This window comes from Citrobacter europaeus, assembly GCA_020099315.1.
Lineage (GTDB): Bacteria > Pseudomonadota > Gammaproteobacteria > Enterobacterales > Enterobacteriaceae > Citrobacter > Citrobacter europaeus.
This window is the reverse complement of the sequence record CP083650.1, coordinates 3,458,346-3,516,016: the sequence shown is the minus strand read 5'-3', so window position 1 is coordinate 3,516,016 and position 57,671 is coordinate 3,458,346. Positions and strand designations below refer to the sequence as shown.

At 53.8% G+C, this 57,671-nt stretch carries 55 protein-coding genes and 1 pseudogene (2 of these 56 cut by a window edge); 42 read left to right on the top strand and 14 right to left on the bottom strand.

What is annotated here, in order from left to right; genetic code table 11:
- From bamC to ypfH, 5 genes are all read left to right on the top strand, one after another.
- A protein-coding gene (bamC, locus tag LA337_16650) for an outer membrane protein assembly factor BamC (GenBank protein ID UBI14796.1) crosses the window boundary here: on the top strand, nt 1-80 show its final stretch. It extends 955 nt beyond the left edge of the window; only the last 80 of its 1,035 coding nucleotides appear in the window; the start codon falls outside the window, past its left edge; the stop codon is at nt 78-80.
- 111 nt (nt 81-191) lie between these two features.
- On the top strand, nt 192-905 hold the full coding sequence (locus LA337_16645; GenBank protein UBI14795.1) for a phosphoribosylaminoimidazolesuccinocarboxamide synthase: 714 nt from the start codon (nt 192-194) through the stop codon (nt 903-905).
- Between the two features lie 129 nt (nt 906-1,034).
- Complete coding sequence (locus tag LA337_16640; GenBank protein UBI14794.1) at nt 1,035-1,901, top strand: neutral zinc metallopeptidase; 867 nt, start codon at nt 1,035-1,037, stop codon at nt 1,899-1,901.
- A gap of 15 nt (nt 1,902-1,916) precedes the next feature.
- A complete protein-coding gene (locus LA337_16635; protein ID UBI14793.1) occupies nt 1,917-3,932 on the top strand; it encodes a tRNA(Met) cytidine acetyltransferase TmcA in 2,016 nt (671 codons plus the stop codon).
- A gap of 73 nt (nt 3,933-4,005) precedes the next feature.
- Entirely contained in the window at nt 4,006-4,704 is a 699-nt protein-coding gene (gene ypfH, locus LA337_16630; GenBank protein UBI14792.1) for an esterase, read from the top strand.
- A gap of 92 nt (nt 4,705-4,796) precedes the next feature.
- On the opposite strand, the gene LA337_16625 is transcribed toward ypfH, so the two are convergent.
- Genes LA337_16625 through LA337_16615 form a run of 3 tightly spaced genes read right to left on the bottom strand, consistent with a single transcriptional unit; the run spans nt 4,797 to nt 6,512 of the window.
- Nucleotides 4,797-4,997, bottom strand: coding sequence for a YpfN family protein (locus tag LA337_16625; GenBank protein ID UBI14791.1), 201 nt, complete (start codon nt 4,995-4,997; stop codon nt 4,797-4,799).
- 27 nt (nt 4,998-5,024) lie between these two features.
- Entirely contained in the window at nt 5,025-6,152 is a 1,128-nt protein-coding gene (dapE, locus tag LA337_16620; protein ID UBI14790.1) for a succinyl-diaminopimelate desuccinylase, read from the bottom strand.
- 3 nt (nt 6,153-6,155) lie between these two features.
- Nucleotides 6,156-6,512, bottom strand: a complete 357-nt coding sequence (locus LA337_16615) for an ArsC family reductase (protein UBI14789.1) — start codon at nt 6,510-6,512, stop codon at nt 6,156-6,158.
- 387 nt (nt 6,513-6,899) lie between these two features.
- On the opposite strand from LA337_16615, the gene ypfM reads away from it, so the two are divergent.
- A complete protein-coding gene (gene ypfM / locus LA337_16610) occupies nt 6,900-6,959 on the top strand; it encodes a protein YpfM (protein ID UBI18495.1) in 60 nt (19 codons plus the stop codon).
- Nucleotides 6,960-7,034: 75 nt separating this feature from the next.
- Here ypfM and acrD read toward each other — a convergent pair whose 3' ends face one another.
- Both acrD and narQ read right to left on the bottom strand, forming a co-directional pair.
- Nucleotides 7,035-10,148 carry a multidrug efflux RND transporter permease AcrD gene (acrD, locus tag LA337_16605; GenBank protein UBI14788.1) on the bottom strand — a complete coding sequence of 1,038 codons (3,114 nt, stop codon included), beginning with the start codon at nt 10,146-10,148 and terminating at the stop codon, nt 7,035-7,037.
- Between the two features lie 184 nt (nt 10,149-10,332).
- On the bottom strand, nt 10,333-12,030 hold the full coding sequence (gene narQ, locus LA337_16600; protein UBI14787.1) for a nitrate/nitrite two-component system sensor histidine kinase NarQ: 1,698 nt from the start codon (nt 12,028-12,030) through the stop codon (nt 10,333-10,335).
- A gap of 260 nt (nt 12,031-12,290) precedes the next feature.
- On the opposite strand from narQ, the gene aegA reads away from it, so the two are divergent.
- From aegA to LA337_16585, 3 genes are all read left to right on the top strand, one after another.
- Nucleotides 12,291-14,270: a formate-dependent uric acid utilization protein AegA gene (gene aegA / locus LA337_16595; GenBank protein ID UBI14786.1), complete on the top strand. Its 1,980-nt coding sequence runs from the start codon at nt 12,291-12,293 to the stop codon at nt 14,268-14,270.
- A 156-nt stretch (nt 14,271-14,426) separates the two neighbouring features.
- The gene (gene nudK, locus LA337_16590) at nt 14,427-15,002 is read left to right on the top strand and encodes a GDP-mannose pyrophosphatase NudK (GenBank protein UBI14785.1); all 576 of its coding nucleotides are present in this window, start codon (nt 14,427-14,429) and stop codon (nt 15,000-15,002) included.
- Between the two features lie 123 nt (nt 15,003-15,125).
- Nucleotides 15,126-16,169, top strand: a complete 1,044-nt coding sequence (locus LA337_16585; protein UBI14784.1) for a DUF1176 domain-containing protein — start codon at nt 15,126-15,128, stop codon at nt 16,167-16,169.
- On the opposite strand, the gene tkt is transcribed toward LA337_16585, so the two are convergent.
- Entirely contained in the window at nt 16,159-18,153 is a 1,995-nt protein-coding gene (gene tkt, locus LA337_16580) for a transketolase (protein ID UBI14783.1), read from the bottom strand. The genes LA337_16585 and tkt overlap by 11 nt on opposite strands.
- A gap of 281 nt (nt 18,154-18,434) precedes the next feature.
- Here tkt and maeB point away from each other — a divergent pair, with 281 nt between their 5' ends.
- The 18 genes and pseudogenes from maeB to eutR all read left to right on the top strand — a co-directional run bounded on the left by maeB (nt 18,435) and on the right by eutR (nt 35,871).
- The gene (maeB, locus tag LA337_16575; GenBank protein UBI14782.1) at nt 18,435-20,714 is read left to right on the top strand and encodes an NADP-dependent oxaloacetate-decarboxylating malate dehydrogenase; all 2,280 of its coding nucleotides are present in this window, start codon (nt 18,435-18,437) and stop codon (nt 20,712-20,714) included.
- A gap of 160 nt (nt 20,715-20,874) precedes the next feature.
- Nucleotides 20,875-21,210 (top strand): ethanolamine utilization microcompartment protein EutS, encoded by a 336-nt coding sequence (gene eutS, locus LA337_16570; protein UBI14781.1) that lies wholly within the window; start codon nt 20,875-20,877, stop codon nt 21,208-21,210.
- Between the two features lie 12 nt (nt 21,211-21,222).
- Nucleotides 21,223-21,702 (top strand): ethanolamine utilization acetate kinase EutP, encoded by a 480-nt coding sequence (eutP, locus tag LA337_16565; GenBank protein UBI14780.1) that lies wholly within the window; start codon nt 21,223-21,225, stop codon nt 21,700-21,702.
- Nucleotides 21,680-22,384 (top strand): ethanolamine utilization acetate kinase EutQ, encoded by a 705-nt coding sequence (eutQ, locus tag LA337_16560; GenBank protein UBI14779.1) that lies wholly within the window; start codon nt 21,680-21,682, stop codon nt 22,382-22,384. The genes eutP and eutQ overlap by 23 nt, the downstream gene beginning before the upstream one ends.
- A gap of 9 nt (nt 22,385-22,393) precedes the next feature.
- On the top strand, nt 22,394-23,197 hold the full coding sequence (gene eutT, locus LA337_16555) for an ethanolamine utilization cob(I)yrinic acid a,c-diamide adenosyltransferase EutT (protein UBI14778.1): 804 nt from the start codon (nt 22,394-22,396) through the stop codon (nt 23,195-23,197).
- Nucleotides 23,194-24,189 (top strand): annotated as a pseudogene (gene pta, locus LA337_16550) (phosphate acetyltransferase). The gene eutT and the pseudogene pta overlap by 4 nt, the downstream one beginning before the upstream one ends.
- A gap of 182 nt (nt 24,190-24,371) precedes the next feature.
- Nucleotides 24,372-24,665 carry an ethanolamine utilization microcompartment protein EutM gene (gene eutM / locus LA337_16545; protein UBI14777.1) on the top strand — a complete coding sequence of 98 codons (294 nt, stop codon included), beginning with the start codon at nt 24,372-24,374 and terminating at the stop codon, nt 24,663-24,665.
- Between the two features lie 114 nt (nt 24,666-24,779).
- Nucleotides 24,780-25,067, top strand: coding sequence for an ethanolamine utilization microcompartment protein EutN (eutN, locus tag LA337_16540; GenBank protein ID UBI14776.1), 288 nt, complete (start codon nt 24,780-24,782; stop codon nt 25,065-25,067).
- A gap of 11 nt (nt 25,068-25,078) precedes the next feature.
- The gene (locus tag LA337_16535) at nt 25,079-26,482 is read left to right on the top strand and encodes an aldehyde dehydrogenase EutE (protein UBI14775.1); all 1,404 of its coding nucleotides are present in this window, start codon (nt 25,079-25,081) and stop codon (nt 26,480-26,482) included.
- A 12-nt stretch (nt 26,483-26,494) separates the two neighbouring features.
- Complete coding sequence (gene eutJ, locus LA337_16530; GenBank protein ID UBI14774.1) at nt 26,495-27,334, top strand: ethanolamine utilization protein EutJ; 840 nt, start codon at nt 26,495-26,497, stop codon at nt 27,332-27,334.
- On the top strand, nt 27,324-28,511 hold the full coding sequence (gene eutG, locus LA337_16525; protein ID UBI14773.1) for an ethanolamine utilization ethanol dehydrogenase EutG: 1,188 nt from the start codon (nt 27,324-27,326) through the stop codon (nt 28,509-28,511). Before eutJ ends, eutG begins: the two co-directional genes overlap by 11 nt.
- Before the next feature lie 119 nt (nt 28,512-28,630).
- Nucleotides 28,631-29,863 (top strand): ethanolamine utilization protein EutH, encoded by a 1,233-nt coding sequence (gene eutH, locus LA337_16520; protein ID UBI14772.1) that lies wholly within the window; start codon nt 28,631-28,633, stop codon nt 29,861-29,863.
- Complete coding sequence (gene eutA, locus LA337_16515; protein UBI14771.1) at nt 29,860-31,263, top strand: ethanolamine ammonia-lyase reactivating factor EutA; 1,404 nt, start codon at nt 29,860-29,862, stop codon at nt 31,261-31,263. The genes eutH and eutA overlap by 4 nt, the downstream gene beginning before the upstream one ends.
- 11 nt (nt 31,264-31,274) lie before the next feature.
- Entirely contained in the window at nt 31,275-32,636 is a 1,362-nt protein-coding gene (gene eutB / locus LA337_16510) for an ethanolamine ammonia-lyase subunit alpha (protein ID UBI14770.1), read from the top strand.
- 20 nt (nt 32,637-32,656) lie between these two features.
- On the top strand, nt 32,657-33,559 hold the full coding sequence (gene eutC, locus LA337_16505) for an ethanolamine ammonia-lyase subunit EutC (GenBank protein ID UBI18494.1): 903 nt from the start codon (nt 32,657-32,659) through the stop codon (nt 33,557-33,559).
- A 9-nt stretch (nt 33,560-33,568) separates the two neighbouring features.
- Nucleotides 33,569-34,228, top strand: a complete 660-nt coding sequence (gene eutL, locus LA337_16500; protein UBI14769.1) for an ethanolamine utilization microcompartment protein EutL — start codon at nt 33,569-33,571, stop codon at nt 34,226-34,228.
- Nucleotides 34,229-34,239: 11 nt separating this feature from the next.
- The gene (gene eutK, locus LA337_16495) at nt 34,240-34,770 is read left to right on the top strand and encodes an ethanolamine utilization microcompartment protein EutK (protein UBI14768.1); all 531 of its coding nucleotides are present in this window, start codon (nt 34,240-34,242) and stop codon (nt 34,768-34,770) included.
- A 48-nt stretch (nt 34,771-34,818) separates the two neighbouring features.
- Nucleotides 34,819-35,871: an HTH-type transcriptional regulator EutR gene (eutR, locus tag LA337_16490; GenBank protein ID UBI14767.1), complete on the top strand. Its 1,053-nt coding sequence runs from the start codon at nt 34,819-34,821 to the stop codon at nt 35,869-35,871.
- Nucleotides 35,872-35,970: 99 nt separating this feature from the next.
- Here eutR and hemF read toward each other — a convergent pair whose 3' ends face one another.
- Nucleotides 35,971-36,870: an oxygen-dependent coproporphyrinogen oxidase gene (hemF, locus tag LA337_16485; GenBank protein UBI14766.1), complete on the bottom strand. Its 900-nt coding sequence runs from the start codon at nt 36,868-36,870 to the stop codon at nt 35,971-35,973.
- A 2-nt stretch (nt 36,871-36,872) separates the two neighbouring features.
- Nucleotides 36,873-37,742 (bottom strand): N-acetylmuramoyl-L-alanine amidase AmiA, encoded by an 870-nt coding sequence (amiA, locus tag LA337_16480; protein UBI14765.1) that lies wholly within the window; start codon nt 37,740-37,742, stop codon nt 36,873-36,875.
- Nucleotides 37,743-37,954: 212 nt separating this feature from the next.
- Here amiA and LA337_16475 point away from each other — a divergent pair, with 212 nt between their 5' ends.
- From LA337_16475 to LA337_16450, 6 genes are all read left to right on the top strand, one after another.
- Nucleotides 37,955-38,380 (top strand): GNAT family acetyltransferase, encoded by a 426-nt coding sequence (locus tag LA337_16475; protein UBI14764.1) that lies wholly within the window; start codon nt 37,955-37,957, stop codon nt 38,378-38,380.
- Nucleotides 38,367-38,816: a DUF2919 domain-containing protein gene (locus LA337_16470; protein ID UBI14763.1), complete on the top strand. Its 450-nt coding sequence runs from the start codon at nt 38,367-38,369 to the stop codon at nt 38,814-38,816. The genes LA337_16475 and LA337_16470 overlap by 14 nt, the downstream gene beginning before the upstream one ends.
- 59 nt (nt 38,817-38,875) lie before the next feature.
- On the top strand, nt 38,876-39,451 hold the full coding sequence (locus LA337_16465) for an RpoE-regulated lipoprotein (GenBank protein UBI14762.1): 576 nt from the start codon (nt 38,876-38,878) through the stop codon (nt 39,449-39,451).
- A 93-nt stretch (nt 39,452-39,544) separates the two neighbouring features.
- A complete protein-coding gene (gene yfeX / locus LA337_16460) occupies nt 39,545-40,444 on the top strand; it encodes a porphyrinogen peroxidase (protein ID UBI14761.1) in 900 nt (299 codons plus the stop codon).
- 453 nt (nt 40,445-40,897) lie between these two features.
- Nucleotides 40,898-42,274, top strand: coding sequence for an argininosuccinate lyase (gene argH, locus LA337_16455; GenBank protein UBI14760.1), 1,377 nt, complete (start codon nt 40,898-40,900; stop codon nt 42,272-42,274).
- A gap of 62 nt (nt 42,275-42,336) precedes the next feature.
- Entirely contained in the window at nt 42,337-43,653 is a 1,317-nt protein-coding gene (locus tag LA337_16450; protein UBI14759.1) for an anaerobic C4-dicarboxylate transporter, read from the top strand.
- Between the two features lie 124 nt (nt 43,654-43,777).
- Here the strand turns inward: LA337_16450 and LA337_16445 are convergent, their stop codons facing one another.
- Nucleotides 43,778-45,094 (bottom strand): anaerobic C4-dicarboxylate transporter, encoded by a 1,317-nt coding sequence (locus tag LA337_16445; protein ID UBI14758.1) that lies wholly within the window; start codon nt 45,092-45,094, stop codon nt 43,778-43,780.
- 144 nt (nt 45,095-45,238) lie between these two features.
- Here LA337_16445 and LA337_16440 point away from each other — a divergent pair, with 144 nt between their 5' ends.
- The 7 genes from LA337_16440 (at nt 45,239) to cysM (ending at nt 51,810) form a co-directional block, all read left to right on the top strand.
- Nucleotides 45,239-45,895 (top strand): FCD domain-containing protein, encoded by a 657-nt coding sequence (locus LA337_16440; protein ID UBI14757.1) that lies wholly within the window; start codon nt 45,239-45,241, stop codon nt 45,893-45,895.
- A gap of 173 nt (nt 45,896-46,068) precedes the next feature.
- Entirely contained in the window at nt 46,069-46,860 is a 792-nt protein-coding gene (gene ucpA / locus LA337_16435; protein ID UBI14756.1) for an SDR family oxidoreductase UcpA, read from the top strand.
- A 158-nt stretch (nt 46,861-47,018) separates the two neighbouring features.
- Nucleotides 47,019-48,035, top strand: coding sequence for a thiosulfate/sulfate ABC transporter substrate-binding protein CysP (gene cysP / locus LA337_16430; protein UBI14755.1), 1,017 nt, complete (start codon nt 47,019-47,021; stop codon nt 48,033-48,035).
- Nucleotides 48,036-48,869, top strand: coding sequence for a sulfate/thiosulfate ABC transporter permease CysT (cysT, locus tag LA337_16425; GenBank protein UBI14754.1), 834 nt, complete (start codon nt 48,036-48,038; stop codon nt 48,867-48,869).
- Complete coding sequence (cysW, locus tag LA337_16420; protein UBI14753.1) at nt 48,869-49,744, top strand: sulfate/thiosulfate ABC transporter permease CysW; 876 nt, start codon at nt 48,869-48,871, stop codon at nt 49,742-49,744. Before cysT ends, cysW begins: the two co-directional genes overlap by 1 nt.
- Entirely contained in the window at nt 49,734-50,831 is a 1,098-nt protein-coding gene (gene cysA / locus LA337_16415; GenBank protein ID UBI14752.1) for a sulfate/thiosulfate ABC transporter ATP-binding protein CysA, read from the top strand. The genes cysW and cysA overlap by 11 nt, the downstream gene beginning before the upstream one ends.
- A 67-nt stretch (nt 50,832-50,898) precedes the next feature.
- Nucleotides 50,899-51,810, top strand: coding sequence for a cysteine synthase CysM (cysM, locus tag LA337_16410; GenBank protein ID UBI14751.1), 912 nt, complete (start codon nt 50,899-50,901; stop codon nt 51,808-51,810).
- Between the two features lie 81 nt (nt 51,811-51,891).
- Here the strand turns inward: cysM and LA337_16405 are convergent, their stop codons facing one another.
- The gene (locus tag LA337_16405; GenBank protein ID UBI14750.1) at nt 51,892-52,608 is read right to left on the bottom strand and encodes a type 1 glutamine amidotransferase; all 717 of its coding nucleotides are present in this window, start codon (nt 52,606-52,608) and stop codon (nt 51,892-51,894) included.
- A 13-nt stretch (nt 52,609-52,621) separates the two neighbouring features.
- Nucleotides 52,622-53,914: a transcriptional regulator PtsJ gene (gene ptsJ, locus LA337_16400; GenBank protein ID UBI14749.1), complete on the bottom strand. Its 1,293-nt coding sequence runs from the start codon at nt 53,912-53,914 to the stop codon at nt 52,622-52,624.
- 82 nt (nt 53,915-53,996) lie between these two features.
- On the opposite strand from ptsJ, the gene pdxK reads away from it, so the two are divergent.
- Nucleotides 53,997-54,863 (top strand): pyridoxine/pyridoxal/pyridoxamine kinase, encoded by an 867-nt coding sequence (gene pdxK / locus LA337_16395; GenBank protein UBI14748.1) that lies wholly within the window; start codon nt 53,997-53,999, stop codon nt 54,861-54,863.
- Entirely contained in the window at nt 54,860-55,099 is a 240-nt protein-coding gene (locus LA337_16390; GenBank protein UBI14747.1) for a cytoplasmic protein, read from the top strand. The genes pdxK and LA337_16390 overlap by 4 nt, the downstream gene beginning before the upstream one ends.
- 89 nt (nt 55,100-55,188) lie before the next feature.
- Here the strand turns inward: LA337_16390 and crr are convergent, their stop codons facing one another.
- The 3 genes in view from crr to ptsH are tightly spaced (at most 45 nt apart) and all read right to left on the bottom strand, a layout consistent with a single transcriptional unit that may run on beyond the window.
- On the bottom strand, nt 55,189-55,698 hold the full coding sequence (gene crr, locus LA337_16385) for a PTS glucose transporter subunit IIA (GenBank protein ID UBI14746.1): 510 nt from the start codon (nt 55,696-55,698) through the stop codon (nt 55,189-55,191).
- A 40-nt stretch (nt 55,699-55,738) separates the two neighbouring features.
- Nucleotides 55,739-57,466, bottom strand: coding sequence for a phosphoenolpyruvate-protein phosphotransferase PtsI (gene ptsI / locus LA337_16380; protein UBI14745.1), 1,728 nt, complete (start codon nt 57,464-57,466; stop codon nt 55,739-55,741).
- Between the two features lie 45 nt (nt 57,467-57,511).
- Nucleotides 57,512-57,671, bottom strand: partial view of a phosphocarrier protein Hpr gene (ptsH, locus tag LA337_16375; protein UBI14744.1) — the 3' portion only. It continues 98 nt past the right edge of the window; the window shows 160 of its 258 coding nt (coding positions 99-258); its start codon lies off the right edge, out of view — the gene reads right to left on this strand; the stop codon is at nt 57,512-57,514.

The window sequence follows — 57,671 nt, the reverse complement described above, 5'->3', positions numbered from 1 at the left end:
TCGATCCGAAGGGGCATACCCTGACGCAAAGCCAGAACGACGCGCTGGTCGCCGTCTTCCAGGCCGCGTTCAGTAAGTAAAAATAAAGGGCTGGATAACTCCAGCCCTTTTTTTCTGATATGATACGCAAACGTGTGCGTCGGCAGAAAAACGCAATATTTATCGTTAATTCACACCCAGGAGTAATAAAGATGCAAAAGCAAGCTGAGTTGTATCGTGGTAAAGCGAAGACCGTATACAGCACGGAAAACCCGGACCTGTTGGTGCTCGAATTCCGCAATGATACGTCAGCAGGGGATGGCGCGCGCATTGAACAGTTTGACCGTAAAGGCATGGTGAACAACAAGTTCAACCATTTCATTATGACTAAACTGCAAGAAGCGGGCATTCCTACCCAGATGGAGCGACTGCTTTCCGATACCGAATGTCTGGTGAAAAAACTGGAGATGGTACCGGTTGAATGTGTGGTACGTAACCGCGCGGCAGGCTCACTGGTTAAGCGTTTAGGCGTTGAGGAAGGTATTGAACTGAATCCGCCGCTGTTTGATCTGTTCCTGAAAAACGATGCTATGCACGATCCAATGATTAACGATTCCTATTGCGAAACTTTTGGTTGGGTGAGCAAAGAGAATCTGGCGCGTATGAAAGAGCTGACCTACAAAGCCAACGACGTGCTAAAAAAGATGTTTGATGATGCGGGTCTGATTCTGGTCGACTTCAAACTTGAGTTCGGTTTGTATAAAGGTGAAGTGGTTCTGGGCGATGAGTTTTCACCGGACGGCAGTCGTCTGTGGGACAAAGAAACGCTGGATAAAATGGACAAAGATCGCTTCCGACAGAGCCTGGGCGGGTTGATCGAAGCCTATGAAGCCGTCGCGCATCGTCTGGGTGTGAAGTTAGACTAATCCTCCCTCTGAGCCGGCGATCGCTCTCCGGCTCATCAATCCCGCTGATTTTGATTACTGTTTCTTATGGTAATCCTGTTCCGAACCGCCTACGATCATCATCATAATGAATAAAAAGTTGAGGTGATTATGCGCTGGCAAGGGCGTCGTGAAAGTGACAATGTGGAAGACAGACGAAACAGCTCCGGCGGTGGCCCCTCTATGGGCGGCCCTGGTTTTCGTTTGCCCAGTGGTAAAGGCGGCATCATCCTGCTAATCGTGGTGCTTGTCGCAGGTTATTATGGCGTGGATCTCACCGGATTAATGACCGGTCAGCCTGTTTCCCAACAGCAATCATCACACTCCATCAGCCCAAATGATGATGAAGCAGCGAAATTTACCTCGGTAATTTTGGCCACCACGGAAGATACCTGGGGACAGCAGTTTGAAAAAATGGGGCGGACCTACCAACAACCGAAGCTGGTGATGTATCGCGGAGCAACGCGAACCGGCTGCGGCGCGGGCCAGTCCGTGATGGGACCGTTTTATTGCCCGGCAGATGGCACGGTATATATCGACCTCTCATTCTATGATGACATGAAAAACAAACTGGGCGCCGATGGTGATTTTGCTCAGGGTTATGTTATCGCCCATGAAGTGGGTCACCATGTGCAGAAACTGCTGGGTATTGAACCGAAAGTTCGCCAGATGCAGCAGAATGCCTCACAGGCTGAGGTAAATCGTCTTTCCGTGCGTATGGAACTGCAGGCGGACTGCTTTGCCGGCGTCTGGGGCCACAGTATGCAGCAGCAGGGCGTGCTGGAGTCCGGTGATCTGGAAGAAGCGCTGAACGCCGCTCAGGCCATTGGCGACGATCGCCTGCAGCAGCAGGGACAAGGACGCGTTGTGCCGGACAGCTTTACCCATGGTACTTCCGAGCAGCGTTTTACCTGGTTCAAACGCGGTTTTGACAGCGGCGATCCGGGACAATGTAATACTTTTGGTAAAGGCATTTAAGATACAGAGGCAGGGATGTCTGATATCACGGCGCTGAGCGCGTTAACCGAACAGATGAGCTGCGAAGGGATCCGTCGTCTGCTGATTATCAGCGGCGAAGGGAACTGGTGTCGGGAGCGGGCATTAGCGCTACGCAACATGTTACCCGGCGACTGGCTATGGGTAGGGGCGCAAGCCCCTGCTGAGCCGAACTGCACGCCGCAGGCGCTGCAAACATTACTCGGGCGCGAGTTCCGTCATGCGGTTTTTGACGCAGGGCAGGGATTTGACGCTGCGGCATTTGCCGCCTTAAGCGGAACGCTGATTGCCGGAAGCTGGCTGGTTTTGCTGACTCCACCCTGGCATAGCTGGCAGACCTATCCGGACGCGGATTCACTGCGCTGGAGCGACTGCCCACACCCGATTCCAACGCCGCATTTTGTTGAACACGTCAAACGGGTGATTTCCCGTGATGGACAGGCTTTGCACTGGCAGCAGCATCAGCCTGCTTCATATCCCCGCTTTCCTGCTCGCCCCGACTGGCACGCGGCAACCGGTGAACCTCAGCCTGAACAGGCGCTGATTTTAGCGCAGTTGCTGGCTATGCCTTCTGGCGTGGCTGCCGTGACGGCCGCGCGTGGTCGGGGTAAATCCGCGCTGGCGGGGCAACTGATTGCACGTATCAACGGGACAGCGATTGTTACCGCGCCTGCCAAAGCGGCAACCGATGTGCTGGCGCAATTTGCCGCAGAGCGTTACCGCTTCATGGCCCCGGATGCGCTGTTAAGCAGTTCTGCAACCGCAGACTGGCTGATTGTAGATGAAGCCGCCGCGATCCCCGCGCCGCTGCTGCACCAACTGGTGGCGCGTTTTCCTCGTACACTGTTAACCACCACCGTTCAGGGCTACGAGGGGACTGGCAGAGGCTTCTTGCTGAAATTCTGCGCCCGCTTCCCCACTCTTCGACGCTATGAGTTGCATCAACCCGTACGCTGGGCGCAGGGATGTCCGCTGGAACAAATCGTCAGCGATGCGCTGGTGTTTGATGATGAATCGTTCACGCATACCCCATTGGGGGATTTGCACTTCTCGGCGTTTGAGCAACGCGCCTGGCATACAAACCCGGCGCTGCCGTTAGCGGTATATCAACTGCTTTCCGGAGCGCATTATCGCACCTCGCCACTGGACCTGCGGCGGATGATGGATGCGCCGGGGCAGCATTTCCTTCACGCTTCGGCTGCTGACTCGGTGGCGGGAGCCGTCTGGCTGGTCGATGAGGGGGGATTAACCGCAGAATTAAGCCAGGCCGTCTGGGCCGGATATCGCCGACCACGAGGCAATCTGGTTGCACAGTCACTGGCGGCGCATGGCGGTGACCCGTTGGCGGCGACGCTTGTCGGGCGACGGGTTAGCCGAATTGCGGTTCACCCCGCGCGCCAGCGAGAAGGTATCGGACAGCAGTTGATTATGCAGGCCCTGCGTTATTCCATGCAGTGTGATTATCTGTCCGTCAGCTTCGGTTATACGGCTGAACTATGGCGTTTCTGGCAACGCTGCGGTTTTGTGTTGGTACGGATGGGCAATCATCGGGAAGCCAGCAGCGGCTGTTACACCGCTATGGCGATACTTCCCATCAGCGAAGCGGGTAAACGCCTTGCCCGGCGGGAACACCAGCGCCTGCGCAGGGATGCGAAAATCCTTGCGCAGTGGAATGGAGAGCACATTCCGCTGACCCCGCTGAAAGAGGCTACGCTTAATGAGGATGACTGGGCTGAGCTGGCTGGGTTTGCCTTCGCGCATCGACCATTGCTGACATCGCTGGGCTGTCTGACTCGTCTGCTTGAGCACAGCGAACTGCCTCTTCCGGCGCTTCGCGGGCGTTTACAGGCTAAACACAGCGACGCCGAATTATGCCAACGGCTGAAGATCTCAGGTCGCAAAGCGCTGCTGGCGGTTCAGCGCGCTGAGGCCGCGCAGGCCTTAAAACAGCTGGACGCTGAACGTGAACAGCGGCTACATAATCGCATTATGCAATGGCAATTTTTTCACTAACTTCTTCAATTTCCTGGCATGGTCATTGCGGTTAAGCGGCGTAGAATGATTCTCATCAGTTAAGGAGATCGCCATGAAACATGACCATTTTGTTGTTCAAAGTCCCGATAAACCCGCTCAACAGCTATTGTTGCTGTTTCATGGCGTTGGCGATAACCCGGTTGCCATGGGGGAAATTGGCTCCTGGTTTGCGCCGCTGTTTCCGGATGCGCTAATCGTTAGCATTGGCGGGGCAGAGCCTTACGGTACAACTTCTGGACGTCAGTGGTTTTCGGTGCAGGGCGTAACGGAAGAGAACCGTCAGGCGCGTATTGACGCGATTATGCCGGTGTTTATCGAAACAGTGCGTTACTGGCAGAAGCAAAGCGGCGTTTCACCGCAGGCTACCGCGCTGATTGGTTTTTCTCAGGGTTCTATTATGTCGCTTGAGAGCATCAAAGCCGAGCCGGGGCTGGCGTCGCGGGTCATTGCCTTCAATGGTCGCTATGCCACTTTACCGGAGACGGCAACCACTGCGACTACGGTGCACTTGATTCACGGCGGTGAAGACCGGGTGATTGAGTTATCTCACGCCGTTGCCGCGCAGGAGGCGTTAATTCGCGCCGGTGGGGATGTGACGCTGGATATCGTTGAAAATCTGGGGCACGCCATTGATGAACGCAGCATGCAGTTTGCGCTCGATCATTTGCGTTTTACCGTACCGAAGCACTACTTTGATGAAGCGCTGAGCGGTGGTAAGCCTCACGATGATGATGTGATTGAGATGATTTAACCTGTAGGCCGGATAAGGCGAAGCCGCCATCCGGCATGACAGTCAGTGATAGTGCCGGATAGCAATGTGATATGTGTTATCCGGCCTACAAATTATTTCTTCGGTTGATCCTTATTCGGCCAATCGTCGTCGTCATCCCATTTATCGTTAAAGTCACGATGCGGGGGAAGTTCCGGCTTATTCGCAAGAAATTTCTTGTGGTCGACGCGCTTGAGATCTTTAATCACGTTCAGCAGTACGCCTACCAAAAACACCAACACCAGAATCCACCAGTACTTTGCCAGCCAATCCATGCTCATTTCCTCTTACAGGAACACTCATCAGGCGACGAGTTGTTCCATGATACGTTGATACATTCGGGCAAGCAGCTGCAGGTCGGCGGCATTAACACATTCATTAATTTTATGAATAGTGGCGTTGACCGGCCCAAGTTCTACTACCTGCGCCCCCATGCGAGCAATAAAACGCCCGTCGGACGTCCCGCCTGTAGTCAGTAACTGCGGTTTAATCTCATTATAGTGCTCAATGGCGTTCACCACCGCATCAACCAGTTTACCGCGTTCTGTCAGGAAAGGCTGACCGGAAAGCCACCAGTCGACGGTATAACGGAGCTGATGTTTCTCCAACAGCGCGTGAACCCGTGCTTTAATCATCTCATCGGTCAGCTCAGTGCTGAAACGGAAGTTGAACTGGATAAACAGTTCGCCGGGGATAACGTTGTTGCTGCCGGTACCTGCCTGAATATTGGCAATCTGCATACTGGTCGCCGGGAAGAATTCGTTACCCTGATCCCACTCAATCGCCACCAGTTCGTTGAGCATTGGCGCCGCGCGGTGTACCGGGTTATCGGCCAGATGCGGATAGGCTACGTGGCCCTGCACACCGTGAATGGTCAGGTTGCAGGTCAGTGAACCACGACGTCCATTTTTCACCACGTCGCCAACGATCTCCGTACTGGACGGCTCGCCAACCAGACAATAATCCAGTCGCTCATTACGCGCCATCAGCGCTTCAACTACCTTCACGGTGCCGTTTTTAGCGCTGGCTTCCTCGTCGGACGTTATCAAAAACGCCAGACGACCCTGATGGTTTGGATGCTGGGCAACAAAACGCTCTGCGGCCACGACCATCGCCGCCAGCGAACCTTTCATATCCGCTGCGCCACGCCCGAACAACATGCCATCGCGAATGGTCGGTTCGAACGGGGGGTTAATCCAACGATCAACATCGCCGGCAGGCACTACGTCAGTGTGACCGGCAAATGCCAGAGTCTCACCTTTACCGCGCCATGCCCAAAAATTCTGTGTGTCACCAAAATCCATACGCTCAACGGTAAAACCTACCGCGCGCAGGCGTTCAATCATTAACGCCTGGCACCCGGCATCATCCGGGCTCAGGGAAGGACGGCGAATAAGCTGCTGTGTCAGCTCAATAACCGGGCACGACATAGACTACACCTCATTAAAAAACAGAGTATAACTGGATTCACTGAAACCAAGCAGCATAGGCTTACCCGGCGCGCAGAGCAATGGGCGTTTGATAATTGCTGGCATTTCAATCATCAACGCGGCGGCAGAGGAGGCATCTGTGATTTGACTGCGTGTAGCTTCATCCAGTTTACGCCAGGTGGTTCCACGCGTATTGAGCAATGGCTCCCAGCCTAATTCGTTAATAAAAGAGTGCAATAGCGCATTGTCCAGGCCGTCGACGCGATAATCATGAAAGCGGTATTCGACCCCATTGTCTTCGAGCCAGCGTCTGGCCTTTTTAATCGTGTCGCAATTCTTAATGCCGTAGAGGGTAATCATTTGAATCCTTATTGACATAAATTGAATATTTATTCTCGTATTCTATAACTATGAATAATACATATTGTCATCGAATCGTTATAGAAAAATATAACATTGTTGTTGAATGGTGAATAATGATTCCTGAAAGTTCCAAAACTCGCGGGAAACTGAAAATCAGAATTTGCCTGTTTGCATCAGCCTGTTTTTCCATCAGAATTGACAAAGTAGTAGATGATGTATGAATATTTCAAAATATTGCAGTAAGTCACATAAAATTTATGGGTTTAGCGCATAGTGATTACATATACCCCAGCACTGGAGGAAGTAATCACAACCATCGGTTAAATTGCCTTCTTTTAAAGATGATGATTTCGTAGAATGCCCATAATAATAAGAGAGGTTGTTATGATTGAACGTGAACTGGGGAACTGGAAAGACTTTATCGAAGTGATGCTTCGTAAATAATTTTCTGGAAGAAATTCATATCCTGCAAAGGATAAAAAAAGGCGACTCAACGTAAGTCGCCTTTTTTGTGTCCGATTATTCTGGGCGTGGCTTCAACGGGAAGCGTCTGCGCACCAGCACAAAGAACAGAGGAACGAAGTAAATCGCCAGGATAGTGGCTGAAATCATCCCGCCCATTACGCCCGTCCCCACCGCATGTTGACCACCGGAACCTGCGCCACTGCTGATGGTCATCGGCAGCACCCCAAAGATAAACGCCAGCGACGTCATCAGAATTGGTCGTAAGCGTTGGCGACAGGCATGCAGGGTGGCGTCGAGCAAGTCGTGTCCTTTCTCGTTCATTTCATTGGCGAATTCAACAATCAATATCGCGTTCTTCGCCGAAAGGCCGATAACGGTGAGTAACCCGACCTGGAAGTACACGTCGTTTTCCAGGCCACGCATCCAGGTGGCGAGCAGCGCGCCAATGACCCCCAGCGGCACCACCAGCATGACGGAGAAGGGAACCGACCAGCTTTCGTACAGAGCCGCCAGACACAGGAATACCACCAACAGAGAAATGGCGTACAGGGCGGGAGCCTGAGAACCCGACAGCCGTTCCTGATAGGACATCGCAGTCCATTCGAGGCCGAATCCGGTCGGCAACTGGCGCACCAGCGATTCCATTATGTCCATTGCCGTACCGGTACTGACGCCCGGCGCGGCTTCGCCGACAATCTCGACGGCAGAGTAGCCGTTATAGCGTTCCAGACGCGGTGAACCCGTTTCCCAGCGCGACGTGGCAAAGGCCGAGAAAGGCACCATGCCGCCGCTATTGTTGCGGACATACCACAGGTTGATGTCGTCCGGAAGCATGCGATATTTTGCCGCCGCCTGCACGTAAACCTTCTTCACGCGCCCCCGGTCCATAAAGTCATTGACGTAGCTGGAGCCCCAGGCCGTTTGCAATGTGTCGTTGATATCATCAATGGAAACGCCCAGTGCCTGGGCTTTGCGCTGATCGATATCAATTTGCAACTGCGGGCTGTCGTCCAGACCATTATGACGAACGCGGGTCAGGGAGGCGTCTTTCCCGGCCAGTTCGATAAGCTTGTCTCGCGCGGCCATTAACGCATCATGGCCCGCACCGGCGTGATCCTGCAGCTCCATATCGAAACCGGCAGAGCTTCCGAGGCCGCTGATAGCTGGAGGGCTGCTGGCGAAGACGCGGGCTTCTTTAATCTTGTTAAAGGCTTTGGTCGCACGTTCAATGATGGCGAAAGAGGTTCCGGTCGTGGTGTCGCGCTCATCCCAGTCTTTTAAGCGGACAAACATACGCGCCACGTTTTGACCGTTCCCGCCAGGGCCGGAGCCGACCGTGGAAAAGACTGACGTAATGTTGTCTTTCTCATGGGTGAAGTAATACTTCTCCACCTCCTCAACCACTTTCAATGTTTGTTGCTGCGTGGAGCCGCTGGGCAACTGCACCGAGGTTGTAAACATGCCGCGGTCTTCCAGGGGCAGGAAGGAGGTTGGCAGGCGCAGAAACAGGAAAACCATACCGCCAAGCAGCAGGCCGTAGATCAGTATCCAGCGCAGGCTGCGGTGCAGGACCCTGGCGACGCCTTTTTCATAGCGTTCGGCGTTGCGATTAAACATGCGGTTAAACCAGCCAAAGAAACCGGTTTGCCCGTGATGTTCGCCCTTATGCAGCGGTTTGAGCAGGGTGGCGCACAGGGCAGGGGTGAGGATCATCGCCACCAGAACAGACAGCACCATCGCGGAGACGATGGTTATCGAGAACTGGCGGTAAATAGCCCCGGTGGTGCCGCCGAAGAAGGCCATTGGGATAAACACCGCCGACAGTACCATCGCGATACCGACCAGCGCGCCCTGGATTTGACCCATCGATTTCCGCGTCGCTTCCCGCGGCGAAAGGCCTTCCTCGCTCATTATACGCTCGACGTTTTCCACCACCACAATGGCGTCATCGACCAGCAGACCGATCGCCAGCACCATTGCAAACATCGTCAGGGTGTTAACGCTGTAGCCAAAGGCGTAGAGCACCGAGAAGGTGCCCATCAGGACCACGGGAACGGCGATGGTAGGAATCAGCGTGGCGCGGAAGTTTTGCAGGAACAGGTACATCACGAGGAATACCAGCGCGATCGCTTCCAGCAGCGTTTTCACCACGTCGATAATTGAGGCTTTGACAAAGGAGGTGGTTTCATACGCTACCTTGTATTCCAGCCCGTGCGGAAAATACTGCGAAAGCTCGTTCAGGCGGTCGATAACCAGCTCCGCCGTTGCCATTTCATTAGCGCCGGAGGCCAGTTTTACCCCCAGACCGGAAGCCGGGTTGCCGTTAAAGCGGCTGAGGTAGTCATACTTTTCCGCGCCCATTTCGACCGTCGCCACATCGCCCAGTTTAACTTCTGAGCCATCCTGGTTGACGCGTAGCGTAATCGCGCGGAATTCATCCGGAGTCTGCAGCAACGACTGGGCGTTGATTGTTGCATTTAGCGCCTGCTTGTCCACCGAAGGTGTACCGCCAAGCTGTCCGACGGCAATCTGCGCATTCTGTGACTCGATGGCATCGGTCACATCTTTGGCGGTCATCTGGAAGCTGTTAAGTTTGGCCGGGTCGAGCCAGATACGCATGGAGTATTGTGAACCGTAGGCGTCGATATCCCCCACGCCGTTTATACGACTGAGCGGGTCCTGAATATTACTCGCGACGTAATCAGCGATGTCCTGCTTATCCATTGAGCCATCGGTGGAGACGAAGGCGATGGTCAGAATATTGGTGTCCCCGGTCTTACGCACCGTGACCCCCTGATCCTGTACCGCCTGCGGAAGCTTACGCATTGCCGACTGTAGCTGGTTTTGCACCTGCTGGACGGCCTCGTCAGGATCGGTTCCGGCGACGAAGCTCAGCGTAACCGATGCCTGGCCTGTCCCACTGCTCTGCGACGACATATACATCAGGTTATCGAGACCGGTCATGTTCTGCTCGATAACCTGGGTGACGGTGTTTTCCAGCGTTTGTGCGGATGCGCCAGGGTAGTTCGCGGTTATCCGCACGTTTGGCGGCGCCAGATCGGGATATTGCTCAACGGGCAGCGAAAAAATAGCCAGGGCTCCTGTCAGGCACAACAGGATAGCTAACACCCAGGCAAAAATGGGGCGATCGATGAAAAAATTCGCCATTAAAAGGGGACCTCGTGTTTCTGCGTATCGTTATGGGTATGACTTGCTTCACTTTAGCGGCAAGGTACGGGTCAAACGTGGAGAAAAAAAGAAGATAATGTAAATTATCATGCCCGTTTACAGCATACCTTTTGTGCCAACGCCGTCAGGCCTGGATCCAGCCCCGACGGCACTTTGCGGTTCTTTACGTTAGTTCACCGTCGGATTCTGCCGAACGAAAACTGATACTCACCAGCGTACCCCCTCCGGAGGGTTGAGAGAAGGTCAGCGTGCCGCTCAGCCTTTCCGCCCGCTCGCGCATAATATTTAACCCATAGTGCCCCGTAGGCTCATGCGGCTCGCCAATGCCGATGCCGTTATCGCGGATATAAACCGTATGATTACCATCGGGTGCTGTTACGCAACTGACGGCAATTTCGGTTGCGTTGGCATGCTTAATCGCGTTCAACACCGCTTCACGGACGATCTGCAGCAGATGCACCTGCATTTGCGCGTCCAGCGCCAGCGTCGGTAATCGGCAATCCAGCGTCAGTTTAGCCGAGGTCTGATTTTGCAGCGTTTCCAGCATTTCATGCAGGGCGGAGGGAAGATCGGCCTGCTGTAAAGTCAGGCGGAAGGTGGTGAGCAGTTCGCGCAACTGGCGGTAGGCATCGTTCAGCGCCTGGGAGAAATCCGCCATAATGCTTTGCGCCGGGGCGTTATCTTCCGGGATCGAGCGCTTCAACAGCGTGAGCTGAATACGTAAATAAGAGAGCACCTGCGCCAGCGAGTCGTGCAGCTCGCGTGCAATCGTCGCCCGCTCCTCCATTAACAACAACTGCTGGAAATGTTTTTGCGCCTGGTTGAAGTACAACCCGCGTCCCAGCATTGAGGAGACGCTGTTGAGCAGCGGAGTGGAAGCGTTGACGTTGGGACTTTGCCAGTGCAGTTCCCCGTAAACGGTTTCCTGCATGGTGACCGGCAGGATCTGCATTGGTAACTCGGGACTTTTAGTCCCTTCGCTTATCCGCCAGTTATCGCCGACGGTGAGTTCCAGGAAATACGCGGCGTCATGCTCGCGGACAATCTGTAAAATATGGCGGAAACAGTGTACGTCAATCTGACTGGTATTTAATGCCTGGGAACACTGATACAACACCTCCAGACGGCGGTTGGCTTCGTGGAGATCGTGGGTCTTCTCAGCGACCGAAGCTTCCAGCGAGCGGTACAGTTTGTGTAATTCACTCGACATCTGGCTGAAGGTTTTACCCAGCAATCCAAGTTCGTTGGGCAAACCGGTATCCAGCGGCGGGATATCAAACTGCCCGTGTTCGATGTGCTGGCTGGCCATCACCAGCTTATTCAGCGGACGCACCACCTGCTGGCGAATTCGCCGCAAAGTAAAGAAGACGAGGGTGAATATGCCGATCCCGCCCGCCAGTGAAATTCCAAAAACCAGCATCACTTTGCGTTCGGCATAATGCTGCAGCGCCAGCACGAAGAGATCGATTTGATCGACGTAGTTGTTGATGTTGGCCTGGTACCATTTTAAATCGCCATCAATCAGACGGGCGTTCATTTCCAGCCAGTTAGCATGCAGACGTCCATAGCGGATTTTTACCGCTTGTGGCACATACCACGCGTTCAGGTTCTGAAGCGCCGGTGAGTTTAGCGCCTGCTGAAAAAGCTGGCGGTGAGCGTTGAGCTGTGGGCTTTGGCTTTGTAGATCGTAACCCAGACGATAACTTTGCATGCGCAATGAGCCAGCAACGTTGATGGCTTCGGCATCGCGCAAGCTGCTGGTCAGCGTGAGCAACGCAATACCCGTTGAGAGAATCGACAACAGCACGATGTAGAAAAAAGCTTTAGCCAGACTGGCCGAGACCGGACGCTTTACCGTCACTTGTGCATCCTCACACAATACACGTCGCGCCTTAAAACAGCCTGAACGATGCGGTGTATTTGATAAATGTTAATAAAACGCCATGAAACTGGATGGTAACTGAAACACAATTTCATATGCGATGAAATAAATTGATCTGCCACAGGTTCTGGATAAATAGTTGTGCTTCCTGGGCAAATGAACATTGCCGCTTCCTTCCGTGTCGGTTAATAACACTCTTATAAAGAATAAGGTTTTTGCAACCAAAAAAGAAGGAAGCCATGAATCGTTTTATTATGGTCAATAGCCAGCAGTGCCTGGGATGCCATGCCTGTGAGGTCGCCTGCGTCATGGCTCACAACGACGAGCAGCATGTCCTGAGCCAGAGGCATTTCCAGCCCCGAATTACCGTCATTAAACATCAGCAGCAGCGTAGCGCAGTGACCTGTCACCACTGTGAAGATGCGCCCTGCGCCAGAAGTTGCCCGAACGGGGCAATCAGCCATGATAACGACAGCGTGCAGGTGAATCCGCAAAAGTGCATTGGCTGTAAATCATGCGTTGTAGCCTGTCCTTTCGGCACGATGCAGATCGTACTCACTCCCGTAGCCAAAGGGAAGGTGAAAGCCACCGCGCACAAATGTGATTTGTGTCAGGGACGCGAACAGGGACCTGCCTGCGTCGAGAACTGTCCGGCACAGGCGTTACAGCTGGTGACGGAAAATTCGCTTACCGGCCTGTCAAAAGCGCGCAGGCTGCGTACCGCCAGTCTGGAAAGCCAGCCATGGCATGCCAGCGCTACCGATTTTGTTCCACATGTCATCACCAAACGTGAGCAAATGCAGGCGACGCCTGCGCGGGGCGAGCCGGATAAGCTGGCGATTGAGGCCCGTAAAACCAGCTTTGAAGAGATCTATTTGCCGTTTCGTACGGCGCAGGCGGAACGGGAAGCATCCCGCTGCCTGAAATGCGGCGACCACAGTATTTGCGAATGGACCTGCCCACTGCATAACCATATTCCTCAGTGGATTGAACTGGTCAAAGCCGGGAACATCGATGCGGCGGTTGAGCTTTCTCACCAGACTAACTGCCTGCCGGAAGTGACCGGGCGCGTGTGTCCACAGGACCGGCTTTGCGAAGGAGCATGCACGGTACGTAGCGAACAGGGCGCGGTGACTATCGGTAATATTGAGCGTTACATCTCCGATCGTGCCCTGAGCAAAGGATGGCGACCGGACTTAAGCCACGTGCAGAAAGTGGACAAGCGGGTTGCTATCATCGGCGCAGGCCCGGCGGGTCTGGCCTGCGCCGATGTGCTGGCGCGCAGCGGTATCAGCGCCACCGTGTACGATCGCCATCCTGAAATCGGCGGTTTGCTGACGTTCGGCATTCCGGCCTTCAAGCTGGACAAATCGCTGCTGGCGCGCCGCCGTGAAATCTTCAGCGCCATGGGTATTCATTTCGAACTGAACTGTGAAGTAGGTAAGGATGTCGCGCTTGAAACGCTGCTGGAGGATTACGATGCCGTGTTCGTGGGCGTAGGAACCTATCGTTCCATGAAGGCGGATCTGCCGAATGAAGACGCGTCTGGCGTATATGATGCGCTGCCGTTCCTGATCGCCAACACTAAGCAGGTGATGGGGCTGGATGAACTGCCCGAAGAACCGTTTATCGATACTGCCGGACTGAACGTGGTGGTACTGGGCGGAGGCGATACGGCAATGGACTGCGTGCGTACCGCATTGCGCCATGGCGCAAGCCAGGTGACCTGCGCCTATCGTCGTGATGAAGCCAATATGCCCGGTTCGAAAAAAGAGGTGAAGAACGCTCGGGAAGAAGGAGCAAACTTCGAGTTTAACGTCCAGCCGGTTGAGCTGGTGTTGCATGCCGATGGGCGAGTCAGCGGCGTGCGTTTTTTACGTACACAGCTTGGCGAGCCGGATGCGCAGGGCCGCCGACGCCCGGTTCCCATCGCCGGGAGTGAGTTTGTCATGCCCGCAGATGCGGTGATCATGGCGTTTGGCTTTCACCCGCACGGCATGCCGTGGCTGGAGGCGCATGGCGTTAAGGTCGATCACTGGGGGCGCATTGCTGCCGATGTTGAAAGCGCATACCGATATCAAACCAGTAATCCGAAAATCTTTGCCGGTGGCGACGCGGTACGCGGTGCGGACCTGGTGGTGACGGCCATGGCGGAAGGACGGCATGCTGCCCAGGGGATAGTCGACTGGCTGGGCGTAAAATCAGTCAAATCTCATTAATCGGCGAGTAGGCCGGATAAAACGCGTTAGCGTTGCCATCCGGCAATGTGCCGCATGCATGCCTGATGGCGCTTTGCTTATCAGGCCTACATTGTTCCAAGACAAACCCGGTTTCACGGCGTAGTATTATTTCTCACTTCTTGCTGTGGAGCCGGTATGTCGCAAAAAATTACCCTCATCAAAGATAAAGTCCTCTCCGATAACTACTTCATCCTGCGCAATATCACCTATGACCTGACCCGTAGCACTGGGGAGGTGATTCGTCATAAGCGCGAGGTTTACGATCGCGGTAACGGCGCTACTATCCTGCTGTATAACCCGGAGAAGAAAACGGTGGTGTTAATCCGCCAGTTTCGTGTCGCCACCTGGGTCAACGGTAACGAAGACGGCCAACTGATTGAAACCTGCGCCGGGCTACTGGATAACGACGAACCGGAAGCGTGTATTCGTAAAGAGGCGATTGAAGAGACCGGCTATGAAGTGGGTGAAGTGCGTAAACTGTTCGAACTCTACATGTCGCCGGGCGGCGTAACGGAGCTGATCCATTTCTTTATCGCGCAATACAGCGACAGTCAGCGGGCAAACGCCGGCGGCGGTGTGGAAGATGAAGATATTGAGGTTCTGGAGCTACCGTTCACACAGGCGCTGGAAATGATTAAAACGGGTGAGATCCGTGACGGTAAAACGGTGCTTTTACTGAACTATTTGCAGTCGTCGCATCTCATGGATTAATGCACGGGATTTATATTTCTTTACAAATTTTCGGCCAATCCGACGATTCTTATTGAGCCACATCAGTCGCGCAAGGAAGATACCGCTTAGGCTGTGTGTTTTGACTTCGGGGTTGTACCGTCCATGCGCTATCGCGTTATTTTGCTTTTCCTGCTCGGGTTGCTACCCGTCCGTTTGCTGTGGGCTGCACCCGCTCAGCAAGCGTTTTCTGACTGGCAGGTAACGTGCAATAACCAAAACTTTTGCGTGGCGCGCAATACCGGTGAACATCACGGCCTGGTCATGACCTTAAGCCGCAGCGCCGGGGCGCATACCGACGCCGTGTTGCGTATTGAACTGGGTGGGTTGGAAACATCCACTGTCAAAGAGAGCGATATTGCGCCGCGTCTGCTCCTGGATGGCGCGCCGCTCTCGCTTCGCGGCGAACACTGGCGTATTACTCCCCGGCAACTGATGACCGACGATCCGGCGACCATCAGCGCCTTTTTACAAACCGTACAGGACGCGAAGGCGATAACCCTGCAAAAAGGGACGCAAACCCTGTCACTGGATGGGCTAAAAGCCGCGCTGCTGTTTATCGACGCCCAACAAAAACGGGTCGGTAGCGAAACCGCATGGATCGAAAAAGGCGACGAGCCTCCGCTCAGCGTTCCTCCGGCCCCCGCACTGAAAGGCGTAGCGGTCATTAACCCAACGCCAACCCCCCTCACACAACAAGAGCGCAGTGAACTGCTGGACTACGGTAACTGGCGGATCAACGGTATTCGCTGCTCGATCGATCCGCTGCGGCGCGAGATGCGCGTTACGGCCCTGACGGATGATAAAGCGCTGCTGATGATTGGCTGTGAGGCCGGGGCGTATAACACCATCGATCTGGCGTGGGTGGTTTCACGCACTAACCCTATGACTTCACGCGCGGTACGCCTGAGCCTGCCTTTTAAAACGGATGCGGAAAGTCGCGATATGGAGTTGACCAACGCCACGTTTGACGAGAAGTCGCGGGAGCTGGTAACCCTCGCCAAAGGACGAGGGATGGCAGATTGCGGTATCCAGACCCGCTGGCGCTATGATGGACAGCGGTTTCGCCTGGTGCGCTACGCCCAGGAGCCTAGCTGTGATAACTGGCATGGGCCAGATGCCTGGCCCACGCTGTGGATCACGCGTTAAGCACCTTGTGCGCTTTGTCGACGATGTTATCCACCGTAAAGCCGAAGAATGGGAACAACTTGTCCGCCGGTGCTGACTCCCCATAACCCGTCATGCCGACAATCGCCCCTTTCAGTCCAACATATTTGTACCAGTAGTCGGCAATTCCAGCCTCTACCGCCACGCGCGCGCTGACGTTTGCCGGCAAGACCGACTCCCGGTACGCCTCATCCTGGGCGTCGAAGATATCGGTTGAGGGCAGAGAAACCACCCGCACGTTACGACCTTCGCCGGTCAGTTTTTCCGCCGCCAGCAGCGTGATTTCCATTTCTGAACCGGTAGCAATGAGAATAACATCCGGCTTACCACCGCCATCCTTCAGCACATAGCCACCGCGGGCAATTTGCTGTACCTGCTCAGGCGTGCGTTCAACCTGCGCCAGATTCTGCCTCGAGAGGATCAGCGCCGTTGGCCCGTCATGGCGTTCGACCGCCAGCTTCCAGCCTACCGCCGCCTCAACCTGATCGCACGGCCGCCAGGTGCTGAAATTAGGCGTCAGACGCAGGCTGGCGAGCTGTTCAACGGCCTGGTGCGTAGGACCATCTTCCCCCAGACCAATCGAGTCGTGGGTATAAACCATAATTTGTCGGGCTTTCATCAGCGCCGCCATGCGCGCAGCATTACGGGCGTATTCAACAAACATCAGGAACGTTGCGGTGTACGGTACGAAGCCCCCGTGGTGTGCGATACCGTTGGCAATCGCGGTCATGCCAAATTCCCGCACGCCGTAGTGAATGTAATTTCCTGCATGATCCTCTTTAAGAGAAGTGGAGCCTTTCCAGATGGTCAGATTGCTGGGCGCCAGATCCGCAGAGCCGCCAAGCAGCTCAGGTAGTATCGGCCCGTAGGCGTTAAGGGTATTTTGCGAGGCCTTACGGGTGGCGATTTTGGCCGGATTGGCCTGCAGCTCGGTAATATATTTCTGCGTTGTTGCTTCCCACTCCTTCGGCAGTCCGCCGCTCATCCGGCGGGTAAACTCTGCCGCTAGCTCCGGATGCGCTTGTCGATACGCCGCGAATTTCTCATTCCAGCCCTGTTGCGCTTTTTCGCCTTTCTCGCGTGCGTCCCACGCCCGGTAAATCTCTTTGGGGATTTCAAAAGCAGGATGATGCCATCCCAGCTTCTGCCGGGTCAGCGCCACTTCTTCTTCGCCCAGCGCTGCGCCGTGCGCTTCCTCTTTCCCGGCTTTGTTCGGTGAACCAAAACCAATTACCGTGCGGCAGATAATCAGCGACGGCTTATCGGTAACAGACTGCGCTTCCTGAATCGCTTTTTTCACCGCCTCAGGGTCATGACCGTCAATCTCATGCACCACATGCCAGTGATAGGCCTCAAAGCGTTTCGCGGTATCGTCGGTAAACCAGCCGTCGGTTTCGCCATCAATCGAGATGCCGTTGTGATCGTAAAAGCCAATGAGTTTACCCAGTCCCAGGGTGCCCGCCAGCGAGCACGCTTCGTGAGAAATTCCCTCCATCAGACAGCCATCGCCCATGAATACGTAGGTAAAATGGCTGACAATTTCATGATCCGGCTGGTTAAACTGCGCTGCAAGCGTGCGTTCGGCAATTGCCATCCCGACTGCGTTGGCTAAACCCTGGCCCAGCGGGCCGGTGGTGGTTTCCACTCCCGGCGTGTAGCCAATTTCCGGGTGTCCTGGCGTCTTCGAATGGAGTTGGCGGAAATTCTTTAACTCGTCGAGCGGCAGGTCATAGCCGGAAAGATGCAGCAGGCTGTAAAGCAGCATTGAGGCGTGGCCATTGGACAAAATAAACCGGTCACGATCGTACCAGGTGGGATCGGTCGGGTTATGGCGCAGAAAATCGTTCCATAGCACTTCAGCGATATCGGCCATCCCCATTGGTGCGCCAGGGTGGCCGGAGTTAGCTTTTTGGACGGCATCCATACTTAGCGCACGAATGGCATTGGCAAGCTCTTTACGGGTCATAGGAAATACTCCTTGAAAAGTAAAGTGTTAGATGCGTGTTGTGATTCACACTTTTGGGAAAATTGCGGGCGTTGTCAGCAAAAAGCATAGCAGACAAGCATGGTATTGCTGGATTAAGCAGGTAACATGGCTGTTATAAATTGATAACAAATTCTTTCTTTGAATGGTGAGAGTTTGGGGACCTTCAAAGTTTGTGCCGTTGACTGGGGTGATAATGTGCGGCTCAGTAGAATGGTTACCCGCGCCACTTTTTTTGATAGATACGTGAAAGGAACAACAAGATGGATGACCAGTTAAAACAAAGCGCCCTCGATTTCCACGAGTTTCCGGTACCCGGTAAAATCCAGGTTTCTCCGACCAAGCCTCTGGCAACGCAGCGCGACCTGGCGCTGGCCTACTCGCCGGGCGTGGCTGCACCGTGTCTGGAAATTGAAAAAGACCCGCTGGCAGCCTACAAATATACCGCGCGCGGCAACCTGGTTGCGGTTATTTCTAACGGTACAGCGGTGCTGGGCCTCGGCAACATTGGCGCGCTGGCCGGTAAGCCGGTAATGGAAGGCAAAGGCGTTCTGTTTAAGAAATTCGCCGGGATTGATGTTTTCGACATCGAAGTGGATGAACTCGATCCGGATAAATTTATCAATGTGGTTGCGGCCCTGGAACCCACGTTTGGCGGCATTAACCTCGAAGATATTAAAGCCCCGGAGTGCTTCTACATTGAGCAAAAACTGCGCGAGCGCATGAATATTCCGGTCTTCCACGATGATCAGCACGGTACGGCAATCATCAGTACTGCCGCTATTCTGAACGGTCTGCGGGTGGTTGAGAAAAATATCTCTGACGTGCGCATGGTGGTGTCTGGCGCAGGCGCAGCGGCGATTGCCTGTATGAATCTGCTGGTGGCGCTCGGGATGCAGAAGCACAATATTGTGGTCTGCGACTCCAAAGGCGTGATTTACAAAGACCGCGAACCGAACATGGCGGAAACCAAAGCGGCTTATGCGGTGGTAGATGACGGTAAGCGTACGCTGGATGATGTGATTGACGGCGCAGATATTTTCCTCGGTTGCTCCGGTCCGAAAGTGCTGACCCAGGAAATGGTTAAGAAGATGGCGCGTGCGCCAATGATCCTGGCGCTCGCCAACCCGGAACCGGAAATCCTGCCGCCGCTGGCAAAAGAGGTGCGTTCCGACGCCATCATTTGCACCGGTCGTTCTGACTACCCGAACCAGGTTAACAACGTCCTGTGCTTCCCGTTCATCTTCCGTGGCGCGCTGGATGTCGGCGCTACCGCCATCAACGAAGAGATGAAACTGGCTGCGGTACATGCCATTGCTGAGTTGGCGCACGCCGAACAGAGCGAAGTGGTGGCCTCTGCTTATGGCGATCAGGACCTGAGCTTCGGCCCGGAATACATCATTCCGAAACCTTTCGACCCGCGTCTGATCGTCAAAATAGCCCCTGCGGTGGCGAAGGCGGCGATGGACTCCGGTGTGGCAACGCGTCCGATTGCCGACTTTGATGCGTACATCGATAAGCTGAGCGAATTCGTCTACAAAACCAACCTGTTTATGAAACCGATTTTCTCCCTGGCACGCAAAGCGCCGAAGCGAGTGGTGCTGACGGAAGGGGAAGAGGCGCGTGTGCTGCATGCCACCCAGGAGCTGATCACGTTAGGTCTGGCGAAGCCGATCCTGATCGGTCGTCCGAGCGTTATCGAAATGCGTATCCAGAAACTGGGTTTGCAGATCAAAGCGGGCGTCGATTTTGAAATCGTCAACAACGAGTCCGATCCGCGCTTCAAAGAGTACTGGAGCGAGTACTATCAGATTATGAAACGCCGTGGGATTACCCAGGAGCAGGCGCAGCGCGCGGTGATTGCCAATACTACGGTGATCGGCGCGATCATGGTGCAGCGCGGCGAAGCGGATGCGATGATCTGCGGTACGATTGGCGACTACCATGAACACTTCAGCGTGGTGAAAGAGGTGTTTGGTCATCGCGATGGCGTGCATACTGCCGGGGCGATGAACGCCTTGCTGCTGCCAAGCGGTAACACCTTTATCGCCGATACCTACGTCAACGATGACCCTACGCCGGAGCAACTGGCTGAAATCGCCGTGATGGCTGCAGAAACCGTACGTCGCTTTGGTATCGAACCGAGGGTGGCGCTGCTGTCCCACTCCAACTTTGGTTCATCTGACTGTCCATCGGCCAGCAAAATGCGCGATGCGCTGGAGCTGATTAAGGCGCGTGCGCCAGAGTTGATGATTGACGGCGAAATGCACGGCGACGCCGCGCTGGTGGAAAGCATCCGTAATGACCGTATGCCGGACAGTCCGCTGAAAGGCTCAGCGAATATTCTGGTGATGCCGAATATGGAAGCTGCCCGTATTAGTTACAACTTACTACGCGTTTCCAGTTCTGAAGGCGTTACGGTTGGCCCCGTGCTGATGGGGGTTGCAAAACCGGTTCACGTATTAACGCCGATCGCCTCTGTTCGTCGTATCGTTAATATGGTGGCGCTGGCGGTCGTAGAAGCCCAAACGCAGCCGCTGTAATTTCACTTTAATTTATTTCCGGCGCGGGTTTCTCTCGCGCCTTTTTATTTTCCCTTTCTTAGTGATCCACTTCACCTTTTAAACCTGGTTGCCGAATTTTGTTATTTACTCTGACAAAAAATTGCCACGATGAGGGCAGTTTTAGAGGAGGCGGTGAGCAATGGAAAAAGAACGCATTATTCAGGAATTTGTGCCGGGGAAACAGGTCACGCTGGCGCATCTCATTGCGCACCCCGGCGAAGAACTGGCGAAAAAGATCGGCGTTCCCGAAGCGGGTGCCATCGGCATCATGACGCTGACGCCAGGTGAAACCGCGATGATTGCCGGTGATTTAGCCATGAAGGCGGCAGATGTACATATCGGCTTTCTCGATAGATTCAGCGGTGCGCTGGTTATCTACGGCTCAGTAGGCGCGGTAGAGGAAGCGTTATTACAGACGGTAAGCGGTCTGGGTCGGTTATTAAATTTCACTTTGTGCAATCTGACAAAAAGTTAATCAGAGGCGGCGATGAAACGTATTGCGTTTGTCGGTACGGTGGGGGCGGGGAAAACAACGCTCTTTAATGCGCTACAGGGGAATTATTCCCTCGCCAGAAAAACTCAGGCCGTGGAGTTTAATGAAAATGGCGATATCGACACGCCAGGGGAATATTTCAGCCATCCGCGCTGGTATCACGCCTTAATTACCACGCTGCAGGATGTCGATACGTTGATTTATATACACGCGGCAAATGATAAAGAAAGTCGCTTACCTGCCGGGCTGTTGGATATCGGCGCCAGTAAACGACAAATCGCCGTTATCAGCAAAACGGACATGCCGGATGCCGACGTCGCCGCAACGCGACAACTACTTCGCGGGATGGGGTTTCAGGAGCCGATTTTTGAGCTCAATAGCCATGACCCGCGCAGCGTGCAGCACCTGGTGGATTATCTGACTGAGCTCAGCCAAAAGGAGGAAAGGGCAGGTGAAAAAACTCATCACAGCTAACGATATTCGTGCGGCCCACGCACGCGGCGAACAGGAAATGTCGGTTGTTCTGCGCGCCAGCATCATCACCCCGGAGGCGCGCGAAGTTGCGGAGCTGCTGGGCGTCACCATCAGCGAATGCGATGAATCCGCGCCAACTGCAGCCGCTGCTGCACCGGCGGCGGTGGATGATGGCAAAACGGAAAGCCAACGTATTCGCGAAACCATCATTGCGCAGTTACCGGAAGGGCAGTTTACCGAAAGCCTGGTCGCCCAACTGATGGACAAAGTCATGAAGGAGAAACAGTCGCTGGAGCAAGGCGGAATGCAGCCGAGCTTTAACTCGGTAACCGGCAAAGGCGGTGTCAAAGTCATCGACGGCAGCAGCGTGAAGTTTGGTCGTTTTGACGGCGCACAGCCGCACTGCGTAGGTTTAACCGACCTGGTGACCGACCAGGATGGTAGCAGTATGGCAGCCGGGTTCATGCAGTGGGATAACGCTTTTTTCCCATGGACGCTGAACTACGACGAAATCGACATGATTCTGGAAGGCGAGCTGCACGTTCGTCACGAAGGCGAAACCATGATTGCTAAAGCCGGGGATGTGATGTTTATCCCGAAAGGTTCCAGCATCGAATTTGGCACGCCATCAACGGTGAAGTTTCTGTATGTGGCCTGGCCTGCGAACTGGCAGTCCTGCTAAGGCGGATGTATGAAGGATTTCATTACCGAAGCATGGCTCAGAGCGAATCATACGCTCAGCGAAGGGGCTGAAATTCATCTCCCCGCTGACGCTCGCCTGACGCCGTCTGCCCGGGAATTACTGGAAAGCCGACATCTGCGCATTAAGTTTATTGACGAGCAGGGTAGCTTGTTTATTGATGACGAAGAACAGCAGCCGCAGCCGGTGCATGGCTTAACCAGCAGCGATACGCATCCGCAGGCCAGTTGCGAACTGTGTCATCAACCGGTGGTGAAGAAACCAGACACGCTGACGCATCTGACGGCGGACAAGATGGTCGCCAAAAGCGATCCGCGCCTGGGATTTCGCGCCGCGCTGGACAGCACCATCGCGCTGGCCGTGTGGTTGCAGATAGAGTTGGCGCAACCGTGGCAGCCGTGGCTGGCGGATATCCGTTCGCGCCTGGGCAACATTATGCGCGCCGACGCTATGGATGAGCCGCTGGCAGCACAAGCTATCGTCGGTTTAAGTGACGAAGATTTACACCGGCTTTCGCATCAGCCGCTGCGCTATCTGGACCACGACCATCTGGTGCCTGAGGCCAGCCACGGACGTGATTGCGCGTTGCTTAATCTGCTACGTACTAAAGTCCGAGAAACGGAGACGGTGGCGGCCCAGGTTTTCATCACTCGTAGTTTTGAAGTTATGCGACCGGACATCATGCAGGCGCTCAACCGCCTTTCCAGTACGGTCTACGTGATGATGATTCTGAGCGTGGCGAAGCATCCGCTAACGGTTAGCCAAATTCAACAGCGACTGGGGGAGAAGCCATGATCATTGAACGTGCTCGTCAACTCGCCCAGCGCTCACCTGCACGGGTGGTGTTCCCGGATGCGCTGGATGTTCGGGTGCTGAAGGCGGCTAATTACCTGCACCAGCATGGTCTGGCACATCCCATTCTCGTCGCCAGCCCGTTTGCGCTGCGTCAGTTTGCCCTCAGTCATCGGGTGGCAATGGATGGCATTCAGGTTATCGATCCGCAAAGCAACCTGCCAATGCGCGAAGAATTTGCGCTGCGCTGGCTGGCCCGCGCGGGAGATAAAACGCCTGCGGATGCGCTGGAAAAACTCAACGATCCGCTGATGTTCGCCGCGGCAATGGTCAGCGCGGGCAAAGCAGACGTCTGTATTGCGGGCAATCTGTCATCGACGGCAAACGTGCTGCGCGCCGGGTTACGCATTATTGGGCTACAACCGGGCTGTAAAACGCTGTCGTCAATCTTCCTGATGCTGCCGCAGTACCTCGGGCCGTCATTAGGGTTTGCCGATTGCAGCGTCGTGCCGCAGCCCACCGCCGCACAGCTTGCGGATATTGCGATTGCCAGCGCGCAGACATGGCAGGCGATCACAGGTGAAGAGCCGCGCGTGGCCATGCTGTCGTTTTCAAGTAATGGCAGCGCTCGCCATCCCAACGTCGCTAACGTGCAGCAGGCGACCGAGATCGTCCGTGAGCGTGCTCCACAGCTTATCGTGGATGGGGAACTGCAATTTGATGCCGCCTTTGTTCCGGAGGTCGCCGCGCAAAAAGCGCCCGCCAGTCCGTTAAAGGGCAATGCCAATGTGATGGTCTTCCCATCGCTGGAGGCAGGCAATATTGGCTACAAAATCGCTCAGCGTCTGGGAGGGTATCGCGCAGTTGGTCCGTTGATTCAAGGGCTGGCCGCACCGCTTCATGACCTTTCTCGCGGCTGTAGCGTACAGGAAATTATCGAACTGGCGTTGGTGGCAGCAGTGCCGCGCCAGACTGACGTGAGTCGTGAAAACGCCTCGCACACACTGGTTAATACACAAAATCATTCGCGCAGCGTCGAGGCGGCAAGTGCGGGAACCTCAGGAGCTTACTTAAGTAAGTGACTGAGGTGAGCAAACGCAGCCAACAAAGAGGCTGTGTGAAGGATGAAGTGTATGTATAGGTCCCGTTCTGGACCCCTTAATGAGAGGAAAACACAATGGAAGCATTAGGAATGATTGAAACCCGGGGCCTGGTTGCACTGATTGAGGCTTCTGACGCAATGGTTAAAGCGGCACGCGTGAAACTGGTTGGCGTGAAGCAGATCGGTGGCGGTCTGGTCACTGCCATGGTCCGTGGCGACGTAGCGGCATGTAAAGCGGCAACGGATGCTGGTGCTGCAGCTGCACAGCGTATTGGTGAGCTGGTTTCCGTACACGTGATCCCGCGTCCGCACGGCGATCTGGAAGAAGTGTTCCCGATCAGCTTTAAAGGCGACAGCAACGACATGTAAGTCGTCCATGTGACGCCACAGACTTCATTGCTGGCGTCACCCTCTCTCCTTTTCACATTACCTTCTGCGGAGGGTAGGGGGAGGTTTTACCTGAAATATGCCACGGAGGCGCGTATGAAACTGGCAATCGTCACAGGACAAATTGTTTGTACCGTACGCCATCAGGGGCTCGCGCACGACAAGTTGCTGATGGTGGAAATGATTGACGCCCAGGGAAATCCCGACGGGCAATGTGCTGTTGCGATCGACAGCATCGGGGCGGGAACCGGAGAGTGGGTGCTGCTGGTCAGCGGAAGCTCAGCCCGTCAGGCGCACCGGAATGAATCATCACCTGTCGATCTGTGCGTGATTGGCATTGTCGATGAAGTGGTGGCAGGTGGTCAGGTGATCTTCCATAAATAAGGCAGAAAATCATGAATCAACAGGATATTGAACAGGTCGTGAAAGCGGTGCTGCTGAAAATGAAAGACAGCAGCCAACCGGTCAGTGCCGTTCAAGAAATGGGCGTTTTTGCCTCCCTGGATGACGCAGTGGCGGCAGCAAAACTGGCCCAGCAGGGGCTGAAAAGCGTTGCCATGCGCCAACTGGCTATCACGGCTCTACGTGAGGCGGGCGAAAAGCACGCCAGAGAATTAGCGGAACTTGCCGTCACAGAAACCGGCATGGGACGCGTTGAAGATAAATTTGCCAAAAACGTGGCGCAGGCGCGCGGCACGCCGGGGGTGGAATGCCTGTCTCCACAGGTCCTGACCGGCGATAACGGCCTGACGCTGATTGAAAATGCGCCGTGGGGCGTGGTGGCCTCGGTAACCCCATCCACCAACCCGGCCGCAACCGTCATTAACAACGCTATCAGCCTGATTGCCGCTGGTAACAGCGTGGTCTTCGCACCGCATCCGGCGGCGAAAAAAGTCTCTCAGCGCGCTATCACCCTGCTTAACCAGGCGGTGGTTGCTGCAGGTGGTCCGGCAAACCTGTTGGTGACGGTTGCCAACCCGGATATCGAGACTGCGCAGCGTCTGTTCAAGTACCCAGGTATCGGCCTGCTGGTGGTGACCGGTGGTGAAGCCGTAGTAGACGCCGCGCGTAAGCACACCAACAAACGTCTGATTGCTGCTGGTGCGGGTAATCCGCCAGTGGTGGTTGATGAAACGGCCGACCTGGCGCGCGCGGCGCAGTCGATCGTTAAAGGCGCTTCGTTTGACAACAACATCATCTGCGCCGACGAAAAAGTGCTGATCGTGGTCGATAGCGTCGCTGATGAACTGATGCGTCTGATGGAAAGCCAGCATGCGGTGAAACTGACTGCGGCTCAGGCCGACCAGTTGCAGCCGGTGCTGCTGAAAAATATCGATGAGCGCGGTAAAGGCACGGTCAGTCGTGACTGGGTAGGCCGCGATGCAGGAAAAATCGCTGCGGCGATTGGTCTGAACGTACCGGATCAAACCCGGCTGTTATTCGTCGAAACCTCAGCGACGCATCCGTTTGCCATCACCGAACTGATGATGCCGGTTCTGCCGGTTGTGCGGGTCGCCAACGTTGATGAAGCCATCGAACTGGCGGTCAAGCTTGAAGGCGGCTGCCACCATACGGCGGCGATGCACTCGCGCAATATCGACAACATGAACCGTATGGCAAACGCCATTGATACCAGCATTTTCGTCAAGAACGGACCGTGTATAGCCGGTCTTGGGCTCGGCGGCGAAGGCTGGACGACGATGACCATTACCACGCCAACCGGGGAAGGGGTGACCAGCGCGCGTACGTTTGTGCGTCTGCGTCGCTGCGTGTTGGTGGACGCCTTCAGAATCGTATAAGGAGTAAAAGAGATGGCGCACGACGAACAACGTTGGCTGACACCCAGGCTGCTCAAAGCGGCAACGCTATGTAACCAGACGCCTGCTGCGAGCGATTCACCGCTGTGGCTGGGCGTGGATTTGGGAACGTGTGATGTGGTGTCGATGGTTGTTGACAGTGACGGGCAGCCGGTTGCGGTTTGCCTGGACTGGGCCGATGTCGTGCGCGATGGCATCGTCTGGGATTTCTTCGGTGCGGTGACCATCGTTCGTCGCCATCTCGATACGCTCGAACAACAGCTAGGTTGCCGTTTTACCCATGCGGCAACCTCGTTTCCACCGGGAACGGACCCGCGAATTTCGATCAACGTGCTGGAGTCTGCCGGGCTTGAAGTAAGTCATGTGCTCGACGAACCGACCGTCGTGGCGGATCTGTTGCAGCTCGATAACGCTGGCGTGGTGGATATCGGTGGCGGCACCACCGGGATAGCCATTGTGAAGCAGGGCAAAGTGACTTATTCCGCCGATGAAGCGACCGGTGGGCACCATATTTCTCTGACGCTGGCGGGGAACCGCCGCATCCAGTTGGAGGAAGCCGAGCAGTACAAGCGCAGCAACGGCAAAGAAATCTGGCCAGTGGTTAAGCCGGTCTACGAAAAGATGGCGGAGATCGTGGCTCACCATATAGCAGGACAGGGCATCGCTGACTTGTGGTTGGCCGGTGGCTCCTGTATGCAGCCGGGCGTTGATGAACTGTTTCGTAAGCGTTTCCCGGAACTGCAGGTGCATTTACCCCAGCACAGCCTGTTTATGACCCCGCTGGCGATTGCAAATAGCGGAAAAGAAAAAGCGGAAGGAATCTATGCAAGCTGAATTGCAGACCGCGCTCTTTCAGGCATTCGATACCCTGAATCTGCAACGCGTAAAAACGTTTAGCGTTCCACCGGTTACGTTATGTGGACTGGGAGCGCTCAGTACCTGCGGACAGGAAGCACAAACGCGCGGACTGACGCATATGTTCGTCATGGTTGACAGCTTCCTGCATCAGGCAGGGATGACCGCCGCACTGGAGCGTAGTCTGGCGATGAAGGGCGTGGCGATGACGCTGTGGCCGTGCCCGGTGGGCGAACCGTGCATCACGGACGTCTGCGCAGCGGTCGCGCAATTGCGTGAATCGAAGTGCGATGGCGTAGTGGCCTTCGGCGGCGGTTCCGTACTGGATGCCGCAAAGGCAGTGGCGTTGCTGGTGACCAACCCCACCCAGACGCTGGCTGACATGGACGAGCGCAGCACGTTACGCCCACGTCTGCCGCTGATTGCCGTACCGACTACCGCCGGAACGGGCTCAGAAACCACTAACGTCACGGTGATTATCGACGCCGCGACTGGACTCAAACAAGTGCTGGCCCACGCAACACTGATGCCGGATGTGGCGATCCTTGACGCCGCGCTGACGGAAGGTGTGCCCGCACACGTCACGGCGATGACCGGGATCGATGCGCTGACGCACGCTGTTGAAGCGTATAGCGCGCTGAACGCGACGCCGTTTACCGACAGCCTGGCGATTGGCGCGATTGCGATGATCGGTAAATCGCTGCCGAAGGCCGTCGGCTACGGTCAGGATCTGGCGGCGCGGGAAAGTATGCTGCTGGCTTCCTGTATGGCCGGGATGGCGTTTTCCAGTGCGGGGCTGGGTCTGTGTCACGCGATGGCGCACCAGCCGGGCGCTGCGCTGCACATCCCGCATGGACAGGCTAACGCCATGCTGCTGCCGACGGTAATGGGGTTCAACCGCCTGGTGTGTCGTGAGCGCTTCAGCCATATCGGACGGGCGTTAACCAACAAGAAGTCGGACGATCGCGATGCCATCAACGCTGTCAGCGAGCTGATTAGCGAAGTGGGCCAAACCAAACGACTCTCCGACGTGGGAGCAAAACCCGAGCATTACAGCGCATGGGCTCACGCCGCGCTGGAGGATATTTGTATTCGCAGTAACCCACGCACCGCCACGCAGGCACAGATTATCGACCTGTACGCGGCTGCCGGGTAATGCCTGTAGGCCGGATAAGGTGCTCGCACCGCCATCCGGCAATAACACGGCGTTAATGCCGGAGGCGACGTAAACGTCTTATCCGGCCTACAAATCACAAATGACAGGGAGTAGGGGCTATGGGAATTAACGAAATCATCATGTACATCATGATGTTCTTTATGCTGATTGCCGCCGTGGACAGGATCCTGTCGCAGTTCGGCGGTTCGGCGCGCTTCCTCGGTAAGTTCGGTAAGAGTATTGAGGGGTCGGGCGGCCAGTTTGAAGAAGGTTTTATGGCGATGGGCGCGCTGGGCCTGGCGATGGTCGGTATGACCGCTCTGGCGCCGGTACTGGCGCATGTGCTCGGGCCGGTGATTATTCCGCTGTACGAAATGCTGGGCGCGAACCCGTCGATGTTTGCCGGAACGCTGCTGGCGTGCGATATGGGCGGCTTCTTCCTGGCGAAAGAACTGGCGGGCGGCGACGTTGCGGCGTGGCTGTACTCAGGCCTGATCCTCGGGGCGATGATGGGGCCGACGCTGGTGTTCTCCATTCCGGTTGCGCTGGGGATTATTGAACCATCTGACCGTCGTTATCTGGCGCTGGGTGTGCTGGCCGGTATCGTCACCATTCCGATTGGTTGTATTGCGGGTGGTTTGATAGCGATGTACTCCGGCGTCGAAATCAACGGGCAGCCGGTGGAGTTCACCTTCGCGCTGATCCTGATGAATATGATCCCGGTGCTGATCGTGGCCGTGCTGGTGGCGTTGGGACTGAAATTCATCCCGGAAAAAATGATCAACGGTTTTCAGATCTTCGCGAAATTCCTCGTGGCGCTGATCACCATCGGCCTGGCGGCAGCGGTAATTAAGTTCCTGCTCGGCTGGGAGCTGATTCCGGGTCTTGATCCCATCTTCATGGCACCGGGCGACAAGCCGGGTGAAGTGATGCGCGCCATCGAAGTTATCGGTTCTATCTCTTGCGTACTGCTCGGTGCGTACCCAATGGTTCTGCTGCTGACCCGCTGGTTTGAAAAACCGCTGATGAGCGTCGGTAATCTGTTAAAAATCAATAATATTGCGGCTGCAGGCATGGTCGCGACGCTGGCGAACAACATCCCAATGTTCGGCATGATGAAGAATATGGATACCCGCGGCAAAGTGATCAACTGCGCCTTTGCGGTCTCCGCGGCCTTTGCATTGGGTGACCACTTAGGCTTCGCCGCTGCCAACATGAACGCGATGATTTTCCCGATGATTGTCGGCAAGTTGATTGGCGGCGTGACGGCGATTGGTGTGGCTATGCTGTTGGTACCGAAAGATGAAGATGTGCCAGCAGAAGTAGAAACCAACCCGGAGGCGCAATCGTGAATACTCGCCAGCTACTGAGCGTCGGTATCGATATCGGCACCACCACCACTCAGGTGATCTTCTCGCGCCTTGAGCTGGTTAACCGTGCGGCAGTGTCGCAGGTGCCGCGCTACGAATTCATCAAACGCGAAATTAGCTGGCAAAGCCCGGTTTTCTTTACCCCCGTTGATAAGCAGGGCGGGTTGAAAGAGGCCGAACTTAAGGCGCTGATCCTCGCCCAGTATCAGGCAGCGGGTATCAAGCCTGAGGCCGTCGATTCCGGTGCGATCATCATTACTGGAGAAAGTGCCAAAACCCGCAATGCGCGACCGGCGGTGATGGCGCTCTCCCAGTCGCTGGGGGACTTCGTGGTTGCCAGCGCCGGTCCGCATCTGGAATCGGTGATTGCCGGTCACGGCGCGGGGGCTCAAACCCTGTCAGAGCAGAAGTTGTGCCGCGTACTGAATATCGACATCGGTGGCGGTACGTCGAACTACGTCTTGTTTGATGCCGGAAAGGTCAGCGGTTCGGCTTGCCTGAACGTCGGCGGACGATTGCTGGAAACTGATGGCCAGGGGCGAGTGGTGCATGCGCATCAGCCGGGGCAAATGATTGTTGATGACGTATTTGGCCCAGGTACCGACGCTCGTTCGCTTAACGCCACGCAACTGGTTCAGGTGGCGCGACGGATGGCGGCGCTGATTGTGGAAGTGATTGACGGTACGCTTTCACCGCTGGCGCAGGCACTGATGCAAACCGGTCTGCTGCCTGCGGGCGTGAAACCGGAAGTGATTACGTTGTCCGGCGGGGTGGGCGAGTGCTACCGCAACCAACCTGCCGATCCGTTCTGTTTTTCCGACATCGGGCCGCTGCTCGCCACGGCGCTGCATGAACATCCGCGCCTGCGTGAGATGAACGTGCAGTTTCCGGCGCAAACCGTGCGTGCCACGGTGATTGGCGCCGGGGCGCATACGCTGTCGCTTTCGGGCAGCACTATCTGGCTGGAAGGTGTGGCGCTTCCGCTGCGCAATCTGCCGGTGGCGATTCCGGTTGATGAGGCTGATTTGGTAGCCGCCTGGCAGCAAGCGCTGATGCAACTCGATCTGGACCCGCAAACGGACGCCTACGTGCTGGCGCTGCCCAGTTCGCTGCCGGTGCGCTACGCCGCGCTGTTAACGGTTATTGATGCGCTGCTGGCTTTTGTCGCGCGCTATCCGAATCCGCATCCCCTGCTGGTGGTAGCCGAGCAGGATTTTGGTAAAGCCCTGGGCATGCTGTTACGCCCACAGTTACAGCAACACCCGCTGGCGGTCATCGATGAGGTGGTTGTCCGGGCGGGGGACTATATCGACATTGGTACGCCTCTTTTTGGCGGATCGGTTGTGCCGGTGACGGTGAAATCACTCGCATTTCCTTCCTGAGGGAACGACTTATGAAACTAAAGACCACATTGTTCGGCAATGTTTATCAGTTTAAGGATGTTAAAGAGGTGCTGGCAAAAGCCAACGAACTGCGTTCGGGGGATGTGCTGGCAGGGGTAGCTGCAACCAGTTCACAGGAGCGCGTGGCGGCCAAGCAGGTGCTGTCGGAAATGACGGTGGCGGATATCCGCAATAACCCGGTGATTTCCTATGAAGAAGACTGCGTGACGCGTCTGATTCAGGATGACGTCAACGAAACGGCCTATAACCGCATCAAAAACTGGAGCATCAGCGAACTGCGCGAGTACGTGCTGAGCGATGAAACCTCCGTGGATGACATTGCGTTTATGCGCAAAGGGTTAACGTCAGAAGTGGTCGCAGGCGTGGCAAAAATTTGCTCCAACGCGGATCTGATCTACGGCGGTAAGAAAATGCCGGTGATCAAAAAGGCCAACACTACCATTGGTTTGCCGGGCACCTTTAGCTGCCGTTTGCAGCCGAACGATACCCGTGATGACGTGCAGAGTATTGCCGCGCAAATCTACGAAGGGCTGTCATTCGGCGCGGGGGATGCGGTGATCGGCGTTAACCCGGTAACGGATGACGTGGAAAACTTAAGCCGCGTACTGGATACCGTGTACGGCGTCATCGACAAATTCAACATTCCGACCCAGGGCTGCGTACTGGCGCACGTTACCACCCAGATCGAAGCGATTCGCCGCGGCGCGCCGGGCGGGCTGATTTTCCAGAGTATCTGCGGCAGCGAGAAAGGCTTAAAAGAGTTCGGCGTTGAGCTGGCTATGCTGGATGAAGCACGTGCAGTGGGGGCTGAGTTTAACCGCATCGCCGGGGAAAACTGCCTGTACTTCGAAACCGGGCAAGGGTCTGCGCTCTCTGCTGGCGCTAACTTTGGTGCCGATCAGGTGACGATGGAAGCACGTAACTACGGGCTGGCGCGCCACTACGATCCGTTCCTGGTGAACACCGTGGTGGGCTTTATCGGGCCGGAGTATCTGTACAACGACCGTCAGATTATTCGCGCGGGTCTGGAAGATCACTTTATGGGCAAGCTGAGCGGTATCTCAATGGGCTGTGACTGCTGCTACACCAACCATGCTGATGCTGACCAGAACCTCAACGAAAACCTGATGATTTTGCTCGCCACCGCTGGCTGCAACTACATCATGGGCATGCCGCTCGGTGACGACATCATGCTCAACTATCAGACCACCGCGTTTCACGATACCGCCACCGTCCGTCAGTTGCTGAATTTACGGCCGTCGCCGGAGTTTGAACGCTGGCTGGAAACCATGGGCATTATGGCAAACGGTCGCCTGACCAAACGGGCGGGCGATCCGTCACTGTTCTTTTGATGACGCGGGGATGACACATGATGGATCAAAAGCAGATTGAAGAAATTGTACGTAGCGTGATGGCATCAATGGGGGAGTCGCAGCCGCAGGCTCAGGCTCAGACGCCGTCAGCACAAGCAAAATGCAGCACCACGCAGTGCGCCGCGCCGACTGGTGAAAGCTGTGCGATGGATTTAGGCTCCGCCGAAGCCAAAGCGTGGATTGGCGTTGAGGATCCGCATCGTGCAGATGTGTTGACCGAACTGCGTCGTAGCACCGCAGCGCGCGTATGTACCGGCCGTGCCGGTCCTCGCCCGCGTACTCAGGCGTTGTTGCGTTTCCTTGCCGACCATTCGCGTTCGAAAGATACGGTCTTAAAAGAAGTGCCGGAAGAGTGGGTAAAAGCTCAGGGGCTGCTGGAAGTGCGCTCGGAAATCAGTGACAAAAATCTGTATCTGACGCGTCCGGATCTGGGGCGTCGTCTGAGTGCGGAAGCCATTGAAGCGCTGAAATCACAGTGTGTAATGAATCCGGATGTACAGGTAATTATCTCTGATGGCCTGTCGACTGATGCTATCACCGCCAACTACGAAGAGATCCTGCCGCCGCTGTTGTCGGGCTTAAAACAGGCCGGATTGAAGGTGGGGACGCCATTCTTTGTTCGCTATGGTCGCGTGAAAATCGAAGATCAGATCGGCGAACTGCTGGGCGCGAAGGCGGTGATCCTGCTGGTTGGGGAACGTCCGGGCCTTGGCCAGTCTGAAAGCCTTTCCTGCTACGCCGTCTATTCGCCGCGTGTGGCGACGACCGTTGAAGCTGACCGTACCTGTATCTCGAACATTCACCAGGGCGGTACGCCACCGGTTGAAGCGGCGGCGGTGATTGTGGATTTGGCCAAGCGCATGCTGGAGCAAAAAGCATCCGGCATCAATATGACCCGTTAAGGAGGCATCATGCCAGCATTAGATTTGATTAGACCTTCAGTCACCGCAATGCGCGTGATTGCCTCGATAAATGACGGTTTTGCCCGTGAACTTAAATTACCGCCACATATACGTAGCCTCGGACTCATCACAGCAGATTCTGATGACGTGGCGTATATTGCTGCAGACGAAGCGACAAAACAGGCAATGGTCGAAGTGGTTTATGGCCGCTCGCTGTATGCCGGCGCGGCGCACAGTCCCTCTCCAACCTCGGGCGAAGTACTGATTATGCTCGGAGGGCCAAACCCGGCCGAAGTTCGCGCAGGTCTGGACGCGATGGTGGCCAATATTGAAAGCGGCGCGGCGTTCCAGTGGGCGAATGACGCAGAAGATACCGCTTTCCTGGCGCACGTGGTTTCGCGTACCGGGTCGTATCTTTCGGCTACCGCAGGATGCCGACTTGGCGATCCGATGGCGTATCTGGTGGCGCCGCCGCTGGAAGCGACATTTGGCATTGATGCTGCGCTGAAATCTGCCGATGTACAACTGGTGACCTACGTCCCACCGCCGTCAGAAACTAACTACTCGGCCGCGTTTTTGACCGGGAGCCAGGCCGCTTGTAAAGCTGCATGTAACGCCTTTGCCGATGCCGTTCTGGATATTGCCCGTAATCCAGTCCAGCGCGCGTAAGAGAGGTTGTGATGATCAATGCACTGGGATTACTGGAAGTGGATGGCATGGTGGCTGCTGTGGATGCGGCAGATGCCATGCTGAAAGCCGCGAATGTGCGTCTGCTTAGCCACGAAGTGCTCGATCCTGGCCGGTTGACGCTGGTGGTGGAAGGCGATCTGGCGGCGTGCCGCGCAGCGCTTGATGCCGGCAGCGCCGCCGCAGCGCGTACGGGCCGTGTTATCAGCCGTAAGGAAATAGGCCGGCCGGACGATGACACCCAGTGGCTGATCGGCGGTTTTAAGCGCCAGCCGAAGAAACCAGAACAGAAGCCAGAAGTGAAAGCAGACGTAAAGGCAGAGAAGACGCAGGACGCCCCGTTGACGCCTGAGTCCTCTGAGCAACTTCTGACGCTGTTGGCATCGGTCCGTCAAGGAATGACGGCAGGGGAAGTGGCTGCCCATTTTGGCTGGTCACTTGATGAAGCCAGAAGGGCGCTGGAACAGCTCTTTTCTGGCGGAGCGTTGCGTAAACGCAGTAGTCGCTATCGCTTAAAAAACTAACCTGTCGGAGGGCCGGGGGCTTCGTTGAAGCTTCCGGCTTAAAAGATCATGAAAAAGAAACGTACTGCAAACCTGCACCATCTTTATCATGAAGCATTACCCGAAGACGTTAAACTTACGCCGAAAGTGGAGGTGGACAACGTTCACCAACGGCGAACAACGGATGTGTATGAGCATGCGCTGACGATTACCGCATGGCAGCAGATCTACGACCAGCTGCATCCGGGAAAATTTCATGGCGAGTTCACGGAAATCCTGCTCGACGATATTCAGGTGTTCCGTGAATACACCGGACTGGCACTACGTCAGTCGTGTCTTGTCTGGCCGAACTCCTTCTGGTTTGGTATTCCGGCCACGCGCGGCGAACAGGGATTTATTGGCACCCAGTGTCTCGGTAACGCTGAAATTGCCACCCGACCTGGCGGGACGGAATTTGAACTGAGTACACCGGATGACTACACCATTTTGGGTGTCGTAATTTCGCAAGAGGCGATTGCCCGCCAGGCCAACTTCCTCCACAACCCGGAAAGGGTGCTGCATATGCTGCGTAACCAGTCGGCGCTGGAGGTAAAAGAGCAACATAAAGCTGCGCTATGGGGCTTTGTGCAGCAGGCGCTGGCGACATTTAGCGAGAATCCGGAAAACCTCCATCAACCTGCGGTACGCAAAGTGCTGGGCGATAACCTGTTGCTGGCGATGGGCACAATGCTGGAAGAAGCGCAGCCGATAATCACGGCCGAGAGCATCAGCCATCAGAGCTATCGTCGCCTGCTGTCGCGTGCGCGCGAGTATGTGCTGGAAAATATGTCAGAGCCGCTGACGGTACTCGACCTGTGTAATCAACTTCACGTCAGCCGTCGGACGCTGCAAAACGCTTTTCATACGATACTCGGAATTGGTCCGAACGCATGGTTAAAACGTATTCGTTTGAACGCCGTGCGTCGCGAGCTGATAAGCCCATGGTCGCAAAGCGCGACGGTAAAAGATGCCGCCATGCAGTGGGGATTCTGGCATTTGGGGCAGTTTGCCACCGACTACCAGCAATTGTTTGCGGAGAAACCGTCGTTGACGCTACATCAGCGTATGCGCCAGTGGGCGTGATGACACTATTGTGCCGGATGCGACGCTTTGCGTCTTATCCGGCCTACGGGGCTGTGCCGTTGTAGTTGTAAGCCTGAAAAGCGTAGGGCTATCAGGCAATTACACCCAGTCGCGGACCTGTATAAACTCGCTAAGGGCGGCTTCCGGGCTGTTCGCTTCCGGCTGCCAGTCATACTCCCAGCGCACCAGCGGCGGCATCGACATCAGAATCGATTCCGTACGCCCGCCGGTCTGTAAACCAAATAACGTGCCGCGATCCCACACCAGATTAAATTCCACATAGCGCCCGCGACGATAGAGCTGGAAATCGCGCTCGCGCTCGCTCCAGCTCATCGCTTTGCGGCGTTCGACGATCGGTAGATACGCTTCGGTGTAACCTTGTCCTACCGCCTGCATAAAGGCGAAACAGTGGTCGAAATCCGGCGTATTCAAATCGTCAAAAAACAACCCGCCGATGCCACGCTGTTCGTTACGATGCTTGAGGAAGAAGTAGTCGTCGCACCACTTCTTGTAACGGGGATAAACGTCATCACCGAACGGTTGGCACAGATCCCGCGCCGTGCGGTGCCAGTGAACTGCATCCTCATCAAAGCCGTAGTAGGGCGTTAAGTCAAAGCCGCCGCCAAACCACCAGACCGGATCAGCGCCCGGTTTTTCCGCGATAAAAAACCGTACATTGGCATGACTGGTCGGAATGTAGGGATTCTGCGGATGCACCACCAGTGAGACGCCCATGGCTTCAAAGCTGCGCCCGGCAAGCTCCGGGCGATGCGCGGTAGCCGAGGCCGGCATTGCCTCGCCGTGGACATGGGAGAAGTTAACGCCCGCTTGCTCGAAAATACCGCCGTTACGTAGCACCCGACTGCGACCGCCGCCGCCCGCTTCGCGCTGCCAGTTATCTTCAACAAACTCAGCGCCATCTACGGCGGATAACTGCTGGCAAATATTATCCTGCAGGCTGAGCAGGAACTGTTTTACGCGCTGTGCATCGGGCTTCATGGTTAACGTTTCTTCGAGTGTGCTTTCTGGTTATCAAACCAGTGGAAATAGCTGATGATGCCATTGGCGATAGCGGTGGCGATTTTCTGGCGAAATGCCGCCGTACCCAGCAGACGTTCTTCTTCCGGGTTGGTAATGAACGAGGTTTCGACCAGTACCGACGGAATTGATGGTGATTTTAACACCACGAAGGCGGCCTGTTCGGTGCTGCGACTGTGCAGACGGTGTACCGGCTTGATCTTCTTAAGAATATGCGAACCTAACGTCAGGCTGTTTTTAATGGTGTCAGTTTGCACCAGATCGAACAGCACCTGCTGCAGCAAATGGTCTTTGTCGGTGGCCTTCTTTCCGGCCACTTCATCGGCCCGGTTTTCACGATCGGACAGATACTTCGCCATGGCGCTACTGGCACCGCGATTGGATAACGCAAAGACTGAAGCACCTGCCGCGCTTGGGTTGGTAAATCCGTCGGCGTGGATCGACATGAACAGATCGGCGCCATGTTTATGGGCGATCTCGACGCGATCGTAAAGCGGAATAAACGTATCGCCGGAGCGGGTCAGGCGTGCATCAATCCCCTGGTTGCGTAGAATCGAGCGCACGTTTTTGGCAATTGCCAGTACCACATGCTTTTCCTTCGAGCCATTGCGACCAATTGCGCCGGTATCAATTCCTCCGTGACCCGGATCAAGAACAACAACGCGCTTAGCGCCGGATTTTTTCGCTTTCGGTTTGCTGTGGCCATTGCTGGTCTTAAGCGCTTCTTCTTTAGCGATGGCTTGCGACATGCCTGACAGCGTCAGGGCGGCCAGCCCGGCTTTCAACACCTGGCGGCGCGATGTGAGTGTTTTTAGTGGTTTAAAAGTGCTCATACGGCCTGAGTTGTAAAAAAAAGGTTCTAAACGTTATATCGTATCGCGTTGTCCGTTGCGACGGATCGGGATAAGAATTGTTTTACTTTTCATTTCAATACGTGACAATTCCGTATTATGCCATTTTTTCCGCCGCTTCGCGTCAGATATTGGCTAAATCAGCCGTTCGCGCCATAATCGCTTTTTAACGTCCTGAAAAGGTAACCAATACCATGGAAATACGCGTTTTTCGCCAGGAAGATTTCGAAGAGGTGATCACCCTCTGGGAGCGCTGTGATTTGCTGCGTCCATGGAACGACCCTGAAATGGACATCGAACGTAAAGTAAATCATGACGTCAGTTTGTTCCTGGTTGCTGAAGTGAACGGCGAGGTGGTCGGTACGGTGATGGGCGGATACGACGGACATCGCGGCTCGGCCTATTACCTGGGCGTGCATCCTGAGTTTCGCGGCCGCGGCATCGCCAATGCGCTACTGAACCGGCTGGAGAAAAAGCTCATTGCCCGCGGTTGTCCGAAGATTCAAATCATGGTGCGTGACGATAACGACGTTGTACAGGGCATGTATGAGCGTCTGGGTTATGAGCATGCGGATGTACTCAATCTGGGTAAGCGCTTGATCGAAGATGAAGAGTACTGAGTTTCATCCGGCCGACTATGACGGTCATGGGCGTCTGCGCCTGCCTTTTCTGTTCTGGTGCGTACTGCTGTTGCAGGCGCGCACCTGGGTTCTGTTCGTGATTGCCGGTTCTTCACGTGAACAAGGCAACACGTTGCTGAATCTGTTTTATCCCGATCATGACGCATTCTGGTTGGGATTGCTTCCCGGCGTTCCCGCGGTGCTGGCGTTTTTACTCAGCGGGCGACGCTTTGCGTTTCCGGTGATATGGCGCTGGCTGCGCGGATTACTGATCCTCGCTCAGTTGGTGCTGTTGTGCTGGCAGCCGACGATGTGGCTGGCAGGCGATCCGGTCAACGGCGTCGGGCTGGCGCTGCTGGTAGCGGATATTGTCGCGCTGATCTGGCTATTAACCAATCAACGCCTGCGCGCCTGTTTTTCCTTTGAGAAAGAATGACGGCACTTTTCTTTGAAACCGGACTCCAAGCAACGTTGATAAATAAGGAAGGAAGTGAAATGAAATCACTGCGTTTGACTTTATGCGCGATGCCGCTGCTACTGACCGGGTGTTCAACGTTGTCGTCGGTAAACTGGTCTGCCGCCAATCCGTGGAACTGGTTTGGTTCTTCAACGCAGGTCACTGAGCAGGGCGTCGGCGCGTTAACGGGCGCGACGCCGTTGGATGAAAAAGCCATTGCTGATGCGCTGGACGGTGATTACCGCCTGCGTAGCGGGATGAAGACCGATAACGGTAATGTGGTGCGCTTCTATGAAGCGATGAAAGATGACAAGCTGGCGATGGTCATCAATGGCAGCCAGGGAACCATCAGCAGAATTGATGTATTGGACAGCGCTATCTCGTCCTCCGCGGGTGTTGAAATGGGTACACCGTTTAGTGACCTTTACACTAAAGCTTTCGGTAATTGTCAGAAAGCAACCGGAGATGACAGCGCGGGCGTAGAGTGTAAAGCTGAAGGAAGTCAACATATTAGCTATGTCTTTTCCGGTGAGTGGAGCGGGCCTGAAGGCTTAATGCCGTCTGACGACACGTTGAAAGCATGGAAAGTAAGCAAAATTATCTGGCGGCGTTAATTTGCGTCTGAACAAATCAGCTTGTTAAAAAAACAGGTAGAATAGCGCCCAACAATGCCACGATGTCGTGGCATCTTTTTTTCAGGAGGAACAATGTCTCAGGTTCAGAGTGGCATTTTGCCAGAACATTGCCGTGCGGCGATTTGGATTGAAGCCAATGTTAAAGGCGACGTTGAGGCCCTGCGAGCGGCCAGCAAAATCTTCGCCGATAAGCTGGCGACCTTCGAAGCTAAGTTCCCGGACGCGCATCTGGGCGCGGTTGTCGCTTTCGGCAACAATACCTGGCGTACGCTGAGCGGCGGCGTTGGCGCAGAAGAGTTAAAAGACTTTATCCCTTACGGTAAAGGCCTGGCGCCAGCCACCCAGTATGATGTGCTGATCCATATTCTCTCTTTGCGTCATGATGTGAATTTCTCCGTCGCGCAGGCGGCAATGGAAGCATTTGGCGACTGTATTGAAGTCAAAGAAGAGATCCACGGTTTCCGTTGGGTTGAAGAACGCGATCTCAGCGGCTTTGTTGACGGTACGGAAAACCCGGCAGGCGAAGAAACGCGCCGTGAAGTTGCCGTTATCAAAGATGGCGTGGATGCTGGCGGCAGCTATGTGTTTGTGCAGCGTTGGGAACATAACCTGAAGCAGCTTAATCGCATGAGTATCCATGACCAGGAAATGATGATTGGTCGTACTAAAGAAGCCAACGAAGAGATCGACGGTGATGAACGTCCGGTCACCTCTCACCTGAGCCGTGTCGATCTGAAGGAAGACGGTAAAGGACTGAAAATTGTGCGCCAGAGCCTGCCATACGGCACCGCCAGCGGCACGCACGGTCTTTACTTCTGCGCCTATTGCGCCCGCCTGCACAACATTGAACAACAGCTGTTGAGCATGTTTGGCGACACAGACGGTAAGCGCGACGCGATGCTGCGTTTCACCAAACCAGTGACCGGCGGCTATTACTTTGCCCCATCGCTGGATCGTTTATTGAGCCTGTAATTTTTGTGCCAGATGGCGGCGTCAGCGCCATCTGGTAAAAAATAGCTATTCCCCAAGCCACACAACGTCTGCCATGTCGATAATGCACCCGCATTGATGCTCTCCCTGGAAAATCTCTCCCCAAGTTCAGTGCTATTAACCTGCCAGTTTATTCGTATAACAACAGTATTAAATGCCACTATTTAGAATCAATAAGCTATTAATAACAATTTATTACTTTAAAAATTCTGAATATATCTGAAATAAAAAATGATTTAAATGTGATAAAGATCTGATTTTTTCGCGTGATTCACAAAAATAAATACGCTAATAAGTGTAATTAATTCCTATATAAATTGATTTAATGGCTTCATTTGTTGACAATTAAAATGACAGTCTTGTAATCTGAAAATGACCGAAAAATAACGGAATTTTTATTTAACTATTTTGCAACAAAAACTCCCTGGAGGTTTTATGTCTACAAAATTATGGGGTGGGCGCTTTGATATGCCTACAAATAAACTGGTTGAATCCTATAACGCGACAATTATGTTGGAACAACGTCTCTGCCCTTTCGATATTCAGGGGAGTATTGCTCATGCCACTATGTTGGGCCGTCAGGGAATTATCACGCAGGATGAAGCGAATAAGATTATTGCTGGCTTAAGGCAAGTAGATAAAGAGATTAAGGAAGGGCAGTTCGTTTTTGATACCGTTGATGAAGATATTCATATGGCGATTGAGAGACGTATGACAGAAATAATTGGTCCTGTTGGCGGGAAGTTACATACAGGCCGAAGTCGTAATGACCAAACGACTGTTGATTCTAAAATGCATATGAGATCAACTATTCGGGAAATTCAGCAGGATATCGTTAATCTGCAAAAAGTTATTATCAGCAAAGCTGAAAATAACATTAATGCGATTATGCCCGGTTATACTCATTTGCAGACCGGGCAGCCCATTCTTCTGTCGCACTGGATAATGGCATATTACTGGATGTTACGCCGTGACTGGACCCGTTTTGAAGACCTTTATCAACGCATGGGGGAATGCCCTTTAGGTTCAGCGGCCCTTGCTGGTACAACTTTCCCCATTGATCGTGATTTCACGGCTCAAGAGCTTGGTTTTGACAAGCCGACTGAGAATAGTATTGATTCTGTCAGCGATCGCGACCATATGGTTGAATTCACTGCTGCAGCGGCTATGTGTTTTATGCATCTTACCCGTTTGTCTGAAGAGCTGGTTTTATTCTCAAGTCAGGATTTTAAATTTATTGAGCTTTCAGATGATTTCTGTACCGGCTCCAGCATTATGCCACAGAAGAAAAATCCCGATGTGGCCGAAAAAATGCGTGGTAAAGGTGGGCGTATGTACGGAAATCTAATGGCGATGCTGACCATCATGAAAGGTATTCCTCTCGCCTACAATACTGATATGAGTGAGGATAAAGAACAGGTCTATGACTCTATGGATACCTTACAGACCAGTTTGAAAATTATGGCGCCGATGCTCGAAAAAATGGTTATTCTCTCAGAGAATACTCGCAGCGCAGCAGCGAGAGGTTTTTCAAACGCGACCGATATGGCTGACTACCTGGTTCGAAAAGGAATCCCTTTCAGGGAAGCTCACCATATTGTTGGCAGTGCTGTTAATTACTGTATAAAACATAGAAAAATGTTGGAAGAACTTACCCTGGATGAATTCCATTCATTTGATGATAAGATTGATAATGATATTTATGAGAGTATATCTCTCGAAGCATGTATTAAATCAAGAATGTCTTATGGTGGAACTGGCACTGACGCTGTTAAAAAACAGATCGAAGTTGCTAAATCATATTTAAACTAATCCTGAGCATAATAATTAATATCTCCCGGATGCAATATCCGGGAGATGCTTAGAGGTGAAAAATGGATGCTTTATTTTTTATACAATTACTAATTGTACTCGCCTGTATTGGTATAGGCGGGCGTTATGGCGGAATGGGGCTTGGTGCTGGTGGAGGACTTGGCGTTGCAATATTAGTTCTGGGCTTTGGACTTAAACCCTCCACACCATCTATTACTGCAATGTTAATTATTATTTGCGTGATTGGCGCTGTCAGCGTATTACAGGCCGCTGGAGGACTTGATTATCTTGTGCGTGTGGCTGAAAAATTACTGCGTAAAAAACCACAGGCTATTACTTTTGTTGCCCCAATATTAACTTCCATATTTACACTATTCTGTGGCACTACTTACGTTGCTTTCTCTTTGTATCCGGTTGTCGCTGAGGTTGCTGCTGAAGCAAAGGTCCGTCCGGAGCGAGCGTTGTCCGCAACGGTTATTGCGGCCAGTGTCGCGGTTGCAGCCAGTCCGATGAGTGCGGCAACCGCGGGGATGCTGGCAATCCTGCATGAATATGCTGGGATTACTCTTGGGCAAATACTGACAATTGCTCTCCCTTCATTCTTTTTGGCTGCCATTGTTACCAGCTTTTCGGTTTATAAACGCGGAAAAGAGCTGGAGGACGATCCGGAATTTCAGAGGAGAGTAGCCGCTGGCGAATATGAGTTCATGCATACTGAGCAGAAAAAAGAATATGTTGCTACGGCCGGCGCTAAAAAAGGCGTTGTGATCTTTGCGATTGGCGTAGTACTGGTGCTTATTTTAGGTTCTTTTACAGGGTTACTTCCTTCCTGGGATGGAAAAAGACTGTCAACCCCAATGGTTATTCAGATGATTATGTTGACAGCAGCTTTGTTTATTATGATCGTCAGTAAAGTACCAAGCAGTAGCTTGAATAGCGGCTCAGTCTTCCGTGCTGGTTTAATGGGGGTGGTGGCAATCCTTGGCGTTTCATGGATGACTGCGACGTTTTTTGATGCCTATCAGCCAGAATTGATTAAGGTCTTTGGTGGCATTGTAAATGGCGCTCCAATGCTATTTGGTGTGGTTGTATTCTTGTTCTCTCTGGTCATTATGAGTCCTGCGGCGACGGTAGCTGCCATCATGCCACTTGGTGTTACCTTGGGTATACCAGCCCCGTTTCTTATTGCTATTTTTGCCTGTACCTGTGGTGACTTCATTATACCGGGAGCAAATCAAATCGGTTGTGTTGCATTTGACCGAACAGGTACCACAAAGATTGGACGCTTTGTTGTCAACCATAGCTATATTCGTCCGGGCTTTGTCATGGTCATCTCTCAGGTAATTTTTGCTTATCTAATTGCTCAGGTTGTTCTGTAAAGTACGTTCTGTGGAAAACTGCAGTGGCGATATTCAAAAATGAGTAATGGGCATCCTCTCTGAGCTCGTTCAGGGGGGATGCCATGAAGAAAAGGTATTACCACAATTAACGAGCTCTCTCGCTCTACATCAGCATTCTGGAAAAAAGGAAGCAAAAAAGGGTTGATGCTACAACGGTAACAAGGCCTGGTAGCATGTAGCTGTGATTAACCACATACTTGCCAATTCGAGTTGTCCCGGTTCGATCAAACGCCACACAGCCGATCTGTGCCCCTCCAGGAATAATGAACGATCCACAAGTAAGCGGGAGCAGGGCGACCAGAGTTTCTGCCGGATATCCCATTAACACGCCAGCGGGGAGTAGCGCTACAGCAGTTGCAGCTGGGCTATAAATTACGGCAGAAAGGCCAAAAACAATAATGCCAAACAATACGGGATTCTGAAAACCGTGGAAGGCAGTGTTAAATAATTCGTGCCATGCCTCAAAGAAGGAGTTCATCATCCATGACAGACCAAATATGGCGACGACACCTACAAGACCTGCTTTAAAAACTGAACCTGAATCTAGTTTTGATGGAGAAATTCGGCACACCATCATAATAATACATGCTGTTGTCAGCATAACTATTTGCAGTGTGGTTGGGATACTCATACGTTCCATTCCGCTACCGTTATTCCACTGTGGACGTAACTCAGGAATTGAACCCATAAGCACCACCAGAATGATACCGGTAAGGAAAATCAGCAATCCTCTCTTCGCTTCTTTTGTCACTATATTGGCGGTTCGCTCTTCAGCTTTTACTGATTCAAACTCACCTTCAGCAACCCTGCGTTGGAATTCCGGATCGTTTTTAAGCTCATGACCTCTCTTAAAGACGAACAGGCAGCCGACAATACAGCCCAGGAACGTTCCGGGAACGGTGACCAACAAGATATCTAAAGCAGAGACATGTAATCCAGCAAGGACAGCAATTGTCCCTGTAACGACCGCACTGACTGGGCTGGCAATGAGCCCAAAATTGGCAGCGATTACTGACATAGACATGGCCCTTTCTGGCCGTACCCTGGCATCTGCTGCAATTTCAGCAATTACTGGATAAACGGAAAAGGCAACATACCCTGTTCCGCAGATAGCAGTAAAAAGGTAAGCGACGGCTGGGCCGAGAAAAGTGATAGCGCCTGGCCACTTTCTGAGGATCCGTTCTGCCATCGTAACGAATAAATCAAGCCCACCAGCCGCCTGGAGGATTGTGATGCATGTGATAACCGCAAGGATAATAGAAATAACAGTAATAGGAGGTGAGTCGGGGGGGAGCCCAAAACCAAAAGTCAGGATAGCGAGTCCCAACCCGCCAGCAGCCCCGAGGCCAATCCCGCCAAAACGCCCGCCTATACCGATACATATCAGTACTATCGCAAACTGAGTTACGAATAACACCATAATTAATTCCTTTTTATTAACAAATGACCTGATATAATTTGAATAATAGGGGCTATAATCTTACCATAACAGTATATTAAGCAATCTAACTTATTAGATTATTTATACTCATGATTTTTACAGCACTTTAATCAGAGAGTGTTTATGGATAACAAAAACGAACTGTTTGAAAGCATTAAAAATTATCTGCTTGATGATGCTAACCGCAATGCTGATGGGCGCATTGAAACTGAAACTGAACTTGCTGTTCGTTTTAATACATCAAGATATAAAGTTCGTCAGGCGCTCAGTACGCTGGTACAGATGGGAATGCTTGAACGTTCTCCCCGTCGTGGTAGCGTCTTGAAAAATTTGGAACAGCACAATATAAATCACCAGTTGTTAATGCAGTTTGATTTGTCCGGGTTTGATATCACGGAATTTACAGAGGCAAGGATCCTGATTGAGTGTGCGATTATCCCTCTGGCAACGCGTAGAATCTTCCCGGCAATGCTCTCCAAACTTGAAAATGAGCTAAGGCTTATTGAAGAAAATGCGGATAACCCCCTGGTGGCCGATCGTCACGATAGAGATTTTCATTTGCTCTTGCTACAGGCGAGTGGCAATCGAGTGCTGCAGGTTTTCTCAGATGTCCTGATTACTTATTTTGAGAAAACAAGGGAGTCGTTACCTGCGAACGATCGTCAGTATTTTCTTGATACGGCGACAAAGCAGAGGGAAATACTGCTTCATATTAAGAAAGGGGATGCGCAGATGGCGTCGGAGTTGATGAGAGCACATTTGCTGGAAAAACGGCTGTAAATCTTCTGATAACGTAGTCAGAACATGTTTGCTGTTGGGTCCCCGCATCGTCGGGGATTTTTTTACCTGAGATTAACCTGATTTAGTGAGCTATTCCTCAGCACTAATTTGTTATTGCTGTATCTTCTGCGTGAATGAAGTGAATGCTTCATATTCAAAAGGAGAATATTGAAATGGGAAAACTCACGGGCAAAACAGCATTGATTACGGGCGCATCTCAGGGTATTGGCGAAGGGATTGCCAGAACGTTTGCCCGCCATGGCGCGAACTTAATCCTGCTGGATATCTCCGATGAGATTGAAAAACTGGCGGATGAACTGGCTGGGCGTGGACACCGTTGCACAGCCGTTCATGCTGACGTCAGAGATTTTGCGTCGGTAGCGGAAGCGGTAAAACGCGCGAAGAAAATCGAAGGCAAAATCGATATTCTGGTCAACAATGCGGGCGTCTGTCGCCTCGGCAACTTCCTTGATATGAGCGATGAAGATCGCGATTTCCACATTGATATTAACATTAAAGGCGTCTGGAACGTGACGAAAGCCGTTCTGCCGGAGATGATTGCGCGCAAAGATGGGCGCATCGTGATGATGTCATCTGTGACTGGAGATATGGTTGCCGATCCGGGCGAAACGGCTTATGCGTTGTCGAAAGCCGCAATTATCGGTTTGACCAAATCCCTGGCGGTCGAATACGCGCAGTCCGGCATTCGCGTGAATGCCATTTGCCCGGGCTACGTTCGTACGCCGATGGCGGAAAACATCGCTCGTCAGTCTAATCCGCAGGATCCGGAATCCGTATTAGTCGAAATGGCGAAAGCTATTCCGATGCGCCGTTTGGCCTGCCCGCTTGAGGTCGGTGAACTGGCGGCATTCCTGGCGTCGGATGAGTCCAGTTACTTAACTGGCACGCAAAATGTGATTGATGGCGGCAGCACCCTGCCTGAAAGCGTTAGCGTTGGCGTCTGATTGATGCCGGTCTCCTCCCTGGTGAACCTGGGGAGGTGCCCCCCTTATTCTCTTTTCAACTTTCAAATCATCAAACGGTATATAAAACCGTTACTCCTTTAGCACTGGTTATAAATATGATGACCATAAGAAAGTCATTTAATTTATAAGGGTGCGCAATGGCCGTTAACTTACTGAAAAAAAGAACCCTGACGCTGGCAGCAATGCTGTTGCTGGTGGGTCAGGCGCAGGCAACGGAACTGCTGAACAGTTCATACGATGTTTCCCGCGAACTGTTTGCCGCCCTTAACCCGCCGTTCGAACAGCAATGGGCGAAGGATAACGGCGGTGACAAACTTACGATTAAACAATCTCATGCCGGGTCATCAAAACAGGCGCTGGCGATTCTGCAGGGACTGAAAGCCGATGTGGTGACCTATAACCAGGTGACCGACGTACAGATCCTGCATGACAAGGGCAAACTGATCCCCGCCGACTGGCAAAGCCGTCTACCGAATAACAGTTCGCCATTCTATTCCACCATGGCGTTTTTGGTGCGTAAGGGTAACCCAAAAAATATCCACGAATGGAACGACCTTGTTCGCCCGGACGTGAAGCTGATTTTCCCGAATCCGAAAACCTCCGGGAACGCGCGTTATACCTATCTGGCAGCGTGGGGCGCGGCAGATAAAGCGGATGGGGGCGATAAAGCCAAAACCGAACAGTTTATGACCCAGTTTCTGAAGAACGTGGAAGTGTTTGATACCGGTGGTCGCGGTGCAACGACCACCTTTGTTGAACGCGGTCTGGGTGATGTGCTGATCACGTTTGAATCGGAAGTGAATAACATCCGTAAACAGTATGAAGACCAGGGCTTCGAAGTCGTGGTGCCGAAGGTCAACATTCTGGCGGAGTTCCCGGTGGCCTGGGTAGATAAAAATGTGCAAGCCAACGGTACTGAAAAAGCGGCAAAGGCGTACCTGAACTGGCTGTACAGCCCGCAGGCGCAGACCATCATCACGGATTACTACTACCGGGTGAATAACCCGCAGGTGATGGACAAGCTGAAAGACAAATTCCCGCAGACCGAGTTGTTCCGCGTGGAAGACAAGTTTGGCTCGTGGCCTGAGGTAATGAAAACGCACTTTGTCAGCGGCGGTGAGCTGGACAAACTGTTGGCGGCGGGGCGTAAGTAAATGTTTGCTGTTTCTTCCCGACGCGTGCTGCCCGGCTTTACCTTAAGCCTGGGCACCAGCTTACTGTTTGTCTGCCTGATATTGCTGCTGCCGCTCAGCGCGCTGGTGATGCAATTGGCGCAAATGAGCTGGGCGCAATACTGGGATGTAATTACCAATCCGCAGGTGGTAGCAGCTTATAAAGTGACGCTGCTGTCAGCGTTTGTGGCATCGATTTTTAACGGCGTGTTTGGTTTGCTGATGGCGTGGATCTTAACCCGCTATCGCTTTCCGGGCCGTACGCTGCTGGATGCGTTAATGGATCTGCCGTTTGCGCTGCCTACGGCTGTGGCAGGCCTGACGCTGGCATCGCTGTTTTCAGTCAACGGTTTCTACGGCGAGTGGCTGGCGAAGCTGGATATTAAGGTGACCTACACCTGGCTCGGCATCGCAGTGGCGATGGCGTTTACCAGCATTCCGTTCGTGGTGCGTACCGTACAGCCGGTGCTGGAGGAGTTAGGCCCGGAATATGAAGAGGCGGCGGAAACGCTCGGCGCCACCCGCTGGCAGAGCTTTCGTAAAGTGGTGCTGCCGGAGTTGTCTCCCGCGCTGGTGGCGGGCGTTGCGCTGTCGTTTACCCGAAGCCTCGGTGAGTTTGGCGCGGTTATCTTTATCGCCGGGAACATCGCATGGAAAACGGAAGTGACCTCGCTGATGATTTTTGTTCGCTTGCAGGAGTTTGACTACCCAGCCGCCAGCGCGATTGCTTCTGTGATCCTCGGGGCGTCGTTGCTGCTGCTGTTTTCAATTAACACCCTGCAAAGTCGCTTTGGTCGACGCGTGGTAGGTCACTGATGGCAGACATTACCCAATTGAAACGCTATGGCGCACCCCGCATCAACTGGGGTAAATGGTTTTTGATCGGCACGGGCATGCTGGTCTCCGCCTTTATTTTGCTGGTGCCGATGATTTATATCTTCGTGCAGGCGTTCAGCAAGGGGTTGATGCCGGTATTAAATAACCTGGCTGACCCGGACATGCTGCATGCCATCTGGCTGACGGTACTGATTGCGCTGATTGCGGTGCCGGTGAACCTGGTGTTTGGTGTGTTGCTGGCCTGGCTGGTGACTCGCTTTAACTTCCCCGGCCGTCAGCTGTTGCTGACGCTACTGGACATTCCATTTGCCGTTTCGCCGGTGGTCGCCGGTCTGGTCTATCTGCTGTTTTACGGCTCTAACGGTCCGCTTGGTGGATGGCTGGATGAGCACAACCTGCAAATTATGTTTGCCTGGCCGGGGATGGTACTGGTGACGGTATTCGTGACCTGTCCGTTTGTGGTGCGCGAACTGGTGCCGGTGATGTTAAGCCAGGGCAGCAATGAAGATGAAGCGGCTGTGTTGCTGGGCGCGTCCGGCTGGCAGATGTTCCGACGCGTTACGCTGCCAAATATTCGTTGGGCATTGCTGTACGGCGTGGTGTTGACCAACGCGCGTGCGATTGGCGAGTTTGGCGCGGTGTCGGTGGTTTCCGGCTCGATTCGGGGCGAAACCTTGTCGCTGCCGCTACAGATTGAATTACTGGAGCAGGACTACAACACGGTCGGCTCCTTTACCGCCGCGGCGCTATTAACGCTGATGGCGATTATTACCCTGTTTTTGAAGAGCATGTTGCAATGGCGTCTGGAGAACCAGGAGAAACGCGCGCAGCAGGAGGAAAACCATGAGCATTGAGATTGCCAATATTAAGAAGTCTTTTGGTCGCACCCAGGTGCTGAACGATATCTCGCTGGATATTCCTTCAGGTCAGATGGTCGCGCTGCTGGGGCCATCCGGCTCGGGAAAAACCACGCTGCTGCGCATTATTGCCGGACTGGAGCATCAGTCCAGCGGGCATATCCGTTTTCACGGTACCGACGTCAGCCGATTGCACGCCCGCGACCGTAAGGTGGGGTTCGTGTTCCAGCACTATGCGCTGTTTCGTCATATGACCGTTTTCGACAACATCGCTTTTGGCCTGACGGTCCTGCCACGGCGTGAGCGCCCGAATGCGGCGGCCATCAAAGCAAAAGTGACCAAACTGCTGGAAATGGTTCAGTTGGCTCATCTGGCGGACCGTTTCCCGGCACAGCTTTCCGGCGGGCAAAAGCAGCGTGTGGCGTTGGCGCGTGCGCTGGCGGTAGAGCCACAGATCCTGCTGCTCGACGAGCCGTTTGGCGCGCTCGATGCTCAGGTGCGTAAAGAGCTGCGTCGCTGGCTGCGCCAGTTGCATGAAGAGCTGAAGTTTACCAGCGTGTTTGTGACCCACGATCAGGAAGAAGCGACGGAAGTTGCAGACCGTGTGGTGGTGATGAGTCAGGGCCATATCGAACAGGCCGATGCGCCGGATCAGGTATGGCGCGAACCGGCTACTCGTTTCGTCCTGGAATTTATGGGTGAGGTTAACCGCCTGCAGGGGACGATTCGCGGTGGACAGTTCCACGTGGGCGCACATCGCTGGCCGTTGGGCTACACGCCAGGCTATCAGGGACCGGTGGATCTGTTCCTGCGCCCGTGGGAAGTGGATGTCAGCCGTCGTACCAGCCTGGATTCGCCATTGCCGGTTCAGGTGCTGGAAGCCAGCCCGAAAGGACACTACACCCAATTAGTTGTGCAACCACTGGGGTGGTATAACGAACCGTTGACGGTGGTCATGCAGGGCGATAATTCCCCGAGCCGCGGCGAACGTTTGTTCGTTGGACTGCAAAATGCGCGTCTGTATAACGGCGACCAGCGTATTGAAACGCGTGAAGAGGAACTTGCCCTGGCGCAATCTGCCTGATAGGTTAATTTGCATAGTTATCGCCCGGTGGCGCTACGCTTACCGGGCTTTTTTATGAGCTGAAAACGTGAACACATTAGAACAAACAATTGGCAATACGCCTCTGGTGAAATTACAACGTCTGGTGCCGGATAACGGCAGTGAAATTTGGGTCAAGCTGGAAGGCAATAATCCCGCGGGTTCGGTGAAAGACCGTGCCGCGTTGTCGATGATCGTCGAAGCGGAAAAACGCGGAGAAATTAAGCCTGGCGACGTGCTGATTGAGGCGACCAGCGGTAATACCGGAATTGCGCTGGCAATGATCGCCGCGTTGAAGGGTTACCGCATGAAGCTGCTGATGCCAGACAACATGAGTCAGGAACGCCGTGCGGCGATGCGTGCTTATGGGGCTGAACTGGTTCTGGTGACCAAAGAGCAGGGGATGGAAGGGGCGCGCGACTTAGCCCTTGAGATGGCGCAGCGTGGAGAAGGTAAACTGCTCGATCAGTTCAATAATCCTGATAACCCATACGCGCACTACACCACCACCGGACCCGAAATCTGGCAGCAGACATCAGGCCGTATCACGCATTTCGTTTCCAGTATGGGAACGACTGGCACGATTACCGGCGTGTCGCGTTTTCTGCGCGAGCAGGAAAAACCGGTCACCATCGTCGGTCTGCAGCCGGAAGAGGGCAGCAGCATTCCAGGCATTCGCCGCTGGCCAGTAGAATATATGCCGGGTATTTTTAACGCTTCGCTGGTGGATGAGGTGCTGGATATTCATCAGAACGATGCGGAAAACACCATGCGTGAACTGGCCGTGCGTGAAGGTATTTTTTGCGGTGTCAGTTCTGGCGGCGCGGTGGCAGGCGCGTTACGCGTGGTCCGCGCGACACCGGGGGCAGTGGTGGTAGCGATCATCTGCGATCGCGGCGATCGCTACCTTTCGACCGGCGTTTTTGGTGAAGAGCACTTTAATCAGGGGCTGGGAATTTAACTTGTTGGCCTGATAAGCTCAGCGCCATCAGGTAACTGCCTGGCACGATGGCCGGATAATGTTTTATCCGGCCAGGGATGATTAATCGTTACGTTTTTCCACCAGCTTATCCAGGAATTGCCACAGCTTCTCATTCATCTGCTGGTAATCACAGGCGCGCATCTCTTCCACAGAGCGGATGAAGCGTTTCCCTTTGGCTTCGGCAAGTTCTTGCTCAGAGTGCTGAATTAATCCTTCTACCGCTTCGGCGTTAAACTCCATATGGCACTGAAAACCATAGATGAAATTACCGTATTGCACGATTTGTCGCGGGCAGCCCTCGCTTGCGGCAAGAATTGTCGCCTGGTCGGTTAACCCTGGCATGTCATTGTGCCAGTGACCGACGGTGAGCGGTGAGCCGAAATGGTTGAATAACGGATGCTGTTGGCCTGCCTCGGTGAGGACGATCGGGTAGTGACCTATCTCTTTTTCCGGACTTTGGCACACCTTCGCGCCCAGCGCTTCACCGATTAACTGCGACCCCAAACAGATGCCCACCACGATTTTTCGTGCCGAAATCGCCTGGTTAATCAGATGCTGCTCGGCCTGAGAGTCAAAGTATGGGCACTCTGCCAGCGTGGTGCGGGGTGACTGCGGGCCGCCAAATACCACCAGCATATCGAAGCCATCGGCATTAGCGGGGACCGTTTCTCCGGCGTAAACGCGTGACCAGGTGATGGTATAGCCGCGTGATTCGGCCCACGGCAGGTACGCGCCAGCAGATTCGAAAGACTCATGAATAACAAAATGAACTCGCACTTTTTCTCTCCTGTTAGCGCTTTAGCGCCAGATGAATATCAGCCGCCAGCTTGTTAATGTCGCTGTCAGTTAAGGTTGACAGCGTAATGCGCAGGCCGTGCGCAGGCGTATTGACGCCAAACACTTCGCCTTCACGTACCAGCCAGCCAGATTTTGCCAACGCAAAAGCGGTCGCCTGGCTGTTATTTTCCAGCGGTAGCCATAGATTCAGCCCGTCACCGGCGGGCAGATCAATGCCATGTTGGCGCAGAGCCGCTGCCAGTTTTTGTTGCTGGGCAGCGTAAAACTGCTGAGTTTGCGCCAGCGTGTGTTGATATGTCTCGTCACTCAGGCAGGCGCAGGCTAAATCCTGGAGCAGATGGCTGACCCACTGACTGCCGGAGTTGAGCCGTAAACGCAGTTTTCCGGAAGTGAGCGGATCGCTGGCCACAATGGCCAGGCGTAAATCCGGGCCTAACGTTTTTGACATCGAGCGGACAACCGCCCAGTGCGTGGTTTCCTTAGCTATTACCGGATACCAGCGGCAAGCGGACAACAGCGCAAAGTGGTCGTCGACGATCACCAGCGTTTGCGGATAGCGAGCCAGGATTTCCTGCAATTGCGCCGCACGGGATGCGCTCAGACTGCATCCTGTAGGGTTGTGCGCGCGCGGCGTCAGAATCACCGCCCGCGCGCCTTTCTGAAGCGCGGTTTCCAGCATGTCTGGCTGCATGCCTTCGCGGTCAACGCTGACCGGACTGGCGGAGAAACCGGCATAGCGCAGCATGTTTATGCTACTCAAAAAGCACGGATCTTCTACGGCAACGCTGTCGCCAGGCAGTAAATGGGCGCACAGCAGCCGCTCAATGGCATCAATGGCGCCACTGGTGATATCAATTTCACCCTTGCAAGGCATTACATCCTGCATCCACTGCGCGGCCCATGCTTTAAGTCCTGGCGACACGGCAGCATCACCATACAACCGCGGATTCTTATTTATCTTCGCGAAATAACTACTCAGATCGGGAAGACGCGAGGGCGCAGGATTACCGCCGGAAAGATCGATAAGCGGGGTATCCGGATCACCGCCTTCCAGCGCAACGGGGGCAGAAATTTCTTTGATCACCGTGCCATTGCGTCCCAGACTTTGTGCCAACCCGGAGGTGACCAGGCGCTTATAAGCCGCTGCGACAGTATTGCGGTTGACGTTTAATGCCGTTGCCAGTTCACGTACTGGCGGTAACGTTTCGCCCGCTGCCAGCGTGCCTGTAGCGACATGTTGACGAATACTGTCAAAAATTTCGCTAGCGGTTTTTCCGTCGATCATTATTGACCTATGACAAAATGAATTTTAGCATATGACGATAATAGTGAGGTGTAAGCCCGCTGTCCAGCGAGAGGAGAAATTTATGGAGCAGGGGAATGATATTCAGTCGGTGCTCTTCGACGACAAGCATCGGGCGTTACAGACCGATATCGTCGCCGTCCAGTCACAAGTGGTGTATGGCAGCGTAGGCAACAGCATCGCTGTTCCGGCCATTAAGGCGCAGGGATTACGCGTGACGGCAGTCCCTACGGTGCTGTTCAGTAATACCCCGCATTATGAAACCTTTTACGGCGGCGTTATTCCGCCCGACTGGTTTAGCGGTTATCTCCGCGCCTTAAATGAGCGTGATGCTTTACGCGAGCTAAAGGCGGTGACCACGGGCTATATGGGGAGCGCGGAGCAAATCGCCTTGCTGGCGCAGTGGCTGGAAACGGTGCGGGCTACGCATCCGGCACTGTGCATTTTGGTCGATCCGGTCATTGGCGATACGGACAGCGGAATGTATGTGAAAGCTGAAATTCCGCAAGCTTATCGCAAGCACCTGTTGCCGCTGGCTCAGGGGCTGACGCCGAACGTGTTTGAGCTACAAATGCTGAGCGGAAAACCGTGTCGTACGCTTGATGAAGCTATCGCGGCGGCACAATCGCTGCTCACCGACACGCTGAAATGGGTGGTGATTACCAGCGCGCCGGGGGATAGCGAAGAGATTATTAACGTTGCGGTGGTGACGGCTGAAACGGTTGAGGTGCTGGCCCACCCGCGGGTGAAAACGGATCTGAAGGGGACTGGCGATTTGTTCTGTGCTGAGCTGGTGAGCGGTATTGTGTTGGGTAAAGCGCTGACGACCGCGACGCACGACGCCGCACAGCGGGTGCTGGACGTGATGACGTGGACCAACCTGTGCGGTTGTGATGAATTAATTCTGCCACCGGCAGGGGAGGCGCGATGAAAAGTTACCGGCTGGTGGTTCGCCAGAATGGGCGTATGGTTGGACATTTTGACACCAGCGGGGCTGCAGCGCTGGAAGATATCTGCGTGGCGCGGGCGATGTTTGGTATTACGGGTGGCTACGATTGTGAACTGTTAGTGGCGGATTCGGAACGACGGATGTTGGAAAGCGGGCCGGAGGGAATGAAAATCCTGATGCGCGAAGCGTGTTACCGACCGGTCATCTCACAAATTTAACGCTTTTCCGACCTACAAAAAATCGTTGTCGGGGTATACATATATAAAAGAATGGCGCCATCAGGCGCCATTCTTCTCTGCAACAAGAATTACTTCTTGATGCGGATAACCGGAGTTTCACCCACCGTCACGCTACCGGACAGTTTGATCAGCTCTTTGATTTCGTCCATGTTGGAGATAACAACCGGAGTCAGGGTAGACTTGGCTTTTTCTTCCAGCAGCGGCAGATCGAATTCAATAACCGGGTCGCCCACTTTCACGCGTTGACCTTCTTCAGCGATGCGTTTAAAGCCTTCGCCTTTCAGTTCAACGGTATCAATACCGAAGTGAACAAACAGCTCAATGCCGCTGTCGGATTCGATAGAGAAAGCGTGGTTGGTTTCAAAGATTTTGCCGATGGTGCCATCAACAGGGGCGACCATTTTGTTACCGGTTGGTTTGATAGCGATGCCATCACCAACGATTTTTTCAGCAAAAACTACATCCGGCACGTCTTCGATGTTGACGATCTCGCCAGAGAGCGGAGCAACAATCTCAATAGTTCCGGTGTCTTTCTTATCATCAGAAACCAGAGATTTCAGTTTATCGAACAAACCCATGATCTTCTCCTAAGCAGTAAATTGGGCCGCATCTCGTGGATTAGCAGATTGTTTTTTCTTCAATGAACTTGTTAACCAGCGTCATTAACTCGTCCGTTGTCGGTTGAGCAAGAGCCTGCTCTGCTAACACCTTCGCATCTTCGAAGTTCGTGTTACGGATAATCTTCTTAATGCGCGGGATAGAAATGGCGCTCATAGAGAATTCGTCCAGACCCATCCCCAGCAACAGAAGTGTAGCACGTTCGTCGCCTGCAAGCTCACCACACATGCCAGTCCATTTGCCTTCCGCATGAGAAGCATCAATAACTTGCTTGATCAGCGTCAGTACAGATGGCGACATCGGTTGGTAAAGGTGTGAAATCATATCATTACCACGGTCAACTGCCAGGGTGTACTGCGTTAAATCATTGGTGCCGATACTAAAGAAATCAACTTCTTTGGCTAAATGACGCGCAATTGTTGCCGCTGCCGGTGTTTCCACCATCACGCCAATCTCAATGCTTTCGTCAAATGCTTTACCTTCGTCGCGCAGTTCCTGTTTGTAGATTTCGATCTCTTTGCGCAGTGCACGCACTTCTTCAACAGAGATGATCATTGGGAACATGATGCGCAGTTTGCCGAAAGCAGAGGCGCGCAGAATAGCGCGAACCTGGTCACGCAGGATCTCTTTACGATCCATGGCGATACGCACAGCACGCCAGCCCAGGAACGGGTTCTCTTCTTTAGGGAAGTTCATGTACGGCAGCTCTTTATCGCCGCCGATGTCCATGGTACGGACGATGACCGCCTGAGAGCCACAGGCTTCAGCGACGGCTTTATACGCAGCAAACTGTTCTTCTTCAGTTGGCAGCGATTCACGGTCCATGAACAGGAATTCGGTACGGTACAGACCCACACCTTCAGCGCCGTTACGCTCAGCGCCTTCAACGTCACGAACGGTACCGATGTTGGCGCAAACTTCAACCTGATGTCCGTCCAGCGTGATAGCCGGCAGATCTTTCAGCTTAGCGAGTTCCGCTTTCTCGGTAGCAACCTGCTCCTGAACGGCACGCAGTTGCTCAATAACGTCGTTGGTCGGATTGACGTAAACCTGGTTGTTTACGGCATCCAGAATCAGATAGTCGTCGTTTTTCACCTGAGAGGTGACGCTACCCGTACCTACGATGGCAGGCAGTTCCAGAGAACGCGCCATGATAGAGGTATGGGAGGTACGTCCGCCCGCGTCAGTAATGAAACCCAGCACTTTGTTCAGGTTCAGCTGTGCGGTTTCTGACGGGGTCAGGTCAGCGGCTACCAGGATAACTTCGTCCTGAATCGCGCTCAGGTCGATAATTGCCAGACCCAGGATATTACGCAGCAGGCGTTTACCGATATCACGTACGTCAGCCGCACGTTCTTTCAGGTATTCATCATCCAGCTCTTCCAGGGCTGTGGCCTGACCTTCGATAACTTCATGCGCAGCTGCATCAGCCGTCATGTGCTTATCTTTAATCAGGGCTATGATTTCCTGCTCCAGCTCCTCATCTTCGAGCAGCATAATATGCCCTTCAAAGATGGCTTCTTTTTCTTCACCGAACGTTTCACCAGCTTTAGTTTTGATCGCTTCCAGTTGCGCAGATGCCTTGGCACGACCGCTCAGAAAACGTTCAACTTCCTGATCAACCTTGTCGGCAGAAATTTTTTTCCGGTCAATGACGATCTCGTCTTCTTTCAGCAGCAATGCTTTACCGAAAGCGATACCCGGGGATGCTAAAATGCCTGAAATCATAACCCTACCTTACTTGTGACTGATATTTAAAAGAACTCGTTGAACTTACTCGAGTTCAGCCATCAGTTTAACCAGATGCTCAACTGCTTTCTGCTCGTCTTCACCTTCTGCGGACAGGGTGACAACGGTACCCTGAGTCAGGCCCAGAGTCTGCAGTTTAAACAGGCTTTTGGCGCTAGCGCTTTTGCCGTTGGAAGTCACAGTA

What these genes read in the sequence shown, in the direction of transcription:
- LA337_16645 (UBI14795.1), top strand. Translation starts at nt 192, where the DNA reads ATGCAAAAGCAAGCTGAGTTGTATCGTGGTAAAGCGAAGACCGTATAC.
- LA337_16640 (UBI14794.1), top strand. Translation starts at nt 1,035, where the DNA reads ATGCGCTGGCAAGGGCGTCGTGAAAGTGACAATGTGGAAGACAGACGA.
- LA337_16635 (UBI14793.1), top strand. Translation starts at nt 1,917, where the DNA reads ATGTCTGATATCACGGCGCTGAGCGCGTTAACCGAACAGATGAGCTGC.
- ypfH (UBI14792.1), top strand. Translation starts at nt 4,006, where the DNA reads ATGAAACATGACCATTTTGTTGTTCAAAGTCCCGATAAACCCGCTCAA.
- LA337_16625 (UBI14791.1), bottom strand. Translation starts at nt 4,997, where the DNA reads ATGGATTGGCTGGCAAAGTACTGGTGGATTCTGGTGTTGGTGTTTTTG.
- dapE (UBI14790.1), bottom strand. Translation starts at nt 6,152, where the DNA reads ATGTCGTGCCCGGTTATTGAGCTGACACAGCAGCTTATTCGCCGTCCT.
- LA337_16615 (UBI14789.1), bottom strand. Translation starts at nt 6,512, where the DNA reads ATGATTACCCTCTACGGCATTAAGAATTGCGACACGATTAAAAAGGCC.
- acrD (UBI14788.1), bottom strand. Translation starts at nt 10,148, where the DNA reads ATGGCGAATTTTTTCATCGATCGCCCCATTTTTGCCTGGGTGTTAGCT.
- aegA (UBI14786.1), top strand. Translation starts at nt 12,291, where the DNA reads ATGAATCGTTTTATTATGGTCAATAGCCAGCAGTGCCTGGGATGCCAT.
- nudK (UBI14785.1), top strand. Translation starts at nt 14,427, where the DNA reads ATGTCGCAAAAAATTACCCTCATCAAAGATAAAGTCCTCTCCGATAAC.
- LA337_16585 (UBI14784.1), top strand. Translation starts at nt 15,126, where the DNA reads ATGCGCTATCGCGTTATTTTGCTTTTCCTGCTCGGGTTGCTACCCGTC.
- tkt (UBI14783.1), bottom strand. Translation starts at nt 18,153, where the DNA reads ATGACCCGTAAAGAGCTTGCCAATGCCATTCGTGCGCTAAGTATGGAT.
- maeB (UBI14782.1), top strand. Translation starts at nt 18,435, where the DNA reads ATGGATGACCAGTTAAAACAAAGCGCCCTCGATTTCCACGAGTTTCCG.
- eutS (UBI14781.1), top strand. Translation starts at nt 20,875, where the DNA reads ATGGAAAAAGAACGCATTATTCAGGAATTTGTGCCGGGGAAACAGGTC.
- eutP (UBI14780.1), top strand. Translation starts at nt 21,223, where the DNA reads ATGAAACGTATTGCGTTTGTCGGTACGGTGGGGGCGGGGAAAACAACG.
- eutT (UBI14778.1), top strand. Translation starts at nt 22,394, where the DNA reads ATGAAGGATTTCATTACCGAAGCATGGCTCAGAGCGAATCATACGCTC.
- eutM (UBI14777.1), top strand. Translation starts at nt 24,372, where the DNA reads ATGGAAGCATTAGGAATGATTGAAACCCGGGGCCTGGTTGCACTGATT.
- eutN (UBI14776.1), top strand. Translation starts at nt 24,780, where the DNA reads ATGAAACTGGCAATCGTCACAGGACAAATTGTTTGTACCGTACGCCAT.
- LA337_16535 (UBI14775.1), top strand. Translation starts at nt 25,079, where the DNA reads ATGAATCAACAGGATATTGAACAGGTCGTGAAAGCGGTGCTGCTGAAA.
- eutJ (UBI14774.1), top strand. Translation starts at nt 26,495, where the DNA reads ATGGCGCACGACGAACAACGTTGGCTGACACCCAGGCTGCTCAAAGCG.
- eutG (UBI14773.1), top strand. Translation starts at nt 27,324, where the DNA reads ATGCAAGCTGAATTGCAGACCGCGCTCTTTCAGGCATTCGATACCCTG.
- eutH (UBI14772.1), top strand. Translation starts at nt 28,631, where the DNA reads ATGGGAATTAACGAAATCATCATGTACATCATGATGTTCTTTATGCTG.
- eutB (UBI14770.1), top strand. Translation starts at nt 31,275, where the DNA reads ATGAAACTAAAGACCACATTGTTCGGCAATGTTTATCAGTTTAAGGAT.
- eutC (UBI18494.1), top strand. Translation starts at nt 32,657, where the DNA reads ATGGATCAAAAGCAGATTGAAGAAATTGTACGTAGCGTGATGGCATCA.
- eutL (UBI14769.1), top strand. Translation starts at nt 33,569, where the DNA reads ATGCCAGCATTAGATTTGATTAGACCTTCAGTCACCGCAATGCGCGTG.
- eutK (UBI14768.1), top strand. Translation starts at nt 34,240, where the DNA reads ATGATCAATGCACTGGGATTACTGGAAGTGGATGGCATGGTGGCTGCT.
- eutR (UBI14767.1), top strand. Translation starts at nt 34,819, where the DNA reads ATGAAAAAGAAACGTACTGCAAACCTGCACCATCTTTATCATGAAGCA.
- hemF (UBI14766.1), bottom strand. Translation starts at nt 36,870, where the DNA reads ATGAAGCCCGATGCACAGCGCGTAAAACAGTTCCTGCTCAGCCTGCAG.
- amiA (UBI14765.1), bottom strand. Translation starts at nt 37,742, where the DNA reads ATGAGCACTTTTAAACCACTAAAAACACTCACATCGCGCCGCCAGGTG.
- LA337_16475 (UBI14764.1), top strand. Translation starts at nt 37,955, where the DNA reads ATGGAAATACGCGTTTTTCGCCAGGAAGATTTCGAAGAGGTGATCACC.
- LA337_16470 (UBI14763.1), top strand. Translation starts at nt 38,367, where the DNA reads ATGAAGAGTACTGAGTTTCATCCGGCCGACTATGACGGTCATGGGCGT.
- LA337_16465 (UBI14762.1), top strand. Translation starts at nt 38,876, where the DNA reads ATGAAATCACTGCGTTTGACTTTATGCGCGATGCCGCTGCTACTGACC.
- yfeX (UBI14761.1), top strand. Translation starts at nt 39,545, where the DNA reads ATGTCTCAGGTTCAGAGTGGCATTTTGCCAGAACATTGCCGTGCGGCG.
- argH (UBI14760.1), top strand. Translation starts at nt 40,898, where the DNA reads ATGTCTACAAAATTATGGGGTGGGCGCTTTGATATGCCTACAAATAAA.
- LA337_16450 (UBI14759.1), top strand. Translation starts at nt 42,337, where the DNA reads ATGGATGCTTTATTTTTTATACAATTACTAATTGTACTCGCCTGTATT.
- LA337_16445 (UBI14758.1), bottom strand. Translation starts at nt 45,094, where the DNA reads ATGGTGTTATTCGTAACTCAGTTTGCGATAGTACTGATATGTATCGGT.
- LA337_16440 (UBI14757.1), top strand. Translation starts at nt 45,239, where the DNA reads ATGGATAACAAAAACGAACTGTTTGAAAGCATTAAAAATTATCTGCTT.
- ucpA (UBI14756.1), top strand. Translation starts at nt 46,069, where the DNA reads ATGGGAAAACTCACGGGCAAAACAGCATTGATTACGGGCGCATCTCAG.
- cysP (UBI14755.1), top strand. Translation starts at nt 47,019, where the DNA reads ATGGCCGTTAACTTACTGAAAAAAAGAACCCTGACGCTGGCAGCAATG.
- cysT (UBI14754.1), top strand. Translation starts at nt 48,036, where the DNA reads ATGTTTGCTGTTTCTTCCCGACGCGTGCTGCCCGGCTTTACCTTAAGC.
- cysW (UBI14753.1), top strand. Translation starts at nt 48,869, where the DNA reads ATGGCAGACATTACCCAATTGAAACGCTATGGCGCACCCCGCATCAAC.
- cysA (UBI14752.1), top strand. Translation starts at nt 49,734, where the DNA reads ATGAGCATTGAGATTGCCAATATTAAGAAGTCTTTTGGTCGCACCCAG.
- ptsJ (UBI14749.1), bottom strand. Translation starts at nt 53,914, where the DNA reads ATGATCGACGGAAAAACCGCTAGCGAAATTTTTGACAGTATTCGTCAA.
- pdxK (UBI14748.1), top strand. Translation starts at nt 53,997, where the DNA reads ATGGAGCAGGGGAATGATATTCAGTCGGTGCTCTTCGACGACAAGCAT.
- LA337_16390 (UBI14747.1), top strand. Translation starts at nt 54,860, where the DNA reads ATGAAAAGTTACCGGCTGGTGGTTCGCCAGAATGGGCGTATGGTTGGA.
- crr (UBI14746.1), bottom strand. Translation starts at nt 55,698, where the DNA reads ATGGGTTTGTTCGATAAACTGAAATCTCTGGTTTCTGATGATAAGAAA.
- ptsI (UBI14745.1), bottom strand. Translation starts at nt 57,466, where the DNA reads ATGATTTCAGGCATTTTAGCATCCCCGGGTATCGCTTTCGGTAAAGCA.